43 protein-coding genes, 7 tRNA genes and 1 CRISPR repeat array are annotated in these 46,503 nt (G+C 63.0%); of the genes, 42 read left to right on the forward strand and 8 right to left on the reverse strand.

Annotation, left to right across the window (positions count from 1 at the left end; translation table 11 throughout):
* Positions 1–458: direct repeats of the CRISPR family, unit length 29 nt; unit sequence GCGTTCCCCGCAGGTGCGGGGATGAACCG.
* Between the two features lie 175 nt (positions 459–633).
* The 3 genes from ECTPHS_RS14625 (at position 634) to ECTPHS_RS10535 (ending at position 5,233) form a co-directional block, all read left to right on the forward strand.
* Complete coding sequence (locus ECTPHS_RS14625) at positions 634–1,011, forward strand: hypothetical protein (RefSeq protein ID WP_141565339.1); 378 nt, start codon at positions 634–636, stop codon at positions 1,009–1,011.
* A 265-nt stretch (positions 1,012–1,276) separates the two neighbouring features.
* Positions 1,277–1,417 (forward strand): hypothetical protein, encoded by a 141-nt coding sequence (locus ECTPHS_RS14810; protein ID WP_168044662.1) that lies wholly within the window; start codon positions 1,277–1,279, stop codon positions 1,415–1,417.
* 444 nt (positions 1,418–1,861) lie between these two features.
* Positions 1,862–5,233 (forward strand): ABC transporter substrate-binding protein, encoded by a 3,372-nt coding sequence (locus tag ECTPHS_RS10535; protein WP_083838833.1) that lies wholly within the window; start codon positions 1,862–1,864, stop codon positions 5,231–5,233.
* Between the two features lie 65 nt (positions 5,234–5,298).
* Here ECTPHS_RS10535 and soxB read toward each other — a convergent pair whose 3' ends face one another.
* From soxB to ECTPHS_RS10560, 5 genes are all read right to left on the reverse strand, one after another.
* Positions 5,299–7,092, reverse strand: a complete 1,794-nt coding sequence (soxB, locus tag ECTPHS_RS10540; RefSeq protein ID WP_008932736.1) for a thiosulfohydrolase SoxB — start codon at positions 7,090–7,092, stop codon at positions 5,299–5,301.
* Between the two features lie 241 nt (positions 7,093–7,333).
* A complete protein-coding gene (gene soxZ, locus ECTPHS_RS10545; protein ID WP_008932737.1) occupies positions 7,334–7,642 on the reverse strand; it encodes a thiosulfate oxidation carrier complex protein SoxZ in 309 nt (102 codons plus the stop codon).
* Positions 7,643–7,698: 56 nt separating this feature from the next.
* Positions 7,699–8,166, reverse strand: coding sequence for a thiosulfate oxidation carrier protein SoxY (gene soxY, locus ECTPHS_RS10550; protein WP_008932738.1), 468 nt, complete (start codon positions 8,164–8,166; stop codon positions 7,699–7,701).
* 164 nt (positions 8,167–8,330) lie between these two features.
* Positions 8,331–9,719, reverse strand: a complete 1,389-nt coding sequence (locus tag ECTPHS_RS10555) for a M48 family metalloprotease (protein WP_008932739.1) — start codon at positions 9,717–9,719, stop codon at positions 8,331–8,333.
* A 92-nt stretch (positions 9,720–9,811) separates the two neighbouring features.
* Positions 9,812–10,123, reverse strand: coding sequence for a hypothetical protein (locus tag ECTPHS_RS10560; RefSeq protein ID WP_008932740.1), 312 nt, complete (start codon positions 10,121–10,123; stop codon positions 9,812–9,814).
* A gap of 479 nt (positions 10,124–10,602) precedes the next feature.
* Here ECTPHS_RS10560 and ECTPHS_RS10565 point away from each other — a divergent pair, with 479 nt between their 5' ends.
* From ECTPHS_RS10565 to ECTPHS_RS10755, 39 genes are all read left to right on the forward strand, one after another.
* Positions 10,603–10,833: a sulfurtransferase TusA family protein gene (locus ECTPHS_RS10565; protein ID WP_008932742.1), complete on the forward strand. Its 231-nt coding sequence runs from the start codon at positions 10,603–10,605 to the stop codon at positions 10,831–10,833.
* A gap of 89 nt (positions 10,834–10,922) precedes the next feature.
* Positions 10,923–11,390 (forward strand): DsrE/DsrF/DrsH-like family protein, encoded by a 468-nt coding sequence (locus ECTPHS_RS10570; protein ID WP_008932743.1) that lies wholly within the window; start codon positions 10,923–10,925, stop codon positions 11,388–11,390.
* A 133-nt stretch (positions 11,391–11,523) separates the two neighbouring features.
* A complete protein-coding gene (locus ECTPHS_RS10575) occupies positions 11,524–12,189 on the forward strand; it encodes a 4Fe-4S dicluster domain-containing protein (RefSeq protein WP_040405805.1) in 666 nt (221 codons plus the stop codon).
* Between the two features lie 52 nt (positions 12,190–12,241).
* Positions 12,242–13,660: a heterodisulfide reductase-related iron-sulfur binding cluster gene (locus tag ECTPHS_RS10580; protein ID WP_008932745.1), complete on the forward strand. Its 1,419-nt coding sequence runs from the start codon at positions 12,242–12,244 to the stop codon at positions 13,658–13,660.
* Complete coding sequence (locus ECTPHS_RS10585) at positions 13,660–14,709, forward strand: CoB--CoM heterodisulfide reductase iron-sulfur subunit A family protein (RefSeq protein WP_008932746.1); 1,050 nt, start codon at positions 13,660–13,662, stop codon at positions 14,707–14,709. The genes ECTPHS_RS10580 and ECTPHS_RS10585 overlap by 1 nt, the downstream gene beginning before the upstream one ends.
* A gap of 7 nt (positions 14,710–14,716) precedes the next feature.
* Positions 14,717–15,532, forward strand: a complete 816-nt coding sequence (locus ECTPHS_RS10590; RefSeq protein ID WP_141565340.1) for a hypothetical protein — start codon at positions 14,717–14,719, stop codon at positions 15,530–15,532.
* A 31-nt stretch (positions 15,533–15,563) separates the two neighbouring features.
* Complete coding sequence (locus tag ECTPHS_RS10595) at positions 15,564–16,280, forward strand: 4Fe-4S dicluster domain-containing protein (protein WP_008932748.1); 717 nt, start codon at positions 15,564–15,566, stop codon at positions 16,278–16,280.
* Positions 16,273–17,184 (forward strand): CoB--CoM heterodisulfide reductase iron-sulfur subunit B family protein, encoded by a 912-nt coding sequence (locus ECTPHS_RS10600; protein WP_008932749.1) that lies wholly within the window; start codon positions 16,273–16,275, stop codon positions 17,182–17,184. The genes ECTPHS_RS10595 and ECTPHS_RS10600 overlap by 8 nt, the downstream gene beginning before the upstream one ends.
* 5 nt (positions 17,185–17,189) lie before the next feature.
* On the forward strand, positions 17,190–17,630 hold the full coding sequence (locus tag ECTPHS_RS10605; protein ID WP_008932750.1) for a glycine cleavage system protein H: 441 nt from the start codon (positions 17,190–17,192) through the stop codon (positions 17,628–17,630).
* Between the two features lie 6 nt (positions 17,631–17,636).
* Complete coding sequence (locus ECTPHS_RS10610; protein ID WP_008932751.1) at positions 17,637–18,047, forward strand: DsrE family protein; 411 nt, start codon at positions 17,637–17,639, stop codon at positions 18,045–18,047.
* Between the two features lie 103 nt (positions 18,048–18,150).
* The gene (gene gcvH / locus ECTPHS_RS10615; RefSeq protein ID WP_008932752.1) at positions 18,151–18,591 is read left to right on the forward strand and encodes a glycine cleavage system protein GcvH; all 441 of its coding nucleotides are present in this window, start codon (positions 18,151–18,153) and stop codon (positions 18,589–18,591) included.
* 78 nt (positions 18,592–18,669) lie between these two features.
* On the forward strand, positions 18,670–19,821 hold the full coding sequence (locus ECTPHS_RS10620) for a radical SAM protein (protein WP_008932753.1): 1,152 nt from the start codon (positions 18,670–18,672) through the stop codon (positions 19,819–19,821).
* Between the two features lie 89 nt (positions 19,822–19,910).
* The gene (locus ECTPHS_RS10625) at positions 19,911–21,017 is read left to right on the forward strand and encodes a lipoate--protein ligase family protein (protein WP_008932754.1); all 1,107 of its coding nucleotides are present in this window, start codon (positions 19,911–19,913) and stop codon (positions 21,015–21,017) included.
* Complete coding sequence (locus ECTPHS_RS10630; protein ID WP_008932755.1) at positions 21,004–22,116, forward strand: NAD(P)/FAD-dependent oxidoreductase; 1,113 nt, start codon at positions 21,004–21,006, stop codon at positions 22,114–22,116. The genes ECTPHS_RS10625 and ECTPHS_RS10630 overlap by 14 nt, the downstream gene beginning before the upstream one ends.
* Entirely contained in the window at positions 22,113–23,264 is a 1,152-nt protein-coding gene (locus tag ECTPHS_RS10635; protein WP_008932756.1) for a radical SAM protein, read from the forward strand. The genes ECTPHS_RS10630 and ECTPHS_RS10635 overlap by 4 nt, the downstream gene beginning before the upstream one ends.
* A 32-nt stretch (positions 23,265–23,296) precedes the next feature.
* Positions 23,297–23,665, forward strand: coding sequence for a hypothetical protein (locus ECTPHS_RS10640; RefSeq protein WP_008932757.1), 369 nt, complete (start codon positions 23,297–23,299; stop codon positions 23,663–23,665).
* 10 nt (positions 23,666–23,675) lie between these two features.
* Entirely contained in the window at positions 23,676–24,065 is a 390-nt protein-coding gene (locus ECTPHS_RS10645) for a hypothetical protein (protein WP_008932758.1), read from the forward strand.
* Between the two features lie 191 nt (positions 24,066–24,256).
* Complete coding sequence (locus ECTPHS_RS10650; RefSeq protein WP_008932759.1) at positions 24,257–25,972, forward strand: acetolactate synthase 3 large subunit; 1,716 nt, start codon at positions 24,257–24,259, stop codon at positions 25,970–25,972.
* 7 nt (positions 25,973–25,979) lie between these two features.
* Positions 25,980–26,474 (forward strand): acetolactate synthase small subunit, encoded by a 495-nt coding sequence (ilvN, locus tag ECTPHS_RS10655; RefSeq protein WP_008932760.1) that lies wholly within the window; start codon positions 25,980–25,982, stop codon positions 26,472–26,474.
* 57 nt (positions 26,475–26,531) lie between these two features.
* Positions 26,532–27,548, forward strand: coding sequence for a ketol-acid reductoisomerase (gene ilvC, locus ECTPHS_RS10660; RefSeq protein WP_008932761.1), 1,017 nt, complete (start codon positions 26,532–26,534; stop codon positions 27,546–27,548).
* A gap of 110 nt (positions 27,549–27,658) precedes the next feature.
* Positions 27,659–28,294 (forward strand): phosphatidylserine decarboxylase, encoded by a 636-nt coding sequence (locus ECTPHS_RS10665; RefSeq protein ID WP_008932762.1) that lies wholly within the window; start codon positions 27,659–27,661, stop codon positions 28,292–28,294.
* Complete coding sequence (gene pssA, locus ECTPHS_RS10670; protein ID WP_008932763.1) at positions 28,294–29,058, forward strand: CDP-diacylglycerol--serine O-phosphatidyltransferase; 765 nt, start codon at positions 28,294–28,296, stop codon at positions 29,056–29,058. The genes ECTPHS_RS10665 and pssA overlap by 1 nt, the downstream gene beginning before the upstream one ends.
* A gap of 99 nt (positions 29,059–29,157) precedes the next feature.
* Positions 29,158–29,234 (forward strand) — tRNA-Pro (locus ECTPHS_RS10675).
* 27 nt (positions 29,235–29,261) lie between these two features.
* A tRNA-Arg gene (locus ECTPHS_RS10680) sits at positions 29,262–29,338 on the forward strand.
* 34 nt (positions 29,339–29,372) lie between these two features.
* Positions 29,373–29,448: transfer RNA gene (locus tag ECTPHS_RS10685), tRNA-His, on the forward strand.
* 74 nt (positions 29,449–29,522) lie between these two features.
* Positions 29,523–29,598: transfer RNA gene (locus ECTPHS_RS10690), tRNA-Lys, on the forward strand.
* A 121-nt stretch (positions 29,599–29,719) separates the two neighbouring features.
* Positions 29,720–29,804, forward strand: a tRNA-Leu gene (locus ECTPHS_RS10695).
* Positions 29,805–29,967: 163 nt separating this feature from the next.
* Positions 29,968–31,278 (forward strand): trigger factor, encoded by a 1,311-nt coding sequence (tig, locus tag ECTPHS_RS10700; RefSeq protein WP_040405807.1) that lies wholly within the window; start codon positions 29,968–29,970, stop codon positions 31,276–31,278.
* Positions 31,279–31,929, forward strand: coding sequence for an ATP-dependent Clp endopeptidase proteolytic subunit ClpP (gene clpP, locus ECTPHS_RS10705; protein ID WP_008932765.1), 651 nt, complete (start codon positions 31,279–31,281; stop codon positions 31,927–31,929).
* A gap of 104 nt (positions 31,930–32,033) precedes the next feature.
* Positions 32,034–33,308: an ATP-dependent Clp protease ATP-binding subunit ClpX gene (gene clpX / locus ECTPHS_RS10710; RefSeq protein ID WP_008932766.1), complete on the forward strand. Its 1,275-nt coding sequence runs from the start codon at positions 32,034–32,036 to the stop codon at positions 33,306–33,308.
* A 280-nt stretch (positions 33,309–33,588) separates the two neighbouring features.
* Positions 33,589–36,030 carry an endopeptidase La gene (gene lon / locus ECTPHS_RS10715; protein ID WP_008932767.1) on the forward strand — a complete coding sequence of 814 codons (2,442 nt, stop codon included), beginning with the start codon at positions 33,589–33,591 and terminating at the stop codon, positions 36,028–36,030.
* Positions 36,031–36,367: 337 nt separating this feature from the next.
* The gene (locus ECTPHS_RS10720; protein WP_008932768.1) at positions 36,368–36,640 is read left to right on the forward strand and encodes an HU family DNA-binding protein; all 273 of its coding nucleotides are present in this window, start codon (positions 36,368–36,370) and stop codon (positions 36,638–36,640) included.
* A 12-nt stretch (positions 36,641–36,652) separates the two neighbouring features.
* Positions 36,653–36,728, forward strand: a tRNA-Val gene (locus ECTPHS_RS10725).
* A 21-nt stretch (positions 36,729–36,749) separates the two neighbouring features.
* Positions 36,750–36,826, forward strand: a tRNA-Asp gene (locus ECTPHS_RS10730).
* Between the two features lie 116 nt (positions 36,827–36,942).
* Positions 36,943–38,829, forward strand: a complete 1,887-nt coding sequence (locus ECTPHS_RS10735; protein ID WP_008932769.1) for a SurA N-terminal domain-containing protein — start codon at positions 36,943–36,945, stop codon at positions 38,827–38,829.
* 141 nt (positions 38,830–38,970) lie between these two features.
* Entirely contained in the window at positions 38,971–40,842 is a 1,872-nt protein-coding gene (locus ECTPHS_RS10740; protein ID WP_008932770.1) for a peptide-binding protein, read from the forward strand.
* A gap of 40 nt (positions 40,843–40,882) precedes the next feature.
* Positions 40,883–42,265, forward strand: a complete 1,383-nt coding sequence (locus ECTPHS_RS10745) for an ABC transporter permease (protein ID WP_008932771.1) — start codon at positions 40,883–40,885, stop codon at positions 42,263–42,265.
* Entirely contained in the window at positions 42,258–43,457 is a 1,200-nt protein-coding gene (locus ECTPHS_RS10750) for an ABC transporter permease (protein WP_008932772.1), read from the forward strand. The genes ECTPHS_RS10745 and ECTPHS_RS10750 overlap by 8 nt, the downstream gene beginning before the upstream one ends.
* A 2-nt stretch (positions 43,458–43,459) precedes the next feature.
* Positions 43,460–45,130 (forward strand): ABC transporter ATP-binding protein, encoded by a 1,671-nt coding sequence (locus ECTPHS_RS10755; RefSeq protein WP_008932773.1) that lies wholly within the window; start codon positions 43,460–43,462, stop codon positions 45,128–45,130.
* Positions 45,131–45,151: 21 nt separating this feature from the next.
* On the opposite strand, the gene ECTPHS_RS10760 is transcribed toward ECTPHS_RS10755, so the two are convergent.
* The 3 genes from ECTPHS_RS10760 to ECTPHS_RS10770 form a co-directional block, all read right to left on the reverse strand.
* The gene (locus ECTPHS_RS10760; RefSeq protein ID WP_008932774.1) at positions 45,152–45,349 is read right to left on the reverse strand and encodes a hypothetical protein; all 198 of its coding nucleotides are present in this window, start codon (positions 45,347–45,349) and stop codon (positions 45,152–45,154) included.
* Between the two features lie 12 nt (positions 45,350–45,361).
* A complete protein-coding gene (locus ECTPHS_RS10765; RefSeq protein WP_008932775.1) occupies positions 45,362–45,916 on the reverse strand; it encodes an FHA domain-containing protein in 555 nt (184 codons plus the stop codon).
* A gap of 21 nt (positions 45,917–45,937) precedes the next feature.
* On the reverse strand, positions 45,938–46,503 hold a 566-nt coding region (locus tag ECTPHS_RS10770; protein ID WP_008932776.1), incomplete at its 5' end, for an FHA domain-containing protein.

Consider the following 46,503-nt stretch of genomic DNA (forward strand, 5'->3'; position numbering starts at 1 on the left):
GCGTTCCCCCGCAGGTGCGGGGATGAACCGTGGTTCGGGCTGCACATCACCCGGGTGCCTGGTGCGTTCCCCGCAGGTGCGGGGATGAACCGAACCACACAAACGACTCATCCGTTACAAGCGTGCGTTCCCCGCAGGTGCGGGGATGAACCGCCGTCATGCCCGGCAGCGTCACCGCGCAGTGGGCGTTCCCCGCAGGTGCGGGGATGAACCGATCAGCTTAAATCTGATCTTCTTGGCGTCAATGCGTTCCCCGCAGGTGCGGGGATGAACCGTCCTCAAAGCCCCGGAAGGCGCTGACAAACAGGCGTTCCCCGCAGGTGCGGGGATGAACCGCTGGTGACGCTTCAGGGTGGTCCACTCGATCTGCGTTCCCCGCAGGTGCGGGGATGAACCGCCAGTGATGCCCGCATGGTCGCCGGTGATGTGGCGTTCCCCGCAGGTGCGGGGATGAACCGGGCCTACCCGCGGTGTTTCCAAGAAGGGTCAGGGGATGAACCGCTCGCTCTGAAGACGTTTTACTTAAACTCCGGCGACTGATGCCGATCCGTCCCCGGGCCCTACGTCCACAACGATTCGTGGTATGACCACAACGGCTCGATGTAACCGGATCGACTGCTAGGGAGTATAGCTTTGATCGAAGTGCAGATCGATGGCGCCGAACCGACCGCCGCGCTGGAGCGCCTGGCCCAGGGCACCGGTAATTCCCAGCTTGTCCTGGATGAGGCGGGCGAACTCCTGTGCACACCACTCGGCGCCACTTTATCGACAAGCAGGCGCCGGACGGCAGCCCTTGGCCCGCCGCAACTACTCACGCCCCCTGCCTATCACTGTGTTTGGCGCACGCAAGAAGCGCAGAGTACTGCTGACGTTGGAAACGATTTCTATTGGCAGGAAAAAGCAGGAGTGACTTGGCCGCCCCATGCCCGGCCAAGTCGCCACAGGCGTATAGCCGAAGGAAATGACCTGACGGCACCCCTGCCGCAACGTCCGCAACGTTTCGTGGTATGAGCACGACGGTCCGATGTGCTCGCCAAGTCCGATCAGAGTATAGCAAGTGATCGAACTGCAGATCGATGCCAGAGGTGACCGCCGCGCTGGAGTGCCTGAGTCAGGCGACCGGAGTCCTGAAAACCCATGATTATGTGTGGATAAACCGTTCGGCTGGATGAGCCGCTTCGCCGACATCATGCGTTCCCCGCAGGTGGCCTCGACAGTGTCGGTGGTTATCCTTATTCTCAATTCCCAGATTCGGGTCGGACATGCGGGGTGACTCGTGAAATTAGTGCTTCAAGGCGCTCTGCTCATGCTGGCCGCCATAGGGTTGGCTGCAGCCTCGGTGGATCTGGCGGTGATGGTTTTGTTCGCCGCCCTGGGCGTGATCGTTACGGGTTTGGTTCGGGCGTTTTTGACATAGGTGGGTGTCGGTGGTGCACGGGTTCGAACCGGACATCTCGCGCAGGGCGCTTTGCCTCCCCCAGGGAGGATCACCACCGCACCCGCTGTCGAGCATAGCTTGCGGCCATTACATGCCTCAACTTTAGTATTCCACGCCCCCGGCCATCTCACAGGCAGGCAGTCAGCGCACGGGGATCATCTGTCTACAGGATCGGCCCCGACTCCTTTCCCGGAACGACCCGCCGCGCACTTGAACTGCTGACGAACGCCCTGAAGCCCAAGTATTCCTGCTGGGCCTGCCGGAAGGATTCCGTGTAGGAGTCCAGGCGGGCACGATCGGTCCCTATCGTCTCAATGGGCTCCACCTGGCCGAGACGGTCTCCAATCTCGGTTCCCATCATGGCCTGATCGGTTATCATTACTGCGTACCTGCCGTAATGGCGCATCACGTGGTATATCCGCCATGTCTTTGCCGTTGTCTGGTCCCATCCGTCTAGGTCTGATGGCCCCTCTGACCGGGATTGCCGGTCTTTATGGCGAGGAAATCTGCCGGGCCGCCCGAATGGCCGTGGACGAGGTCAACGAAAGCGGCGGCCTTCTGGGGCGTCCCCTGGAACTGGTGATCGAGGATGACGGCAGTCAGCCCGAAACGGCGGTGCCCGCTGCCCAGCGCCTGGTGGACGAGCATGGCTGCGTGGCCATGATCGGCAACCTGCTGTCCAATTCCCGCATTGCCGTGGCCACCCGGGTGGCCACGCCCCGGCGCGTGCCCCTGCTGAATTTTTCCTTCTATGAGGGCAGCATTCACGAGCCCTTCTTCTTCAGTTTTTCCGCTCTGCCCAATCAGCAGATCGAGCCCATGATTCCATTCATGGCCCGGCGTCATGGCTTGAAGATGTTTTTTGCCGGCAATAACTACGAATGGCCCCGGGGTTCCATCGATGCCGCCAAGCGGGCCTTGCTCGCGCTGGGGGGAGACGTGGTGGGGGAGGAGTACTTGCCCTTTGACGCGAGCGAACAGGATCTGGCGATCCTGTTGGAGCAGGTCGGTCGATCCGGCGCCGATGTGTTCGTACCCTATTTTGCCGGTCAGGATCAGGTCAGATTGTTCCGCCGTTGCGCCGCCATCGGACTGAATCGGCGCATGGCCCTGGTCACCGGTCATTTCGACGAAGTCATGGCCGGTCAGCTTTCCCGGGAGGCGCGCCAGGGCGTCTATGCCGTTAACAGTTATTTCATGTCGGTGGATACCCCGGCCAACCGCGACGTTCTCCGGCGTCTGTCCGGGCTGCCGGGCATGACCGGTATCTGGCCTCGGGGTAATGGTGTCCTCACCCATTTCGGCGAAGGTACCCATGTCTGTGTGCAGGTGTTTGCCCAGGCCGTCCGGCAAGCCGGCACGTGCGCGACGGATGCATTGTGTTCAGCCCTTGCCCGTGTGCGGGTATCGGCACCTCAGGGGCAAGTGAGTACGGATCCGGTACTGCGACATGCCGAGATCAACGCCTATCTGGCACGCTGCAATGGCGACGGCGGTTTCAGCATCATTGAAAGCTTCGGTCCCATTCCCCCGGAGATTCCTGAACGCTATCGGTTCTCTTCCCCGGTACCCGGTTTGCCGCCGCGGACTCCGCTCGGCCAGCTGATGGGCACCGTGACGGCCGAGGGTGGGGAAGTGGGCGGGTTGGCCCGGCACATCCTGGCCTGGGCGGATATTGCGATCCTGACGGCGGATGCGCAGGGAATCCTGACCCAGGTCAACCGTCGGGCCTGTGAACTGTTCGGCTATGAGGACGGTGAGCTGATCGGGCAGTCCGTGCATCTGCTGGTACCGCCGCACCTGCGGGAACGTCACGCCCAGGTTTACCGGAAATTCCTCGACGGCCCCGTGGAAGAGCGGCGCATGTCGGAACGGGCGGAAATCACCGGGTATCACAAGGATGGCAGTTTCCTGTCCCTGGAGGCTTCCATTGCCAAGTTCCATGAACAGGGTGTCTGGAATCTGGTGGTGACGGTGCTGGATATCTCCGCGCGCAAGCAGGCGGAGAAAGAGCTGCTCTGGCGTGCCACCCATGACGTTCTCACCGGCTTGCCCAACCGCGCCCTGATGCATGAGCGTCTGAGTAATGCCCTGGCACGTTCTCGCCGCCATGGTCTGAACGTCGCCCTGCTGCATCTGGGGCTGGATGGGTTCAAGCTGATCAATGACAGTCATGACCGGCAGACCGGTGATGCGCTGCTGATGGCGGTGACTCGACGGTTGCTGGAACAGGTCCGTCCCGGCGATACGGTGGCCTGCCTGGCCGGAGATGAGTTTGCGATCCTGGCGGAGCAGGTGGGTCAGCCGGCGGCCATCGCCGGTCTTGCCGAGCGTCTCAACGAGGCCATGCGCCAGCCGTTCGAGGTCAACGGAGTGCCGGTGATCGTGACCGCCAGCATCGGGGTGGCGACGGGGCAGGGCAGCACTCACAGTGCCGATGATGTCATGCGCTGCGCGGAGACGGCGTTGCATGCCCTCAAGCAGAAGGGGCGCGACGGGTGGCAATTTTTCAATGACTATCAGCATCACCAGGCCTTGCAGCGGCTGAACGTGACCCTGGGGTTGCGGCGTGCCATCGAGAATCAGGAATTGCAGGCCCGTTTCCAGCCCATTCTGTCTTCGGATCGTGGACGGATTGTCGGGGCTGAACTGTTGCTGCGCTGGTTTCCTCCCCAGGGGGAGGTGTCTCCGGCGGTCTTCATTCCCATTGCCGAGATGAGCGGTGCCATTTTGCCCATCGGCCTTTGGGTGTTTCGGACCGGGTGTCTGGCCGAGGTGGAATGGCGCCGTCGCTGGGGGGCGCAGGCACCATACGTCTCCGTCAACCTTTCTGCCCGTCAGTTGAGTGATGAGGCACTGGTGGACGATATGTCTCGCGTGCTGCAGGAAACTGCGGCCGATCCATCCCGTATCGTTCTGGAGGTGACGGAGACCGCATTGATGGCGGATATTGATGCCAACCTGCGGGTGCTTCGCCGGCTGGCGGATCTGGGGCTGCGCCTGGCCGTGGATGATTTCGGCACGGGGTATTCCTCTTTGGCTCAGCTGACGCGTCTGCCGGTCAGCATTCTGAAGATCGACCGTGCCTTTGTGGATGGGATCGAGACCCGTCATGAGAGCCGTGCCGTGGTCAGGGCCGTCATCGGTCTGGGACGATCTCTGGGCTTGACCCTGGTGGCGGAAGGGGTGGAGACCCAGGGGCAGCATCTGGAGTTGCTCAACGGAGGGTGCGGGCTGTTTCAGGGATATCTGTTCCATGCCCCCATGAAGCCGGAGGATTTCGTGCGCCTGATGGATGCACAATCTGACTTTGATCATGGGGAGGGTCAGGGCGAGGAAAGTTTCGTGCTGTATGTCAGTCGTGCCGTCGAGCCGCTGGATGGCGCTTCCCTGCAGGCGATTTTGCGAACCGCGCGCACCGCCAATGCCCGCTCCGGCGTGACCGGATTTCTGATTTATCAGGATGGCCAGTTCATGCAGATGCTGGAGGGGCCCAGGGCACGGGTGGATGCGACGATGGCACGGATCCGTCTGGATCCCCGGCATGAGAATGTCCACATCGTGGCGGAGGGGGAGATACGTTCAAGGGTGTTTTCGGACTGGAGCATGGGCTTTCGGGACATGTCCCGATCAAACGGAGCACCGGATTTCAGCCAGTGGCAGCGGCGCACCATCAGCCTGCTGGAACTGGCCGAGGATGCCCATACCTGCTATGCCTATATTTCAGCATTTGCCGGCAAGGCCGATACGGGTTTGGAGATGGATATTCCGGGGGCTTGCGCCAATCAATGTTGATGGTCTGAATCTTCCGGTTTTGCCCTGGCCGGCGACGAGCCGGCCAGGCTGGCGGATGCTCCCCTTCAGTCGGCCGGAGCCCGGCCTGGATTGCCGTCCACCCCTTTGAGTACCGGTTCGTTGAGGTCGGTGATGCGCACGGTCTGGTGATCCCGCAGATAATCGGCCACCACGTCCCAGATCTTGCGGCCGGTGTCTCCCATCGGCTGTTCCTGCACGCTGGCCCAGCCCGCCACCACATAGGTGCCGTTCGGGTCGATGGGCTTGCCGTCCAGTTCCATGGCCGTGATGCGTTCGCCGATGTCCCGGGTGGGGTCGATGGCGTAGCGCAGTCCGCCCACGCGCACCATGTCGCCGCCCTGCTGATAGAACGGATCCTTGTTGAACAGGTTGTCGGCCACGTCTTCAAGGATGGTCTTGATCATCTCGCCGCGCATTTCATTGCGGGTCACCGCCGGGTAGGTGAGTCCGGTCTGGTCCATCACATGCTCGAAGGTGATGGGCATGCCCGGCAGGACGGTGGTGCCCCAGCGGAAGCCGGGAGAAAACGAGATCTGGGCATCCACCTGTTCCATCAGGGCATCGCAGATGAGTTGGTCGAAGGTGCCGTTGAAGTTGCCGCGGCGGTAGAGCAGGTCGTCGCTGACCGCCAGCGCCTCGCCCAGCTTGTCCGCCATGCGGAAGGTCTCGCCGTCGAAGGTGACGGTGCGATGGCGCAGGTCTTCGATGTATCGGCTCATCTCCGGGTCGGGGTCGATCAGGTTGGCGAACACCGGTAGCAGATGGTAACGGTATCCCTCGATCCGGCCGTTGGCGAAGTTCAGGTCCAGGACGGCGAGGAATTTGCCGTTGGAGCCGCCATTGGTGACCAGGCAGGTGCCGCCGGCGGGGGTTCTGACTTCCAGGGGGGCCGGGACCGCATCATGGGTGTGACCGCCCATGATGGCATCGATGCCGTTGACCAGTCCGGCCATCTTGATGTCCACGTCCATGCCGTTGTGGGACAGCACCACCACCACCTCGGCGCCTTCGGCACGGGCCTGATCGACACTTTCCTGCATCTCCCGATGCCGGATGCCGAAGGACCATTCCGGCATCAGGTGCCTGGGATTGGCGATGGGGGTGTAGGGGAAGGCCTGGCCGATCACCGCCACGTTGACGCCGTTGATCTCGCGGATCACATAGGGCTTGAAGACTCGCTCCTCCCAGTCCACGTCCACCACGTTCTGGGCCACGAAGTCGATGCGGCCGGCAAAGTCGTTCTGCAGGATTTCCTGTACCCGGTCGGCGCCGAAGGTGTATTCCCAGTGACCGGTCATGATGTCCACGCCCAGCAGCAGTTGGGCGTCCACCATGTCCTGGGCATGGGTCCAGACGCCGGTGCCGGAACCGCCACCCCAGGTGTCACCGCCGTCCAGCAGCAGGGCACCGGGGCGCTGGGCGCGGATGTGCTTGACCAGGGTGGCCAGGTGGGCAAATCCGCCCACGCGGCCGTACTGCTCCGCCAGGTGGACAAAATCCAGGTGAGTATAGGCATGGGACCAGAGGTTGGGGTGTTCCAGGCCGTAGTGGTTCAGCAGATGCCGGCCCACCAGATGAGGGGGACGGCCCTGCATTTCGCCGATGCCCAGGTTGACGTGGGGCTCGCGGAAATATACGGGCAGCAACTGGCCGTGGCAGTCGGTGTAGTGCAGCAGCGAGACGTTGCCGTAGGGGCGCAGCTCATAGGGACTACCGGTGGCATCCGGGCGGGTCAGGGTGCCGCCATTGCCGTTGCCGCGACCGCAGGCGGACAGGGCGAATCCGGCCATGCCGGCGGCACTCAGTACCTGGAGAAATTCTCTGCGGGTCAGGTTCATGCCTTCTCCTCACACGATGATTGAACGCGGGCCGGCGTGTCCCGGCCAAAAGAAAGCCCGGCTTAACCGGGCTTGCTGAATCTGGCAGGTGTCGTTTTATGTGTTCCTGCCTGGACCTGTACCGGTCACCCGGGTCTGGTCTCTGTGTTCCTCTTTGGTGGTGGTTCCGGTGGAACCGGAACCCTTGGCGCGACAAACCTCATGCATACTGCCGTTCTACTGGTGGCTGATCTTCTGTGTATCAGCTGATGCGGACTTCGGTGGTGTCCGAATCACCGTTGTTGTCCACCCAGGACATCTTCAGGGTATCGCCGGCGGCGGCCCCTTCAAACTGGAAGGACAGGTAAGGATTGCGGGAAATGGCCGGACCCCAGTTGGCGGTCAGTACGTGCTTGCCGTTGCACTCGGCCTTGACCTCGGTAATGAAATGGGCAGGGATCGTGTTACCCCCCTGGTCGCGGCGCTGGCCGGTTTCCATGGGGTGACTGATCAGGGCGCGCACATTGGTGACGCCGCCTTCGATCTGGGCTCGGACTCGGATGCTGGACATGGTGCTTTCTCCTGCGAATTCGCCTTGATGCCTCGGTTGCCGGGGGCTTGCCTTGCTTAGCCGCCGCAGCCGCCGATGGTGACCTTGACCTCCTTGGTGCCGCTGTAGAGCTGGCCGTTGGCCTTGAGTACCGCGACGATATCGGAGGTTTCACCCATCTTGATGCGGGTGGCGACGAAGGCCTTGGTGCCTTCACCCAGCTTGTAGCTGGAGGTCAGGGGCGAGTTGTTGGCGGTGGCAAGGATGGCGATGTCGGTGACGCCGGTCAGGCTGGACTCCACGGTGATCGGGACCACGGCGCCGTTTTCGGCGATATCCGGTGCCCGGATGGTGATGTCGCCGCTGCTGTGGCTGTCCGAACCCAGGGCGGACTTGAGCGCATCACTCAGGGAATTGGCTTGGAAAGCGGCCTTGGGCCAGTCGGCCAGAACGGTACTCGGGGTCAGCAGGCCGGCACCCACGGCGACACCCACGGTGCCTGCCGCGAGGGTGCCCTTGAGAAACACTCGACGCTTGCTGTTCATGCGGTCTCCTCCACTCTCTCACGTCTCATGGTTGGAGATGCCCGGTTTCGGCTCGGGGTATGGCCGCGGGCTCTCTGGGGTTACAGCCTACCTAACTAAATCTTTTTTACAAGTAATTTTTAGTTATATAGGCGGGTTGATGTCGGTCAATACCTGGCTCCGGCTCAGCGATCATCCAGAAACCGCAACGCGATGGCACGCTTGCTCCTGACCCGCTCCTCCACATGGGGGGTTAGATCCTGGGCGGTCAGGGCCATGTCCAGTTGCCTGACGGTCTCACGATACTGGCCGTGATGGAAATAATATTCCGCCATGCTTTCATGACTGACCGCCTGCCGGCCCAGGCGCGAGGCGGCATCGGCCTTGAGACGCAGCAACTCGGGCGCCTTGGCATCGGCCGACAGCAGGCCGTCGGCCACTTGCATGGCCCGGGCGTACTCTCCGGCGCCGATCAGGGCCTGCACATAGGTCTGGGTGACCGGAAGGTGTCTGGGGTAGATATCGTTCAGTCTTTCCAGAATCTGAAGGGCCGCCGGGTGGTTGGTGGGCCTGGCCGCCATGTGGGCCTCGGCCCGGGCCAGTTCCAGATACAGGTCCGCGCCGTCCTGTCCTGAAATACCCTGGAGCGCCTGCAGGGCCTGTTCGGTCTGGCCGCGCTGGATGAGCGCGATGGCGTAGCCGTAGCGCCTGGCGGCATCCCGCGGGTCGCCGCTCCGGTCACGGGTATGGAGATCGATGACCCGGGCCGGGTCCTGCAGGGCCTGGACCCGGGCGAGGATCATGCGAAAGGCCTGGGAGTCGGTGCGAAAGTCCCCGCTGTATTGATCGGCCCGCAGGCGGCTGTCGGTGATGCGGTTGCTGGTCACCGGGTGGGTGCGCAGGTACTCGGGCACTGCCTCGCCGGCACCGCCGCTGAGCTGGAGCATGCGTTCGAAGAAGCCGGGCATGGCCTGGGGGTCGTAGTCGGCCGCGGCCAGAATGCCGATGCCGATCCGGTCCGCCTCCTGTTCGTTGGCCCGGGTGAAGTTGATCCGGGCCTGGGCACCGCCGGCCATGCCGCCGATGATGGCCGCCTGGCCCACTTCCGGGGCGTAGGCGCTGGCGATGATGCCGGCCAGGATGGCCAGCCCCGTGGCCAGGTCGATACGGGTGCTGCCTGCATAGGCACGGGCGATGTGACGCTGGGTGACGTGGGCGATTTCGTGGGCGATGACCGCGGCCAGCTCGCCTTCATTGCGGGCGGCGTCGATCAGCCCGGTGTTGATGCCGATGATGCCCCCGGGCATGGCGAAGGCATTGATGCGGGGGTCTTCCACCACCAGGAAGGTGAAGTTGGGGTGGGCGTCCGGGGCGCTGGAGACCAGTCGCTGTCCCAGGGCTTCCACATAGCCCAGAAGGACCGGGTCCTTGCTCAGGGGCAGGGTGCGGCGCACCTCCCGCAGCAGGGTACGGCCCAGTTGCTGTTCCTGGGAGGGGGACAGCAGAGCGGAGGAGGGATCTCCGATTTCCGGCAGGTTGATGCCTGCCTGGAGCGGGCTGGCGACGGCCAGCAACAGGCAGAGCCCAAGGGTCAGGAATCCGCGCAGGACACCGGTACCCGGCTGACGGCCGGGTACCGGTCGGTTGGATGCGGGGCTTGCGCCGGCTACTTGCCCAGGCCGGGGGCCGAGGCGTAGGCATTCATGGTGGTGCGGTTTTCCCATAGTTTCGGCATAAGCATGGCCTCCGGCAGCATGAAGCGCCTGGACTGGTCCACCGGGATGGTTCGCGCAATCCGAACCACATCCTCGTAGCGGATCTTGAACAACTGCCCTGATTGGGGGCCGTCGGTCCGACGCACGATCATGCTGTCATCGAAGAGCCGATGCACGTAAAGGTTGGCGGGGCGCAAGCGCCGATGTTCGTCACGCAGCGTGACAGCATACTGGGTATCGGCGGCAAAATGCTTCTTGTCCACGATGAGGGTTCCTCCGCTTGGGACGGCCGGGCCGGTGATGGGAACAGTATCATGCGTGTCCCCGGTGAGACAGCGGCCCTGATTCTTCGTTCATTGGCTGTGGGAATCGTTCTCATATTCTTCTTTCCGCATAAGCTGGACGTACAGAAGAATATCGCTATATTGTTATTGAGAATAAGCAAATAAGGAAGCCTGGTGCCGGATGTCATGTCAAGGGACCGCCCGGGCCGGTCATTCCCGTGAAAACGGGAATCCAGTGACGGAGCATGGGTGCTGGACTCCCGCTTTCGCGGAAGTGACGAGGTTGGGTGGGAATGGCGGCTTCCCCAAGTTGTTCTGGTAGGCGGATAAAAAATACTGAAGTTTCCCCTGTCCGATGACGGGAAATTTCGTGAGATGATCGGGGTGGCGCCGGCGGGACCTTGCGGGTTGCCGACGAAGATGCCCCAGACCACTTGATAGACGAGGAGAAAATCGAGATGTCCGATTTTGACCAGGAACTGGATGCCTCCGGGCTGAACTGCCCTCTGCCCATCCTGCGTGCCAAGAAATCCCTGGCCTCCATGGACAGCGGTCAGGTGTTGCGGATCATCGCCACCGACCCGGGCTCCGTGAAGGACTTCGAGGCCTTTGCCAAACAGACCGGTAATGAACTGCTGGAACACCGGGAAGAGGGCGGCAAGTTCCTCTTCCTGATGCGCAAATCCTGATCCGGGGAGCCGTCCTGCCGCGCCATGGCCGCGGCAGGACGCACACCCCGGGCAGATCATCGTCAAAGGCATAACGGAGGGGATGCCACGTGTCCGAGAAGAAGCTGGCCATCATTGCCACCAAGGGAACCCTGGACTGGGCCTATCCGCCTTTCATCCTGGCTTCCACCGCGGCCGCCCTGGGCTACCAGGTGCAGGTGTTCTTCACCTTTTACGGCCTGCAGCTGCTCAAGAAGAAACCCGATCTGAAAGTGACCTCCCTGGGCAATCCCGGCATGCCCATGCCGATGCCCATGCCGGTCCTGCTCCAGGCCCTGCCCGGCATGCAGGGCATGATGACCCACATGATGAAGCAGAAGATGAAGTCCAAGGGTGTGGCCAGCGTGGAAGAGCTGCGCGAGATGTGCCAGGAGGCGGAGGTGAAGATGATCGCCTGTCAGATGACGGTGGATCTGTTCGACATGTCGCGGGACGACTTCATCGACGGCGTGGAATACGGTGGTGCCGCCACCTTCTTCGAGTTTGCGGGCGAGTCCGACATCTGCCTTTTCATCTAGCGGCTGCGGGCCTCTCCGTACCCGAAAAATGAACTACACTCGCTGAACGCCAATAGTTGACAAATTTGCTTGGGTGTAAGGATATCTCTCCGGGCAATGAAAGACGAGGTACGCCATGGCAACTTACGCCGAAATGCAGCAGATATTCGACGATATCCGCAGCGACTTTCGCTATGACCACGAGCTCAACGGGTGTCTGAACTGCGGGATCTGCACCGCCACCTGTCCGTCGGCCCAGTTCTACGACTACAGCCCCCGGGAAATCGTCCAGCTCCTGTGGACCGAGAACGTGGAGCAGGTGTACGACGCCATGCAGGAGAAGATCTGGGCCTGTGCCCAGTGCATGACCTGCGCCGCGCGCTGTCCCTTCAAGAACTCTCCCGGCGGCCTGGTGGCCATCATGCGGGAGGTGGCCATCAAGCATGAGATGCAGTCCGCCAAGGACGTGCTGCGGCCCTTCGGTCGGGTGATGCTCAAGCTCATCACCACCGGCAACCAGCTCTCTCCGGACATGATCCAGCCGGATCACTTCCCCGACTGGGGGCCGAACATCCAGAAGGTGGACGGTGACCTGCGCATCCTGCGCAAGGCCATCCCCATGAAGACCCTGCAAACCACCGATACCGCCTGGGAAATCTCCCTGAAGACCTCGGTGGAGATGTACACCATCTGGGAGATGACCGGGGTACTCAAATCCCTGGAACTGATGGACGAGAACCTGTTTGACGTGATCGAGGACTTCATCGACGAGAAGCGGGAGGAATACGAGGAATGGCTCGAAGAACAAGAAGAAGACTGAGCCGGATCCTTGCCTGAGCACCAAAGCCGAGCGTAGTAGAGGAGTGGCACACATGAGTTCCAAGAAGAAAGATCATACCCCCGGCGGGCACAATGCCGCCGCCGAAGGGGCCGGCCCCGGGGCCATGAAGCCCGGATTCCACAATACCGACGGCCAGGGCGTGGCCGGCCACGGCTCCTTCTTCCAGCAGACCCAGCTCTCCCGGGACGAGGCCGTCAAGGCCACCGACTGGGTGCGCAAGCATGTGGATCGTCGCACCGTCGATCTGGGCGACCGCATGGACGATGTGCGCGAACATATGTACGAGCTGGAAAAGGAAGGCCACATCATCATTCATCGGGTGGAGGACCAGCATGAACCCAAGAGGGTGAAGACCCTGTTCGGCTGGGACAAGAAGATCCCCACCCGACAGCTCTGGCATCACAAGTCCTGTGGTCAGTGCGGCAACATCCCCGGCTATCCCACCTCCCTGCTGTGGTTCATGAACGAGTTCGGCTTCGTGCCCGGCAAGGATTACCTGGACGAAACCGATCAGACCTCCTGTACCGCCTGGAACTACCACGGTTCCGGCATCGGCAACGTGGAGTCCCTGGCGGCGGTGTTCCTGAGGAATTTTCACCAGTCCTATGTCTCCGGCAAGGCGCATGGCCACGAGTTGGGCCACTTCTATCCCCTGGTTCACTGCGGTACTTCCTTCGGCAATTACAAGGAGATCCGCAAGTACCTGATCGAATCCCCCCAGCTGCGGGAGAAGGTCACGAAGATCCTGGACAAGCTGGGTCGACTGGTGGACGGCAAGCTGGTGATCCCCGAGGAGATCATCCATTACTCGGAATGGGTGCACGTGATGCGCCATCGCATCGCCTCGGAGCTGCAGAAGATCGATGTCTCCCACATCCGCACCACTGCCCACGTGGCCTGCCATTACTACAAGATGATCCACGAGGATGCCGTCTACGACGCCGATGTCCTGGGCGGCAATCGCACCGCCATCATCACTTCCATGGCCCAGGCCCTGGGCGCCCAGGTGATCGATTATTCCACTTGGTATGACTGCTGCGGCTTCGGCTTCAGGCACATCATCTCCGAGCGGGAGTTCACCCGTTCCTTCACCATGAATCGCAAGATCCGGGTGGCCCGGGAAGAGGCCAATGCCGATGTCATGCTGGCCAACGACACCGGCTGCGTCACCACCATGGACAAGAACCAGTGGATCGGCAAGGCCCATGACCAGAACTTCCAGATCCCCATCATGGCCGAGGTGCAGTTTGCCGCCCTGGCCTGCGGGGCGGACCCCCTGAAGATCGTGCAGCTCCAGTGGCATGCCTCGCCCTGCGAGGAGTTGGTGGAGAAGATGGGGATCTCCTGGTCCGAGGCCAAGAAGAACTTCCAGGCCTATCTGAAGGAAGTCGAGCAGGGCAATATCGAATATCTCTACAAACCCGAACTCGCTTATGGGGGGAATGCGTGATGCAGGATACCGTTCTGATCGTCGGTGCGGGACCCGCCGGCCTGTCGGCGGCGGCCCAGGTGGCCGGTGCCGGTTACAAGGCCGTGCTGGTGGAAAAGGAAGACGTGCTGGGCGGTGCCCCGATCATCTCCGGCTATGCCCGTCTGGTGCCCTCCGGCGAATGGGCCAAGGACGCCATCGGGCGCATGGTCAAGCGGGTGGAGGAAGACGGCAATGTCACCATCCACAAGGGTACCAAGGTGACGCAGCTCAACGGGGAGGCGGGCAAGTTCACCGCCAAGCTGAGCAACGGCAAGAGCGTCAAGGCCGGTGCCGTGGTGCTGGCCACCGGCTTCACCCACTTTGATTCCGTCAACAAGCCCGAGTGGGGGTTCGGCACCTTCCCGGACGTGGTCACCACCACCCAGGTGGAGCAGATGGTGACCGCCGGCAAGATCGCCTGTCCCTCCGACGGGCGGACACCGGAGCGGGTGGCCATCCTGCTGTGCGTGGGTTCCCGCGACCGGCAGATCGGCCGTGAGTGGTGTTCCAAGATCTGCTGCACGGTCTCGACCAATCTGGCCATGGAGATCAAGGAGCTGTCGCCCAAGACCCAGGTATTCATCTACTACATGGATATCCGCACCTTCGGTCTCTATGAGGACCGCTTCTACTGGAAGTCCCAGGAGGAATTCCGCACCAAGTTCGTCAAGGCCCGTATCGCCGAGGTCACCGCCGCGCCCGACGGCCGCCTGTTGCTCAAGGGGGAGGATACCCTGGTGAAGCGGCCCATCGTCATTCCCTTCGACATGGTGGTGCATGCGGTGGGCATGGACCCCAACATGGACAATCCGGAGATCTCGAAGGTGTTCGGCGTGGGTCTGGAGCAGCACGGCTTCATCGAACGGGGCGAGCATTACACCAATACCTGCGGCACCACCCGTCCCGGCATCTATTCCTGCGGGGCCGCCTATGGGCCGGAGACCATTGATGACTCCATCTCTCAGGGCATGGCCGCCGGCGCCCGCGCCATTGCCGACCTGCATGGCATGACACGCAAGGCAAGCTGAGATGGCCATGACCCAGCCCATCACCCCGGCGCCCCTGGCCATCCGCCTGGATGAGAAGGTGGTCGCCGGCAAGCTGGCGGCCCTGCTGGAGGACATGAGCGAGCGGGGGGGAGTGGAGAGCTATTTCACTGCCCTGGGCGGCAAGCACGCCTTGTTTGCCCATGTCCTGCCCGAGTCCCGTCCGGCATCCCTGTCCGCGGAAGCGCCCCTGTTGTTGCTGGAATGCGTGTTTCCCGCCCGGCGACGACTGGGGCCGCTGCTGCGGGAGATGCCGCCGGCGGCCCTGGCCGGGGCCGTGCTGGAACTGGTCTACGGCCCGGGCCGCCTGCTCGGGCGCATGGAGGCCTTTTGTGACCGTCTGCCGGTGCCGGAGCGCAAGTTGCGGCGGGCGGCCTGGGATCTGGCGGCGGAACTGCTGCATTTTCGGTCACCGGAGACAATCCCCCTGATGACCCGTTGGGTCTGGGATACCGGGACCATGAGCGGCGCCGTGCGGGAGTTCGTGCCGGGTAGTGACAGTCTGCAGACCCTGCCCCTGGAACTGACACCGGAGGCCCTGGAAGGGGTGCGACAGTGGTTTGCCGAACATCTGACCGCCAGCGGCTTCTACCGGGATCTGCCCTTCATCACGGATCTGATCCTGGCCCGGGCCTATGCGGACTACGTGCGTTCCGTCTCCGGGGGACTGGGCATCCTGCAGGGGGATTTCGGCGCCCGACAGGATCCGATGGAGCTGGTGGTCAAACTGCTGGGTATCGACGAGCGGCGCGGTGCAATGGCCGCCGCGGGTCAAGAGACTTGGCATCAGGCAGGCCCGGCCTGACCCTGATGCGCGACGAGTTGCGGAGAAAAGCATGGCGATACACGAAAAATCCCTGATCGAACCGGAGCGCCTGCTCCGCCACGAAACCCTGGTGGTGGACGGCGTGGATGTGTCCGGCCACTGGAACACCATGATCACGCCCCGGACCATCACCGATTACGATGATGACTTCGAGGCCGTCATCCAGCGCTATCCCGGCGCGGAGAACGTGCACCGCTGCTGGCAGTGCGGTTCCTGTACCAATTCCTGCACCATGTATGCCCAGAACGTGCAGTTCAATCCCCGTTACTGGATCTATGCGGTACGCACCGGGCTCAAGGAGGAAATCATCAAGGACAAGGACATCATCTGGCAGTGCGTCTCTTGCAACAAGTGCACCAGCATCTGCCCCAAGGACGTGCGTCCGGAAGGGGTGATGAAGGCCCTGGCCCACTGGCTGGAGGACGAGGGTCACATGCCCAAGTCGCCGTCCCGGGTCTTTGACGAGGAGTTCACCGAGCAGATCTATGCCCGTGGCCGCATCGAGGACAGCCTGGTGCTGCTCAATTTCTTCAGGAAGACCGGTCAGCCCCTGGTGCCCCAGTGGCTGCGGGTGTTCGGCGTGCGTCTGATGCAGCACCTGCCGGTAGGCCTGGGGATGCGCTTTGCGCGCAATTTCCTCATTGCCCCCAGAACCCGCTCCTGGGGACGCACCGGCGAGGTGCTCCGGCAATATGTGCGCGAACAGAAGGAGGCCACCCATGGCTAAGGTTGCATACTATCCTGGCTGTGCCCTGGAAGGTTCCGCCGGCCCCTACGACAAGTCCACCCGGGTGCTGGTGAAGGCCCTGGACATGGAGATGGTCAACCTCAAGGACTACAACTGCTGCGGCGCCATGGAAGTGAAGAACATCCATCCCATGCTGCAGACCTATCTGTCCGCCCGTAACCTGGCCATCGCTGCCGAACAGATGGGGCTGGACACGGTGATGGCCCCCTGCAATGGCTGTTACCACAATCTGAAGAAGGCCGAATACGAAACCACCACCTCCGAAAAGACCATGGAAACGGTGCAGGACCTGGCCCGCAAGGCGGGTGACCCGGTGTACAAGGGCAACGTGCGCACGGTGCATCTGCTGGAGTGGCTGATGGAGGAGAAGGGACCGGAGGGCATCAAGGCGCGGATGAAGAAGAGCCTGAACGGCATCCGCATCGCCAACTACTACGGCTGCATGTACACCCGGCCCCGGCAGATTTTTCCGGAGAAGGATCAGGGCCCCGGCTCCGAGTCCACCTACAAGCCCCACTTCATGGATGATCTGCTGGAGGCCACCGGCGCCGAGAACATGGATTTCCCGCTGAAGACGGCCTGTTGTGGCGGTGCCCATACCCTGTCGGATTCCGATACCTCCACCCAGCTGGTGCTGAACCTGTTGCAGGCGGCGGAGGATTCCGGTGCCCAGGTGATCGCCACTGAATGCCCTACCTGTCACTCGGGACTGGAGATGCATCAGGTGCGCGCGGAAACGGAGTTTGGTATCAAGACCAACGTGAAGATCGTCTACTTCACCCAGTTGCTGGGCCTGTCCCTGGGGTTGTCGCCGCGCAAGCTGGGAGTGCATGAGAATGTCAGTGATTCCATCGGTTTTCTGAAGGACAAGGGGGTCATTTAAGGTTCATGGAGTGCAACGGCTGCGAATTTCATCCGGATCTTTACTACGACGACGAGTATCAGGTGTGGCTGCGTCGGGAATCCGGAAACATCCTGACCATCGGGATGACCGACCTGTCCCAGGCCATCGCCGGCAAGATCCTGCATGTGCGGGTGCGCCGGCCGGGCAGCCGTCGCCCCGCCGGCAAGCCGGTGGCCACCATCGAGAGCGGCAAGTGGGCCGGACCCATCCCCAATTTCGTGGACTGCACCATTGTGGCGGTGAACGAAGCGGTGATGACGACCCCGGCCTTGCTGAACCAGGACCCTTTCGGTGCCTGGATCGCCAAGGTGGAGGTGCATGAGCCCCTGGACCAGGCCCTGGAGCGATTCGTGACCGGGGAGGCGGCGCGGGCAGGTTACCGTGCCCGCGCCGAGCGGGACGACATCCACTGCGGACGAGGGTGAAGGGTCATGGGGCAGGCGCCGTCGGCAACCCTGGAGGACGTGGACGCGGATCAGACCGTGGTCTTCATCATGACCAGCGGCCCGTCCACGCCCGCGCGCTGTGCCACCCCCTTCTATCTGGGGGCGGTACTGGCCTCCATGGATGCCCGGGTGCATGTCTTCTTCACCATGGAGGGGGTCAGGCTGATGCAGTCGGGGGTGGCGGAGTCACTGCGCGCCATGGAGGGCGGACGCCTCATCATCGACTTCATCCGCGACGCAAAACGGGCCGGGGTGGTGCTGCACGTCTGTGAACCGGCCATGCCCGGTTACGACATGAATCCGGATACCGACCTGATCCCCGAGGTGGACCACGTGGCCCGTGCCAGCGATCTGGCGGACCTGATCCTGGGCTGCGACAAGCTGATCACCTTCTGACCGGGGCAGGCCTTGATCTGCATCACCCAAGTCCGTCGCCAGTGCCGGAATACTCGATATACTGCAGCAGGTAATATTCAAATAATCGAAAAAGGAGACAATCATGGGTGCAGTCAAGGGCTGTGATCTGCCGGAAGAGCTTCACTACAGCATCGACAACAACGTCTGGGTACGCAGGGAGGATGACGGCAACGTGACCGTGGGCATGACCGCCTATGCCTGTTCCCTGGCGGGTCAGGTGGTGTCCTACACCCCGAAGAAGGCCGGCAAGGATGTGAAGAAGGACAAGTCCTGCGCCACCGTGGAATCCGGCAAGTGGGTGGGCCCCGCCAAGACCCCGATCAGTGGCGAGGTGGTGGCCGTCAATGACGCCGTTTCCGCCAGTCCGGGTCTGATCAACCAGGACCCCTACGGCCAGGGCTGGCTGGTGAAGATCAAGCCCGCCGACTGGGATGCCGACGCCGTCGACCTCAAGACCGGCGCCGATGCCCTGGCGGCCTTCCAGGCCAAGATGGATGCGGACGGCTTCAAGGGCTGTGCCTGATCGTCGGCGACGGCCGACCCAAGCCCCTCTCCCCTGGGGAGAGGGGTTGGACAGAACCACCGTCAAGCAAGGATTCCCATGACCGACTGGTACCCGCTGGCCGCCCGTATCGAGGCCCTGGAAGATCTGCCCCTGAATCCTGATCTGGTGCGCCGTTTCCAGGCCCGGCATCCGGCCGATGGGTTGGCCTCGGATGCCCGGATCGATTTCTACACCCCCAGCTTCAAGTCTTACCAGACCACCGAGATCAGCCGCTGCGCCGGCCATGCCTGGCCCGCGGTGTCCATCACCGGTGCCGACTGCAAGCTGCAGTGCGATCACTGCAAGGCCAAGTTGCTGGAACCCATGATCCCCGCCCGTTCTCCCGACGCCCTGTGGGCGCTGGTGAACCGGCTGGTGGAGGCGGGAGGGCAGGGCATGCTGCTGACCGGCGGCTCCAACCACCGCAACGAGGTGGAGTACGGCCCCTATTACGACACCATTCGCCGCATCAAGGATGAATTTCCCCAATTTCGCATCGCGCTGCACACGGCCCTGGTGGACGAGGATGCCGCCCGCTGCATGGCCGAGTCGGGCATTGATGCCGCCATGATGGATGTGATCGGTGCCCAGGAAACCATCACCCAGGTCTACCACCTGCGACGCAGGGTGGAGGATTTCGAGGCCACCCTGGAGCACTTGGTGAAGACCCCCATGAAGGTGGTGCCTCATATCGTCATGGGGCTGCATTACGGACGCTTTCTGGGGGAGTGGCATGCCCTGGACATGCTCCGGCGTCATACCCCCGATGCGGTGGTGTTGGTGGTGGTGATGCCTTTTCATGCCAATCCGAAACGGCCTTTCGAGACGCCGGATCCGGATGCGGTGGGTCGATTTTTCCTGGATGCCCGTCAGGCCCTGCCGGGGACACCGCTGCTGCTGGGGTGTGCCCGCCCCCCGGGCGAGGTGAAGGCCATGATCGACAGTTATGCGGTGATGGCGGGCATCAACGGGCTGGCCCATCCGGCCGAAGGCACCGTGGAACTGGCGGCCCGCCTGGGATACCGGGTCCGCGTCATCCCCTCCTGCTGTTCCATGGCCGTGGGCGAGGAGGTGCTGGGGGATGAACGGGCCGGTCTGGAACTGGATCTGGAGGCCATCCTTGAGGATGAGCGTCGGCGCCGGATGCCCCGCGGGCTGGCCGGCATCCCCGTCGTCGCCCAGGCACCGGCCGCCATGGCGCGTTCATGACCCGGCTAAGCCCCTCTCCCCTTGTGGGAGAGGGGTTGGGGTGAGGGGAGGGGGCGGGTGAATATCAAGAATGAATGGGAGTTGGAGTGATGTCGGAAAAGATCAATCTCAGAGTCCTGGACACCGGCCTGCGCCGGGCGGCCGAGAACATGGCCTTGAACCGGACCCTGCTGGAATGTCATCAGGTGGGAGACGGTCCCCATACCCTGCGCTTTCTGCGCTTTACGCCCTGCGCCCTGGTGGGGTTCCATCAGAACGTGGAGCAGGAGTTGCGGGTCGATCACTGCCGGGCCGAGGGCATCGACATCCAGCGGCGCATCACCGGCGGTGGTGCCATCTATTTCGATCCGGGTCAGATCGGCTGGGAACTGTACGTGGATCGCCGTTTTCTGGGCACCGCCGACATGGGGGAGATTGCCCGGCGCATCTGCGAGGCCGCGGCGGACGGCATCCGTCGTCTGGGCGTGGATGCCCGCTACCGTCCCCGCAACGACATCGAGGTGGACGGCCGCAAGATCTCCGGCACCGGCGGGGCCTTTGACGGCAACTCCATCATGTACCAGGGCACCCTGCTCATCGACTTCGACGTGGAACGCATGCTGAGGGTGTTGCGCATCCCGGCGGAAAAACTCTCCGACAAGGCCATTGCCTCGGCCCGGGAGCGGGTGACGAACCTGCGGGAGCTGCTGGGCGAGCCGCCGCCCCTGGCGCGGGTCCAGTCCGCCTTGGCCGAAGCCTTTGCCGAGGCCTTCCAGGTGGATCTGGTGCCGGCGGATGACCTGAACCCGCGGGAGCAGACCCATTTTGCCCAGGCCCTGGCGGAGATCGACAGCGAAGACTGGGTCTATCAGCGTCATCGCCCGGCGGGGGGCATGCCCCTACTGGAGGCGGTGCATCGCTGTCCGGGCGGCCTCATGCGGGCCGGGGTGATGCTGGACGAGGCCCGGGACATCATCCGCCAGGTCTGGATCACCGGTGACTTCTTCATGAATCCCCGCCGCATGCTGGTGGATCTGGAGGCGTCCCTCAAGGAGACGCCGGTGGCGGAGCTGGAGGCGAACATTCATCGTTTCTTCGACGCCTACCGGGTGGAGATGCTGATGCTCTCCCGGGAGGACTTCCTGCAGGTCCTGCGCAAGGCCCTGGACTCCCGTGACCCGGCATCGACAAGGGCGGAGACCCATGCCGCCGGTTGACGTGCTGGTGGTGGGGCTGGGGCCCGGTGGCGGCAGCGCCGCCCGGATCGCGGCCGAGGGCGGTGCCCGGGTACTGGCGGTGGACCGTCGGGCCGTGGTGGGGGAGCCGGTGCAGTGTGCCGAGTTCATCCCCCTGCCCATGGGGCGTCATGCCCGGGATGCGTCGGTGTACTGCCAGCCCATCACCGGCATGACCACCTATCTGCCCTCGGGCATGCGTCACGACAGTGACTTTCCCGGGATCATGATTCACCGCGCGGCCTTTGACCGGGCCATCGCCCGGCGGGCCGAACAGGCCGGCGCCGGACTCTGGACCGGCGCGACCCTGGTGGGGCTGGACCCGGCGGCGCGGGTGGCACGGATCCGGCGCGGGAAGGAAACCCATGGCGTCACTTACCGGGTGCTGGTGGCGGCGGATGGCCCCCATTCTCCGGTGGCGGCCCATCTGGGGCTGCCGGCCCTGGCCACGGTACAGACCCGGCAGTACACCGTGCCGCTGCTCAAGGCCCATCAGGAGACGGACATCTGGCTGTCCAGGGACTATCCCGGGGGGTATGCCTGGCTCTTTCCCAAGGGGACGGAAGCCAATCTGGGCCTGGGGATCGACAAGCGCCTGGCGCCGGATCTCAAGGCGCCCCTGGATGCCCTGCATCGGACGCTGGTGCGGGAAGGGCGGGTCGGGCCGGAAATACTGCGTCGTACCGGTGGGGCCATTCCCGTGGGCGGCATGCGCGAGGCCCTGGTCCATGGGGCGGTGCTGTTCGTGGGCGATGCGGCGGGCCTGACCCATCCGATCACCGGCGGCGGCATCGCCCCGGCGGTGATCTCCGGCGAGCGGGCCGGGGCGGCGGCGCTGGCCTGCCTGCGGGGCGAGGACGGGGCCCTGGCCGAGTATGACGAGGAGATCCGCGACCTCTATCAGCCCGGCCTGGACCGGGCCGTGATCCGGCGGCGGGAACTGATCGCCGCCTGGCGGGCATCGGCACTGGATCAGGACGCCCCCCACCGTCGTGGCTGGATCGCCTTTCCGGAATATTTGCAGGCCGCGAATCAGGCACACATACACGCACAGACCTCCGAGGAGCGGACACTCACATGAGCACTCTCGCCGATACCCGGGACATCCCGGTCAACTTCTATCGTCCCGATCCCTACCTCCGGACGCCCAGGATGCGTTCCCCGGAATACGTGCAGATGTCCACCGCCGCCGCCATCACCCTGGGGCTGGTCAAGGGCTGGATGCACCGTACCGGCTGTACCCATTGTCTCAATCTGCTGGTGACCTATCCGGAGGGCTGCCGGGCCAATTGCAGTTATTGCGGCCTTGCCCGGCATCGGGAGGAGTCTCGCGACTATGCCGACCGCAACTTCATCCGGGTGGACTGGCCCACGGCCCGTTACGATGACGTGATCGAGCACATCCGCAACGGAGCCGATCAGGGACGCTTCGAACGCATGTGCATTTCCATGATCACCCACCCGGATTCGGACGAGGACACCGCGATCCTGCTGGAGAAATGGGTGAAGGCGGTACCCCACATCCCGGCCTCCATCCTGTCCAATCCCACCACCATGGACCGTGCCGATCTGGTGCGGTTGCGGGACATCGGTGCCCAGATCTTCACCGTGGCCCTGGACGCCGTCACGCCCGGGGTCTTCGATCGCACCCGGGGGGCCGCGGTGGACAGCCCCCATCGCTGGGACACCTACTGGCGGGCCCTGGAGTGGGCCGCCGAGATCTACGGCCCCGAGCGTTTCGGTGCCCATCTCATCTGCGGCATGGGGGAGACGGAGCAGGAGATGCTGGCGGTCTGTCAGCGCATCCGTGACATGGGTGGGCACAATCATCTGTTTGCCTTCTTCCCGGAACAGGGTTCCCTGATGGAGGACTGGTCGCCGGTGCCCCGGGACCAGTGGCGGCGGGTGCAACTGGCCCGTTTCCTGATCGACTACCGCGGGGTGCGGGTGCAGGACATGCGCTTCAATGGGCAGGGGCAAGTGACCGATTTCGGCCTGGATCGGCAGGAACTGGAGGCCCTGATTGCTTCCGGACGCCCGTTCCAGACCTCCGGTTGCCCCGGGCATTCCGACGACGAGATCTCGGCCTGCAACCGTCCCTACGGGGATTCGAGTCCCACGGACATCATGTCCTTCCCGTTTGCCCTGTCGGATCGGGATGTGGCATTCGTGCGTCGCCAGATGGCCGGTGAGGACATTGGCACCTTTGACCACGACGGCGAGGCTTGACCTTTTCTGGAATAAGTCTAGAGTTAAAGCTTATGAAAGAAGTCAGGATTAGCCGGGTCAGTGATATCCGTAACGAGCTCAACCGTTACCGGAAGGGCAAGAAGTTCGATATCCGCCAGTTCAACCAGGTAGCACGCCTGGCCTGGTTGGGCAGGGTGGTGATGCAACCCCTGGACCCGGACGACAAGGATTGCGAATCCTTCCTGCTCTATGTGGAAGCGCCCGACCCTCTGACGGCACACTGCCTTGAGCCGGATGAGGATCTGGTGGGGCGGATGCACATCGTCGATGGTCAACAGGCCCTGGCCCTGGTCCAGATCCTCAAACTGGGGATGGAGGAACGGGTCAGGCTATACGAGGAGCTGGCGCACAGTGATTTCTACTTCAGGCACTTTTCGTGAACAGTCAGGCGTGAACCGACCCACCATTGAATCCCGTCTGGATCGCAGGTTCATCGTCATGACATCCCGGGAGTCACTGCTGTCCGACCTGGACATGGTGGCCCCCATCGGCTGGACCCGTGTGGTGGCCACGGATCTGGCGGAACTGGGCGACTGGAACGACATCCTGCTGCACCGCTTTGTGCTGCTGGACCTGGATGAGGACGGTACGTTCGATCCCCTGGACGTGATCCGGACCCTGCGGATGGCGTGTCAGATCAACATCCCGGTGTTCTGTTTCGGTGGGGACGAGGACCTGCAGGATCAGATGCGTCTGGCCCGGGCAGACCGTTTCTTTACCCGGGACGAGATGCTGGACATGCTGCCCAGGTTCTTCGAGCAGTACGGCTGGGGTGGGTAGGGGGCATCGCCCCGCCCAGGCGGTTCCCGCACATCCCGCGGATGCTGCCCCCGCGGAGCGGGTAAAATTTTTAGAATGATGAAATTCATGCCCCGACATATTATGATCGAGCCTTTTCCCCTTCGTTCCGCGGCCAGACCCCACCTTGGGGGGTTCCGGGACGGAGTCAGCCCATAGCAGGCAAGCTTCTTATGCAGCAGGAGACCAAGACCGTGGAATTGACCGGTGCCGAAATTTTCGTCCGCTGTCTGCAGGAGGAAGGTGCTGATCTGATATTCGGGTACCCCGGCGGCTCCGTACTTCACATCTACGACGCCCTGTACCGGCAGGATAAGGTCAAGCACATCCTCGTGCGACATGAACAAGGGGCGGTGCATGCCGCCGAAGGTTTCGCCAAGTCCACCGGCAAGCCCGGCGTGGTTCTGGTGACTTCCGGTCCCGGCGCCACCAATGCCGTCACCGGCATTGCCGATGCCTACATGGATTCCGTGCCCATGGTGGTCTTCACCGGCCAGGTGCCCACCAGCCTGATCGGCAACGATGCCTTCCAGGAAGTGGATACCGTGGGTATCACCCGTCCCTGCGTGAAGCACAACTTCCTGGTCAAGGATGTCAAGGATCTGGCCACCACCATCAAGAAGGCCTTTTACGTGGCCACCACCGGTCGCCCGGGTCCCGTGGTGGTGGACATCCCCAAGGACATCACCGCCGCCCGTTGCGAGTTCAGCTATCCCAAGAGCATCAAGATGCGCTCCTACAACCCCACGGTGAAGGGGCACTCCGGGCAGATCCGCAAGGCGGTGGACCTGATCCTGTCCGCAAAGCAGCCCATGCTTTATACCGGCGGCGGCGTGATCCTGGGCAATGCGGCCAAGTCTCTGACCGAACTGACCCGTCTGCTGAACTACCCCATTACCAACACGCTCATGGGTCTGGGCGGCTATCCGGCCTCCGATCGCCAGTTCCTGGGCATGCTGGGCATGCACGGCACCTACGAGGCCAACATGGCCATGCATCATGCCGACGTGCTCATTGCCATCGGCGCCCGCTTCGATGACCGGGTGACCGGCAATATCGAGAAATTCTGCCCCCATGCCCGCATCGTCCATGTGGACGTGGACCCGGCCTCCATTTCCAAGAACGTGAAGGTGGACGTGCCCATCGTGGGACAGGTGGACCCGGTACTCAAGGCCATGATCAAGGAGATCAAGGCCGGCGAAGCCCGACCCGATCAGGAGGCCCTGGCCAAGTGGTGGAAGCAGATCGACGAATGGCGGGCCATGGACTGCCTCAAGTACGACAAGACCAGCAAGCTGATCAAGCCCCAGCACGTGCTGGAGACCCTCTGGCGCCTGACCAAGGGCGATGCCTTCGTCTGTTCCGACGTGGGTCAGCACCAGATGTGGACGGCCCAGTTCTACGGCTTTGACAAGCCCAATCGCTGGATCAACTCCGGCGGCCTTGGCACCATGGGCTTCGGTCTGCCGGCAGCCATCGGCACCCAGATCGCCCATCCGGACGAGACCGTGGTCTGCGTCACCGGCGAGGCCAGCATCCAGATGTGCATCCAGGAGCTGTCCACCGCCCTGCAGTACCATCTGCCCATCAAGGTGGTGGCCCTGAACAACCGCTACATGGGCATGGTGCGCCAGTGGCAGGAATTCTTCTATCAGGGGCGCTATGCCATGTCCTACATGGATGCGCTACCCGATTTCGTGCAGCTGGCGGAGGCCTACGGCCACGTGGGCATGTGCATCGAACAGCCGGGTGACGTGGAAGGCGCCATCCAGGAGGCCCTGAAGATGAAGGATCGCCTGGTGTTCATGGACTTCGTCACCGACCAGAGCGAGAACGTCTATCCCATGGTTCCGGCCGGTGCGGGCCAGAACGAAATGATCCTCCTGTGATGCGACCATGAGACACATAATCTCAATCCTGATGGAAAACGAGTCCGGCGCCCTCTCCCGGGTGGCCGGGCTGTTCTCGGCCCGTGGCTACAATATCGAGTCCCTCACCGTGGCCCCCACCGAGGACCCGACCCTGTCCCGTCTCACCCTGGTGACCCGGGGGTCCGACGAGGTGATCGAACAGATCACCAAGCAGCTCAACAAGCTGGTGGACGTGGTCAAGCTGCTGGACCTGACCGAGCACCGTCACATCGAACGCGAGATGATGATGGTGAAGCTCAAGGTCCAGGACGGTGAGCAGCGGGCCGAGGTCGTGCGCATGACCGAGATCTTTCGCGGCCACATCATCGATGTGAGCGCCACCACCTATGTGGTGGAGCTGACCGGCGACAGCCCCAAGCTGGATGCCTTCATCGACGCGGTACGCGGTTTCGAGGTGGTTGAAGTGGTACGCTCCGGCGTCATGGGCATTGCCCGCGGCGACGTGGCCCTCAGGCTTTGATCCCATTTTTCTTTATCTGAACCTTTACTCCTTATCCGTATTTCGGGGATACCTACCATGCAGGTCTATTACGACAAAGACGCCGATCTCTCCATCATCCAGGGGATGAAGGTGGCCATCATCGGCTACGGCTCCCAGGGCCACGCCCACGCCAACAACCTCAAGGATTCCGGCGTCGACGTGACCGTGGGCTTGCGCCCCGGCTCGGCCTCCGCCAAGAAGGCCGAAGATGCCGGTCTGAACGTCAAGAACATCGAAGTGGCGGTCAAGAACGCCGACCTGGTGATGATCCTGGCCCCCGACGAGCACCAGGCCGCCCTCTACCGGGATCTGGTGGAGCCCAACCTGAAGGAAGGCGGTGCCCTGGCCTTCGCCCATGGTTTCAACGTCCATTTCGAGCAGATCCAGCCCCGTGAGGATCTGGACGTGATCATGATCGCGCCCAAGGGTCCCGGCCATCTGGTGCGCTCCACCTACAAGCAGGGCGGCGGCGTGCCCAGCCTGATCGCCGTCTATCAGGACGCCAGTGGTCGTGCCCGTGATATCGCTCTGTCCTATGCCTCCGCCAATGGCGGTGGCCGCGCCGGCGTGATCGAGACCACCTTCAAGGACGAGACCGAAACCGACCTGTTCGGTGAGCAGGCCGTGCTCTGCGGTGGCGCCTCCGCCCTGGTTCAGGCCGGTTTCGAAACCCTGGTGGAAGCCGGCTATCCGCCGGAAATGGCCTACTTCGAGTGTCTGCATGAACTCAAGCTGATCGTCGATCTGATGTACGAGGGCGGCATCGCCGACATGCGCTACTCCATCTCCAATACGGCGGAGTACGGCGACATCACCCGCGGCCCCCGCGTGGTCAACGAACAGACCAAGGAAGAGATGCGCAAGATCCTGCGCGAGATCCAGACCGGTGACTTCGCCCGCGAATTCATCCTGGAAAGTGCTTCCGGCAATGCCAAGCTCAAGGCCAGCCGTCGCATCGCCCGCGAGCACCCCATCGAGGTGGTGGGCTCCCGTTTGCGTGACATGATGCCCTGGATCAAGGCCAACAAGATCGTGGACAAGTCCAAGAACTGATCTTTGCCGGTGTTGTGATGACGGGGGCTGCGCCTGGCGCAGCCCCCGTCGTGTGTGTCATCCGGCTCGAGGCGACCATGCCCTTCGAGCCTGTCGTACGGGATACATCCATGCTTCCCATCGCTCCGGAAGGACGTCCCTATCTGGCGCAGGTCGCCGTCCTGGTGGCTCTTGCACACTTTTTTCTCGGCGTCTGGGCCTTGCCGACCTGGTTGTTGCTGATCGCCGCCCTGGTGATGTTCCGCGACATGCCGCGCAAGACCCCACCCAATCCGTTGGCGGTGGTCAGTCCCGTGGATGCGGTGGTGACCGCGGTGCGGGAATGTCATGATCCGTTCCTGGATCGCCGAACCACCTGTGTTACCCTGCAGCAGCGCCGTTTCGGCGAGTTCAATGTCCACAGTCCGATAGAGGGCAAGTTCCAGCAGTACTGGGCGGGTGGCGAGGGTCAGGAAGTGGCGGAGGCCGAGGGTCGTTTTGCCATCTGGTTGCAGACTGACGAGAAGGAGGATGTGGTCATGGCCACGGACCGTCGGCGCTGGCCCCATCGCCTGAGTATTCTGGTGCATGCCGGCGAGCGGCTGGGGCAGGGCAGACGCTGCGGTTTTCTGGGTTTCTGGCGCCCGGTGGAACTCTATCTGCCCGATAATGCCAGAGTGGACGTGAAGCCCGGTCAGACGGTTCTGGCGGGGGTCAATGTCATTGCCACCTTGCTGCACAAGAAAGAGCCGACGGGAGGCTCATGATGATGGAGTCGCAGCCCGAACATCCCAAGGGGCGCAAGGGGATCTATCTCCTGCCCAACCTGTTCACCACGGCGGCGCTGTTTGCCGGATTTTTCGCCATCATGGCAGCCATCAACGGGGACTTCATCGCGGCGGCGGTGTCGGTCTTCATCGCCATGGTGCTCGATGGCGTGGATGGAAGGGTGGCCAGGTTGACCAACACCCAGAGCGCCTTTGGGGCCGAGTATGACTCCCTGGCGGACATGGTCTCCTTCGGGGTGGCGCCAGCAGTGGTCATGTATCTGTGGGTGTTGAACGGGCTTGGCCAGCTGGGGCTGGTGGCCGCTTTCTTCTATACCGCCGCCGCGGCCCTGCGCCTGGCGCGTTTCAATACCAAACTGGGAGTGGCGGACAAGCGGTTTTTCCAGGGCTTGCCCAGTCCCGCCTCCGCCGCCGTCATGATGGGGCTGGTCTGGGTCTGGAACGATCTGGAGTTTTCCGGCGCCGGGATCATGTTGCCCGCGCTGCTGGTCACCGTCCTGTGCGGGGCGGCCATGGTGAGCAATCTCACCTATTTCAGTTTCAAGGACATGGATTTTCGCCATCGGGTCCCCTTTTTCGTGGTCATCGCGGTGGTGCTGGCGGTGATGCTCACGGCCATCGATCCGCCGAAGGTGCTGTGGGTCGGGTTTGTGGTCTACGCGCTGTCGGGGCCCGCACTGATGCTGTTCCGCTGGCGGCGCAAGCGTCTGCAGCGGACCACTTCCGGTGAAGAGGAGGGTTGAGCAGGTTCAGGTGAAATATGGGATTGACGATGGTGTTGAATATGCGTAATATGTGCGCCTTCGGCATCGTCGTCGACTGCTCGCGATGCTCGGGAAATCCGGGGTATAGCGCAGTCTGGTAGCGCGCCTGCTTTGGGAGCAGGATGTCGGGGGTTCGAATCCCTCTACCCCGACCATTTGAACCGCCGGGCGGTACGATCCAGGCGCCTGTAGCTCAACCGGATAGAGCATCGGCCTTCTAAGCCGAGGGTTGCAGGTTCGAGTCCTGCCAGGCGCGCCAAGTTGGTTTGATGTGATAGTAGTGCTGTTTTATGGTGGCCGTAGCTCAGATGGTAGAGTCCCGGATTGTGATTCCGGTTGTCGCGGGTTCGAGCCCCGTCGGCCACCCCATTTGGCAGGGATGATCGTGCAGACATTCTCGGAATGTCTTGCCAGGGAAAATTAAGGCGAAAAGTCGTGTTCCCGGGCCGTTAGCTCAATTGGTAGAGCAGTGGACTCTTAATCCATTGGTTGTAGGTTCGATTCCTACACGGCCCACCAATTTGTCCGGATATGCAGGAGGCCCGACGATTGTCGGGCCTTTTTGCATTGTGGGGCAGGGTTATGGAGCGGCGGGCGTGCCTGTATAATGCCCTGCTACGTCTGGGAATGACGGTGTTTGGCGAAAGTGGCGGAATTGGTAGACGCGCTGGATTTAGGTTCCAGTGGGGTAACCCGTGAGAGTTCGAGTCTCTCCTTTCGCACCATGTTCAAGCCATCGGCAATGTGTGTCCGGCAGACGCACCCTCAGGGATTCGGCGATTGGCCGGGTGGCATGAAGGGCACACGCGCGGTGCCCTCGGGTCCCGGCTCTTGCCAAGTCCAAGAATTCTGAAATAGACGCGAACGACGCGAAGAGGTTTTCAGTCCATGCAAGTATCAGTGGAGTCCTTGAGCAGCCTGGAACGGCGTATGACGGTTCAGGTGCCTGCCGAGCGGATTCAGGAAGAAGTGGATCGTCGTCTCAAATCCCTGGTGAAGCGGGTGAAGATTGATGGCTTCCGCCCCGGCAAGGTGCCGCTCAAGGTGGTCCAGCAGCGCTATGGCGACGGGGTTTACCAGGAAGTTCTGGGTGAACTGATGCAGTCCTCCTACCAGGATGCATTGAACCAGGAAAGCCTGATTCCCGCTGGTCCGCCGGACATCGAACCCAAGTCCGTCGAAGCCGGTCAGGCGCTCGAATACGTGGCCGTGTTCGAGGTCTTCCCCGACGTGGTGCCCGCCGACATGAGCGGTGTGGAGATCAGCCGTCCCCAGGTGGACATCACCGATGCCGATGTGGACAAGGTGATCGAGTCCCTGCGCAAGCAGCGCCGCCAGTGGTCCGACGTGGCGCGTGAGTCGGCCAAGGGCGACCGCATCGTCGTCGACTTCATCGGCACCCTGGACGGCGAGGCCTTTGAGGGCGGTAGCGCCGAGGATGCCAATCTGGAGTTGGGCGAAGGCCGCATGATTCCCGGCTTCGAAGAACAGCTGGAAGGGCTCAAGGCCGGTGATCAGAAGACCATTTCCGTGACCTTCCCGGAAGATTACCCGGCCGAGCATCTGGCCGGTCGTCCGGCTGAGTTTGCCGTCACGGTCAAGGCCGTGCAGGAATCCGTGCTGCCCGAGGTCAATGACGAATTCGCCAAGGATTTCGGCGTCGAGGATGGCGGCGTGGAAAAGCTGCGTGAAGAAGTGCGCAAGAACATGGGCCGAGAGATGGAACAGGCGGTCAAGGCCAAGGTCAAAGACCAGGTGATGCAGGCACTGTTCGATCGCAATGCGGTGGATCTGCCCAAGGCGGTGGTGAAGGACGAGATCGACCGTCTGCGGGAGCAGGCCATTTCCCGCTTCGGTCGTAGCGCCCAGGGCGTGCCGGATCTGGCGGATGAACTGTTCGAGGAAGAGGCCCGTCGCCGGGTGGCCCTGGGGCTGGTGATTCGCGAGATCATCCGTCGCGATGAAATCCGCGTGGATCAGGCCCGTGTCACGGCAGAACTGGAAGCCATGTCCGCCGGTTATGAAGACCCGGAACAGGTGATGAAGTACTATCGTAACAACAAGCAGGCCATGAGCGGCCTGGAAGCCATGGTTCTTGAGCAGCAGGTGGTGGAGCGGGTGCTGGAACAGTGCCAGGTCAAGGATGAGTCCATCAGCTTCGACCGTCTCATGAACCCGTCGCAGGAGACCGAGGCCTAAATGAGCGATCGTGGGTTTGCAGCAGCGGGCGGTGCCCTGGATACCCGGGCACTGAATCTGGTCCCCATGGTGGTCGAACAGACCGCCCGGGGGGAGCGTGCATACGACATCTATTCCCGACTCCTCAAGGAGCGGGTGATCTTCGTCGTGGGTCCGGTGGAGGACTACATGGCGAATGTGATCGTGGCGCAGCTTCTGTTCCTGGAGTCTGAAAACCCCGACAAGGACATCAGCCTCTACATCAACTCCCCCGGCGGTGTGGTCACCGCCGGGCTGGCCATCTACGACACCATGCAGTTCATCAAGCCCGATGTCAGCACCCTGTGCATCGGCCAGGCGGCCAGCATGGGTGCCGTCCTGCTGGCCGGCGGGGCCGCGGGCAAGCGCTACTGCCTGCCCCATTCCCGGGTGATGATTCATCAGCCCCTGGGTGGTTTCCAGGGTCAGGCGACGGATATCGACATCCATGCCCGTGAGATCCTCAAGGTGCGCGACCAGCTCAACGGCATCCTCTCGAAGCACACCGGCCAGCCGGTGGAGCGTATCGAGCAGGATACCGAGCGCGACCGCTTCCTGAGCGCCACCGACGCCCAGGAATACGGCATCATCGACAAGGTTCTGGAGACCCGGAGTCTGCTTCAGGGTTCCTGATCCGGAAGGTTCCGGACGACAGGAAAACCGCGTCCGGTTGCGGCTTGCATCTTGTCCCGAAAAGGGGCAAGGTGTCACCGAATGGTACTACTTGAGGTCCGCTCATGAGCGACAAGAAAGGCAAGGATTCGGACAGCGGCAAACTGCTCTACTGTTCCTTTTGCGGCAAGAGCCAGCACGAAGTGCGCAAGCTGATCGCCGGTCCCTCGGTGTTCATCTGTGACGAGTGCGTGGAGCTGTGCAACGACATCATCCGCGAGGAGATGCAGGAGCAGGGCGCGGTGGCGGGCAGCAAGTTGCCTCGTCCTCATGAAATCAAGCAGATCCTGGATGAATACGTCATCGGTCAGGAGCGGGCCAAGAAGATCCTGTCCGTGGCGGTGTACAACCATTACAAGCGCCTGGAAGCTCGCGGGGGCAAGGACGAGGTGGAACTGGCCAAGAGCAATATTCTGCTCATCGGTCCCACCGGTTCCGGCAAGACCCTGCTGGCCGAGACCTTGGCGCGCTTGCTGAACGTGCCCTTCACCATCGCCGACGCCACCACCCTCACCGAGGCGGGTTACGTGGGCGAGGATGTGGAGAACATCATCCAGAAACTGCTGCAGAAGTGTGACTATGATGTGGAAAAGGCCCAGACCGGCATCGTCTACATCGACGAGATCGACAAGATCTCCCGCAAGTCCGATAACCCCTCCATCACCCGGGATGTCTCCGGTGAGGGTGTGCAGCAGGCCCTGCTCAAGCTGATCGAGGGCACGGTTGCCTCGGTCCCGCCCCAGGGTGGTCGCAAGCATCCCCAGCAGGAATTCCTGCAGGTGGATACCCGCAACATCCTCTTCATCGTGGGGGGGGCCTTTGCCGGCCTGGAGAAGGTCATCCGGGATCGTACCGAAAAGGGCGGCATTGGTTTCTCCGCCGAGGTCAAGAGCCGGGACAGTGGCCAGTCCTCCACTCAGCTGTTGTTCGGCGTGGAGCCGGAAGACCTGATCAAGTTTGGTCTGATCCCCGAATTCGTCGGTCGTCTGCCTCTGGTGGCCACCCTGGAGGAACTGGACGAAGCGGCACTGGTGCGTATTCTCACCGAGCCCAAGAACGCCCTGACCAAGCAGTATCGCAAGCTGTTCGACATGGAAGGGGTGGAGATCGAGTTCCGGGAAGACGCCCTGCGCGCCGTGGCACGCAAGGCCATGGAACGCAAGACCGGTGCCCGTGGTCTGCGGACCATCCTGGAGCAGGTATTGCTGGACACCATGTACGAGATTCCTTCGGTGGAGGGCGTTTCCAAGGTGGTGATCGACGACGCCGTGATCATGGGTGACACCAATCCTTACCTGATTTACGAAAACTCCGATTATCAGAAGGCCGCTTCGGACTGAATGCCGGCCACTTGCCGGGATGCGTCCCCACCACGGTGTCGCGGGGCGTGTACGGATCGTGACGCAGTGCCATGTTCATTAAGGACGTGGCACTGCGTGTTTGCTCACCTGTCCTGACTGTTTATCCCTCCTTTTATCCGATTTGCAGCCTTTTTGTCTCCCGGCGCCTTGATTTCCCCGGGAACATACCCATCAAATAGGTCATGGCGGATTGCCAATCCCGGGCCGGTCCCGGTCTTGGTGGAATCTATCACCAAATCCTTATTGAGAGACGAACACCATGGATAATGATCAAAAACCCCAGGCAGCCATGGATGACCCGATCCAGACCGTCCCGGTGCTGCCCCTGCGTGATGTGGTGGTGTATCCCCACATGGTCATCCCTCTGTTCGTCGGTCGGGAGAAATCCATCCGGGCGTTGGATACGGCCATGGCCAGCAACAAGCAGATCTTGTTGGTGGCCCAGAAGAGCGCCGAGGTGGACGAGCCTTCCGCGACGGAGATCCACCGCGTCGGCACCCTGTCTTCCATCCTGCAGTTGCTCAAGCTGCCCGACGGCACTATCAAGGTGCTGGTGGAGGGCTCGGAGCGTGCCCGTGTGATCGAACTGGTGGATGCCGAGGAACACTTCACCGCCCAGATCACCCGCGTGGCACAGTTGCCGGGCGGGGATGAGCGGGAGATGGAAGTGCTGACCCGTTCGGTCCTGAACCTGTTCGATCAGTACGTGAAGCTGAACAAGAAGATCCCGCCGGAGATCCTTACCTCCCTGGCCGGCATCGATGACGCGGCCCGGCTGGCGGATACCATCGCCGCCCACATGTCCCTGAAGATCGAGGAAAAGCAGAAGATCCTCGAGATCGATGACGTGCGTGCCCGTCTGGAGCATCTCATGTCCATGATCGAGGGTGAGATCGACATCCTGCAGATCGAGAAGCGCATCCGCGGCCGCGTGAAGCAGCAGATGGAGAAGAGCCAGCGGGAGTATTACCTCAATGAGCAGATGAAGGCGATCCAGAAGGAGCTGGGCGACATGGAGGACGCACCCAACGAGCTGGAGGAGCTGCAGCGGCGCATCGACGGCGCCGGCATGCCCAAGGAGGCCAAGCAGAAGGCCCAGAACGAGCTCAACAAACTCAAGATGATGTCCCCCATGTCCGCCGAGGCCACCGTGGTGCGAAACTACGTGGAATGGCTGGCCAACATGCCCTGGAAGAAGCGCAGCAAGGTGCGCAACGACCTGGCCGAGGCCCAGCGGGTGCTGGACGAGGACCACTATGGTCTGGAAAAGGTCAAGGAACGCATCCTGGAATACCTGGCCGTGCAGCAGCGGGTGCGCAAGCTCAAGGGACCGATCCTGTGCCTGGTGGGACCGCCGGGGGTGGGTAAGACCTCCCTGGGCCGCTCTATCGCCCGGGCCACCAATCGCAAGTTCACCCGCATGTCCCTGGGCGGGGTCCGTGACGAGGCCGAGATCCGGGGCCATCGTCGGACCTATATCGGGGCGCTTCCCGGCAAGATCGTGCAGAACCTGTCCAAGGTGGGGACGCGCAATCCCCTGTTCCTGCTGGACGAGATCGACAAGATGGCCATGGATTTCCGGGGCGATCCCGCCTCGGCCCTGCTGGAGGTGCTGGATCCGGAACAGAACAGTACCTTCGCCGATCATTACCTGGAGGTGGATTTTGACCTCTCGGATACCATGTTCGTGGCCACGGCCAACAGCCTGAACATCCCCGGACCCTTGCTGGACCGCATGGAGGTCATTCGACTGCCCGGTTATACCGAGGACGAAAAGACCAGCATCGCCCAGAGCTACCTGCTGCCCAAGCAGATGAAGAACAATGGTCTCAAGGAGGGCGAGCTGGTGGTCACCGAGGCCAGCATCCGCGACATCATCCGCTTCTACACCCGGGAGGCGGGGGTGCGTAATCTGGAACGGGAGATTTCCAAGATCTGCCGCAAGGTGGTCAAGGAGCACCTGCTCAAGGGCACCGAGCGCAAGACCCAGGTCACGCCGAAGAATCTGGACAAGTACCTGGGCGTGCGTCGTTTCCGCTATGGTCTGGCGGAGGAGCACGACCAGGTGGGGCAGGTGACCGGTCTGGCCTGGACCGAGGTGGGGGGCGAACTCCTGACCATCGAGGCGGCGGTGGTGCCCGGCAAGGGCAAGTGCCTGCATACCGGCAAGCTGGGTGACGTGATGCAGGAGTCGATTCAGGCGGCCATGACCGTGGTGCGTAGCCGTTGCCGCACCCTGGGTATTGCCGAGGATTTCTACGAGAAGAAGGATATCCACATCCACGTGCCGGAAGGGGCGACACCCAAGGATGGTCCCAGCGCCGGTATCGGCATGTGCACCGCCATTGTGTCGGCTCTCTCAAGCATCCCGGTGCGATCCGATGTGGCCATGACGGGGGAAATCACTCTGCGCGGTGAAGTCCTGCCCATCGGTGGTCTCAAGGAGAAGCTACTGGCGGCTCACCGGGGAGGGATCGAGACAGTGGTCATTCCCAAGGAAAACGAGAAGGATCTGGTGGATATTCCTAAAAACATCAAGAGTAAGCTGGATATCCGCGCCGTACGCTGGATCGATGAGGTTCTGGCCATTGCTCTCAAGGAGCGCCCGGCCGCCGCTAAGGAGGGCGACAAGCCGGAAAAGCCCGAGGTGGTCTCCAAGGGGGCGGAGGAGGTCACCCAGCGAGGAGTGCCCCATCACTGATGACGCCTTCCGGATGTTGAAGGGCAGGGTAAGCACACCATGAGATGCGGCGGCCGGAAGGCGTGTTCTTCCGGCCGTCGGTTCGTGCCCGGCCTTGCCGCCAGTGCCGTCCGTCGGCGGTTTCAGCCTCCCATGAAGGCTTGTTGACAGGCCCGAAATCCACTTGGTATAAAGTCCGCGTTCTTGTCGCAGCACTCATAACTATACCTAGAACCTTTCATTGCCCGAGTCATGGCGCCGACCACGAGAGTCAGGCGTATCCGTATGTGTTTTTCTCTGGACTCGCGCGACGCTCACACCACTTCTCCACCCTCTGCCCAAGCGAAGGTAAAATTGAATGAATAAATCCGAGTTGATTGAGGCCGTAGCCAGCTCCGCCGATCTTCCCAAGGCAGCGGCTGCGCGCGCGGTGGATTCCATGATCGACGTGATTTCTGCCACCCTGCGCCAGGGTGACCAGGTGACGATCGTCGGATTCGGAACCTTCCTGGTACGCAAGCGTGAAGCCCGTAGCGGCCGCAACCCCCGCACCGGCGAGACCATCGAGATCGCTGCCTCCAATGTTCCCAGTTTCAAGGCTGGTAAAGCGCTGAAGGATGCTGTAAACTAGCGTGCTTTAGACGGGTGCTTAGCTCAGCTGGTAGAGCGTCGCCCTTACAAGGCGAATGTCGGGGGTTCGATCCCCTCAGCACCCACCAAGGTTCTTTGCAGCAATATCTGGAGCGGTAGTTCAGTTGGTTAGAATACCGGCCTGTCACGCCGGGGGTCGCGGGTTCGAGTCCCGTCCGCTCCGCCAACTATCGAAAGGGCACCTCAGGGTGCCCTTTTTTGTGTCCTGTCTTTGCCTGTCCGCCCCGCTTATCCGGTATCATGACGGTCATTTTCCCAATGGCAGATGGATAGCTTGTTCCCATGCTCCTGAAAATTCGCGATAAAGCCAGTGGCTGGCTGGCCTATGCGATCATCATCATGATCGCCATTCCCTTTGCCCTTTGGGGTGTGCATGAATACTTCGGCGGCGGCGCCCGCCTGGTGGCCGTGGAGGTGAACGGGGTGGAGATCACTACCCGGGCCTTCCAGCGGGAAGTGCAACAGCAAAGACAGCAGGTGGCCCAGTTTTTCGGCGGACGCCTGCCACCGGAACTGGTGGATGACGAGCGTCTGCGGGAAAATGCCCTGCAGACCCTGATTCGCCGCGAACTGATGCAGCAGGCGGTGGATGCCCAGGGCTTTAGGGTCAGCCAGCAGGCGGTGGCCCGTGAACTGGCCGGTTTCGAGGCATTCCAGCGGGACGGGGTTTTCGATCCGGTCCGATATACCCAACTGCTGGAAGCCCAGCGCATCAGCCGGGCTGCCTTCGAGCAGGATGTGGCCTTGGGGCTGTTGATGGAGCAATTCGAGGGCGGGGTCAGGATTTCCGCTTTCGTGACCGATGCCGAGGTGCGCGAATACCTGCGTCTGCGGGATCAGGAACGGGAACTGAGCTACTTCGTCATCCCGGCGGCGGAATATGCTGCCGGCGTGGAGATCGGCGACACGGACATTCAGGCCTACTACGCCGCCCATGGGGACCGCTTCCGGACGCCGGAACGGGTGCGACTGGAGTATCTGGTGCTGGACCTGGAACAGCTGGAGTCCCGCATCACCCCCTCTGAGTCCGAGCTGCGTCGCCATTATCAGCAGCAGATTGACCGTTTCACGACCCCCGAGGAGCGCCGTGCCGCCCATATCCTGGTCCGGGTCGGCGCCGATGCCGATGCCGATGCGGTGGCCGATGCCCGGGCCCGTGCCCAGGCCCTGCGCGCCCGGGTGACCGGTGGCGAGGACTTTGCCCAGGTGGCGGCGGAGGCCTCCGAGGACCGCATGACCGCGGAGCGGGGCGGGGATCTGGGTTATGTCCAGCGAGGTGATTTGGGGCCGGCTCTGGATGGGGTGCTGTTCACCCAGTCCGTCGGTGACCTGAGTCAGCCGGTGCGAACCAGCGAGGGCTTCCATCTGATTCTGCTGGCCGATATCAAGCGGGCCTATGCGGAACCGTTCGAGGATGTGCGTGAGCAGGTGGCGGAGGAGCTGCGCGCCCGTCAGGTGGAATCCCGTCAGATCGAGTTGATGGAACGCCTGCTCACCGAAAGCTATGAGCACCCCCGCAGCCTGGATGCCGCGGCCGATGCCACGGGCCTTGAAATCCGGCGCTCCGACTGGATCACCCGTGATCAGGGGCCGGGGCTGGGTAGCTTCCCCATGGTGCGTCGGGCCGCCTTCAGCCAGGAGGTGTTGCAGGAGGGGCGCAATAGTGACGTGATCGATCTTCCCGATGGCCGCTCCGCCGTGGTACGGGTCCTGGAGCATGAGCCGGCGGCCCCGCGCGCCCTGGCCGAGGTCGCGGATGACATCCGCGCGCTGATCCGGCGAGAGCAGTCCGGCCGTCTGGCCCGGGAGGCCGGCGAGGCGGTGCTGGAGGCCCTGCGCGGCGGCGAGGCATTGGCCGCGGCGGTGGCAGGGTTGCCGGGCACTCTGGAGCAGCAGCGGACCATTACCCGGGACAGCACCGAGGTGCCGGGCGGGGTCATCACGGCAGCCTTTGGCCTGTCGGCCTCGGGCTCGGCGGGTGTGGCGCTGGACAGTGGGGATTATGCCCTGGTGCAGCTGCACGGGGTGAGGGACGTGGAGCCGAGCCGTGTTGAGCTGGCCCGTGCCCGGAGTCATCTGGAAGGGCTCTACGGAGCGCTGGATTTCGAGGCCGTGCTCAACGCCATGGAGGCTGCGGCCAAGATCAAGATTTATCGCGACAACCTGTAATGTCTCAGTGCCGAGGTCCCTATGGAGGGGGCCTCGCGGGAGCGGACCTGCCCGCGTCGGTTCTGCTCGGGAAACTTGTGGGCCCCGGTGCAATCTCTATACTCTGGACCCGTCACGCACCCCGAGAAGAATCCGCGATCCATGGAAAAGCGCTTCACGTCCAAAGATGCCGTCCTGATGGTCTTCCTGCTGGGGATCGCCCTGCTGGTGGTACTGCTCATGTACCAGGTGGACCGGCAGTGGAACCGGCTGTCCGAGATGCAGCGGTCCATGCAGGAGCAGGCCGACGACATGCGGCGCATGCGGGCGGTGATGCAGTCCCTGGATGCACGGCTCAGGGCCGGAGCCATTGCCGCCCAGGACGGCGGTCCGGATGCCCACGTGGAAGTGCCGCCCGCCTTCGCGCGGGCCTGGGCCGCCACCCGGCAGCCGGACTATGCCCAGGGAGACTGGTTGGTCAGGGCCTTCGGTACCGGCCTGGCGACGCTGACACCGCTGGTGTCTTCCGACGCCTATTCCTCGGAGGTGCAGAGCTATGTGCTGGAGTCCCTGCTGATCCGTGACCCGGACACCCTGGAGTGGCAGGGTCTGCTGGCCCGGGACTGGTCCTTCAGCGAGGACGGCCTGACCATTACCTTCCAGCTCCGGGAAGGGATCGAGTTCTCCGATGGTGAGCCGCTGACCGCCGCGGACGTGGTGTTCACCTACGACTTCATCATGACCGACGCCATCGCCGCCCCCCGGGCGCGGGCCTTCCTGGAGAAACTGGAGAAGGTGGAAGCCCTGGGGACTCACGAGGTGGCCTTCACCTTTTCCGAGCCCTACTTCAACAGCCTCTCCCTGGCGGGCGGCATGCAGATCATGCCCCGCCATTTCTACGCGCCCTTCCTGGATAATCCCCAGCAGTTCAACCAGTCCCGTGGCCTGTTGATGGGGTCCGGTCCCTATCGCCTGGCGGACCCCAGGGGCTGGACCCCGGACCAGGGTCTGGTGGAACTGGAGCGCAATCCCCGTTACTGGGGGCCGGTGGATCCCCCCTTCAACCGCCTGCTGTGGCGGGTGATCGAGAACGACAGCGCCCGCCTGACCACCTTCCGCAACCAGGAACTGGACGTCTATGGCGCCCGGCCGCGGGAATACGGGCAGCTCCTTGATGATGCCCGCCTGCGCCAGCGTACCCATCACTTCGAGTACATGAGCCCGACCGCCGGTTATTCCTATATCGGCTGGAACCAGGAACGGGACGGCCGGCCCACCCGGTTCGCTGATCGCAGGGTGCGCCAGGCCATGAGTCATCTGACGGACATCCAGCGGGTCATCGACGAGATCATGCTGGGTTATGCCGAGCCGGCGGTGAGCCCCTTCAATCCCCGCAGTCCCCAGCATGACAGTGCGCTTGAACCCTACGCCTTCAACCTGGAACGGGCCCGCGCCCTGCTGCGGGAGGCGGGCTTCGAGGACCGCAACGGCGACGGCATCCTCCAGGATCCGGAGGGGCGCGCCTTCGAGTTCGACCTGGTGTTCTTCCAGGACAACGAGGACACCCGCCGCATGGTGCTGTTCCTGCGGGATCTCTATGCCCGTGCCGGCATCCTGATGCGGCCCCGGCCCACTGAATGGTCGGTGATGCTGGACCTGCTCAACCGCAAGGACTTCGATGCCATCACCCTGGGTTGGACCAGCGGGGTGGAAACGGACATCTATCAGATGTTCCATTCCAGCCAGACCGTGTCCGGGGGCGACAACTTCATCAACTACCGCAATCCGGAACTGGATGCGGTGATCGAGCGGGCCAGGGGTACGGTGGACGACGATGAGCGGATGGCCATCTGGCACGAGGCGGAGCGTATCCTGCACGAGGATCAGCCCTATACCTTCCTCATGCGGCGCATGACCCTGGCCTTCATCGACGAGCGCATCACCAACCTGCAGGAGACCCGGCTGGGTCTGAATCTGACCAGCATCCCGGTGGAGATCTACGTGCCGGCGATCCAGCAGAAATACGCACGCTGACCATGCCCGGCGGCATCCACGCAGACCCCGGGACCCGGCCATGCTGACCTATATCGTCCGTCGCCTGCTGCTCATGTTCCCCACCCTGATCGGGATCACCGTGGTGGTGTTCGTGGTCATGGCCGCCGCCCCCGGCGGCATCAGTGCCCAGTCCCTGGTGGACGGCATGAACCTGGAGCCCCAGGCCAAGAAGGCGCTGGAGGACTATTACAACCGCATGTATGGCCTGGATCAGCCGGCCCCGGTGCAGTATCTGCGCTGGCTCAACAATGTCTCCCCGGCGGGTTTCACCTTCGACCAGGACGGGGCGATCAGCGGCTTTTCCCTGTTCAAGGGCTCCGAACTGGGCACCAGTTTCCGCTACGGCCGGCCGGTGGGGGATCTGATCGCCGAGCGCCTGCCCATCACCCTGCTGCTCAACATCCTGTCCATTCCCATTATTTACGTCATCGCCATCGCGGTGGGGGTGCAGGCGGCTACCCGGCGCGGCAGCCGCTTCGATACCGGCTCGGGGATGGTCCTGCTGGGGTTGTGGTCCGTGCCCACCATGCTGGCCGGCGTGCTGATGATCGGATTCTTTGCCTCGGAGCAGTTCTGGCGCTGGTTCCCCACCGGCGGCATCAACCGGCGCGAGGCCCTGGACATGCCGTTCCTGCCCCACTGGACCGTGGCCACCGACCTGCTTTTGCTGTTCCTGCTGGCGGGGCTGTGTGCCGCGCTGATGATCTGGGCCGCCCTGAAACTGGCCCGTCACTGGCGCATCCTGCTCGGGGCGGTCCTCGGTGGCGGGCTAGGGGTGCTGATGGCCAACGGGGTGTCGGTGGTCTCCTTCGGTCCGCTGCATGGGGTCCTGATGCTGCTGGTGGCCGGGGTGGTGGGTCTGGTGGCGGCCTCCACGTTCACCGGCCTGCGGGTCGGCATCCTCGGGCTGCTGGGCATGGGGGTGGGCATCGCCCTGGCGGCGGGGCTGGCCCAGGGTGAATTCATTCGGGGGTTTGTGCTGGACCGGGCCTGGCACCTGATTCTGCCGGTGTTGTGTCTGTCCTACGGCGGGTTTGCCTTCCTGGCCAAGCTGACCCGTTCGGCGGTGCTGGAAAATCTGCTCTCCGACTACGCCCGCACCGCGAGGGCCAAGGGGGTAGGGGAAGGCGACGTGCTCTGGCGACACGTGTTTCGCAACTCCCTGCTGCCCCTGATCACCGTGTCCGCCACCCTGCTGCCCAGCCTGCTGGCGGGTTCGGTGATCGTCGAGACCATCTTTTCCATCGATGGCATGGGCAAGCTGGCGGTGGAGGCGGTGCAGACCCGTGACCGGGAGCTGGTGCTGTCGGTCACCCTGATCAGTGGTGTGCTGACGCTGGTGGGCTACCTGCTGGCGGACCTGTGCTATGCGATTGCGGACCCGCGGGTGAGTTATGACTGACACGGTACAGGCGCCGACACTGACCCCACCCACCCGGCGCTCCCGCGGCTATGCGGCCCAGGTTGCCCGGGAGGTACTGCTGCGCTGGGGCGCGCGGGTGGGGTTGGCCTGGATCGGCATTCTGGCGGCGGTGGCCGTGTTTGCCCCCTTCCTGGCCAGCAGCCATCCGTGGCTGATCCTGGAGGGGGGCAACTGGTCCAGTCCGGTGCTGCGTCACCTGACGCCCACCGATGTGACCCTGATGGCGGGTTTTTGTACCGGTCTGGTGTTGTTGTTCCTGCGCCTCTCCCTGCCCAGGAAACTGCTGATCCTGCTGGGGGTGCTGGTGGTGGCCGGCGGGATCAGTGCTGTCACCGTCTCTCCCCCCAAGCTGGTGATTCATGAACAGTATCGGGAGGCGGAAGCGGCCGGCCAGTACGACTGGGTGCTGCGTGCCCCGATCCCGTATTCCCCCAAGGATTACCTGCGGGACTTCGGCGACACGGGCATGGAGCCGCCCCTGGCCGATGACCTGCGCCGGCACTGGCTGGGCACGGAGGAAAACGGCGCCGACGTGTTGTCGCGGATGGTCCATGCCTCCCGCATCGCCCTGGCCATCGGCTTCATCGCCACCGGCATCGCCCTGGTGATCGGGGTCATCGTTGGCGGGCTGATGGGGTATTTCTCGGGCATCGTGGACATGATCGGCATGCGCATCGTGGAGATCTTCGAGGCCATTCCCACCCTGTTCCTGCTGCTCACCTTTGTCGCCTTCTTCGGCCGCAGTCTCTACATGATGATGATCATCATCGGCATCACCTCCTGGTCCGGTTATGCCCGCTACGTGCGCGCCGAGTTCCTCAAGCTGCGGGAGCAGGACTATGTGCAGGCGGCGGTGGCCTGCGGCTTGCCGTTGCGTTCCGTGCTGTTCCGCCACATGTTGCCCAACGGCGTGGCGCCGATCCTGGTGGCGGCCAGCTTCGGCGTGGCCTCGGCGATCCTGGCGGAGGCCACCCTGAGCTTCCTCGGACTGGGGCTGGTGGATGATCCCTCCTGGGGGCAGATGCTCAATCAGGCGGTACAGTCTTCCTCCTTCAACTGGTGGATGGCCGCCTTCCCCGGTGGCGCCATTTTCCTCACCGTGTTTGCCTACAACCTGGTGGGGGAATCCCTGCGGGATGCCCTTGACCCTTATCTGAAAAAGAAGGCCTGAACATGCTGCTGGAGGTCAGAAACCTGCAGACCCATCTCCAGGCCGGCGGCGCCACCGTGAAGGCCGTGGATGATGTCAGTTTCGGTATCGAGCGGGGGGAAACCTTCTGTCTGGTTGGGGAGTCGGGCAGCGGCAAGTCGGTCACGGCCCTGTCGGTGATCCAGTTGCTGCCCCGGGGCATCAGTGATCATCCCGGGGGACAGATCCTGTTCCAGGAACGCCTCGCCGACGGCAGTCACCGGACCGTGGACATGCTGGCTCTGCCGGAGGCGGAGCGCCGCCGCATCCGCGGCGCCCGCATGAGCATGATCTTCCAGGAACCCATGACCTCCCTCAATCCGGTGTTCACGGTGGGGGAGCAGATCGGGGAAGTGCTCAGGCTCCATCGTCCGGAATTGTCGGAGGCGGAGATCCGGGAGCGGACCATCGAGGCTCTGGCCCAGGTACAGATTCCCCATCCTGCCGAACGGGCGGATGAATTTCCCCACCGTCTCTCCGGCGGGCAACGCCAGCGGGTGATGATCGCCATGGCCATGGCCTGCGAACCGGACCTGCTGATCGCCGACGAGCCCACCACGGCCCTGGACGTGACGGTACAGGCGGAGATCCTGCGTCTGATGCGGGAACTGCAGGACCGTAACGGTATGGCCATCCTCTTCATCACCCACGATTTCGGCGTGGTGGCCCGGATGGGGCACCGCCTGGGGGTGATGCGTCTGGGGAAACTGGTGGAGGAGGGGACCGTGCGGCAGGTACTGCGGCGTCCGGAGCATCCCTATACCCGGCAGCTCATTGATGCCCTGCCGGAGAATCTCGGTCGTCGCCGGGAGGCCGCCCGGGGGGCGGACGGGGCTGCCGGACAACAGGCTCCGGAGGCGGTGCCTCTGGTCCGTCTGCGGGACCTGCAGATCCATTTTCCGGTGCGCAAGGGAGTCATGCGCCGGGTGGTGGACCATGTGCGGGCGGTGGATGGGGTGAGCCTGGATATCCCCAAGGGGCAGGTCATGGCCTTGGTGGGGGAGTCCGGTTGCGGCAAGACTACCCTGGGCCGGGCCATCATCCGGTTGCTGGAGCCCACCGGCGGACGCATCCTGTTTGCCGGTGAGGACATCACCCGCCTGCCGGCCAAGGGCATGAAGCCCTACCGTCGGCGCATGCAGATCATTTTCCAGGACCCCATGTCATCCCTGAACCCCCGCCTGACCGTGGCGGCCACCCTGACCGAGCCCATGGCCGTGCACGGGATCGGCAAGGATCGGGATGAGCGGCTGGCCCTGGCGGCCCGGGTGCTGGAGCAGGTGCAATTGCCGGCGGAAAGCCTGTGGCGTTATCCCCATGAGTTCTCCGGGGGGCAGCGCCAGCGTATCGGCATTGCCCGGGCGCTGGTGCTGGACCCGGCCTTCATCGTCTGTGACGAGGTAACCAGCGCCCTGGACGTCTCGGTGCAGGCGGAGGTGCTGCAGATCCTGAGCGCTCTGACCCGGGAGCGGGGGCTGACCCTGTTGTTCATCACCCATAACATCGGGGTGGTGGAATATCTGGCCGACACCATGGCGGTGATGTATCAGGGGCGGGTGGTTGAACAGGGGGAGGCACGCCGGATCTGTCGGGCGCCCGAGCATGAATACACCCGAAAACTGCTGTCGGCAGTGCCGCGGGTGGTGCTGGACTGACGGGTTCCGGGGCGCCCGTTCTCAGGGGGCGGGCGCTTCCCGGGTGGGTGCGTCGATGGTGACCACCATCTGTACGCCGGCCACCTCCAGCAGGTCGTCCTGTTGCAGTGGATGCCGGTCGTGGTCCTTGATCGGCCGGTGGTTGATCAGGGGTGGGCCCAGTTCGGACTGCAGGGGCTGAAGGAACAACTTGTCTTCATCCCGGATCAGGGCTACCACCTGCCGTCCCGGCTACCCCAGGGCGTTCACCGCGGACAGCAGGTCCAGGTGCCTGCCCTGGTTGCGCCCGCTGAGGATGCGCAGCGAGACGCGGTTCGCCGCCCCGATCCCATGATCGATGTCGTGTTTCCGAGCGACCTCCGCTGAGGTCCGGGTATCTCGAATCCGGCGAGTGAGCTCCGGGTTGGCCCGTATGGGGGGCATCCCGGGAGTGGCCAGGCGCAGGATGTAAGTGCCTGCATCCGGCGCTTCCGGTTCGGGATCCGGCGCTGAAACCGGTTGATCGAGCCAGAAACGGAGGCGGAATTTCCCAAGCGTGATGAAGTCTCCGTCATGGAGTGTGGCTTCCTGGACCCTTTCGCCGTTGATGAAGGTTCCGTTGGTGCTGTCGAGGTCGTGCAGGGTGGCGGTGCCCCGGTAAAAGCGCAGGCGGGCGTGGTGTCCGCTGACCGAGCGGTCGTCCAGACGGATCAGGTTGCCCTGTCGGCGGCCGAGGGTCGTGGTGCCTTCCTGCAGCAGGTATTCACCAGCGGGCTGGCGGTTGAGGTAGGCCTGTAGGTATGCCATGGAACGCTCCTCGCATATCCCCTAATGCAACATGAATTCCATGCGCACTCCCACGACATCAATGATGTCGTGGTTTCTGAGCGGACGGGCCTGGGTAGTGAGTTCTTCGCCGTTGAGTCGTGGCGGGCTGGTCCTGGAGCCGCCCTCCACATGGGTAATGTAGTAGTCCGGGCCGCGCCGCAGGATCGCTGCCACCTGCACCCCCGGATGTCCGAGTGTGGTCACGGCCTTGGTGATGGGCAGTTCACGGCCCGCGTTGGCGCCGCTGAGTATCTGCACCCTGGCCTTGCCAAGGCCGGTGGATGACCGTGATCCCGTCATCGAGTCTTCAGGCAGGGCTGCGCCCGAGGGGGGCGGGACGGGAGGGACGCCCGAGGGAAGGATTAGCGTCTCGTCCACACTCTGCCGGACTTCCTCCCCGGCGCTGGCCAGTTCGGTGAAGCGGATCTGATAGTTGCCGATGACGATGACGTCTCCCTCCCGCAGCACCCGCTTGCGAATCCGGGCACCGTTGATCACGGTGCCGTTGGTGCTGCCCAGATCCTCCACCAGAGCGGCGTTCAGCAGGCTGATCACCTGGGCATGGT

It is taken from the genome of Ectothiorhodospira sp. PHS-1, from assembly GCF_000225005.1.
Classification (GTDB): Bacteria; Pseudomonadota; Gammaproteobacteria; order Ectothiorhodospirales; family Ectothiorhodospiraceae; genus Ectothiorhodospira.

Bases quoted from the DNA above. Each gene is read 5' to 3' on its own strand.
- ECTPHS_RS10535 (WP_083838833.1), top strand. From the start codon at position 1,862: ATGTCTTTGCCGTTGTCTGGTCCCATCCGTCTAGGTCTGATGGCCCCT.
- soxB (WP_008932736.1), bottom strand. From the start codon at position 7,092: ATGAACCTGACCCGCAGAGAATTTCTCCAGGTACTGAGTGCCGCCGGC.
- soxZ (WP_008932737.1), bottom strand. From the start codon at position 7,642: ATGTCCAGCATCCGAGTCCGAGCCCAGATCGAAGGCGGCGTCACCAAT.
- soxY (WP_008932738.1), bottom strand. From the start codon at position 8,166: ATGAACAGCAAGCGTCGAGTGTTTCTCAAGGGCACCCTCGCGGCAGGC.
- ECTPHS_RS10565 (WP_008932742.1), top strand. From the start codon at position 10,603: ATGTCCGATTTTGACCAGGAACTGGATGCCTCCGGGCTGAACTGCCCT.
- ECTPHS_RS10575 (WP_040405805.1), top strand. From the start codon at position 11,524: ATGCAGCAGATATTCGACGATATCCGCAGCGACTTTCGCTATGACCAC.
- ECTPHS_RS10580 (WP_008932745.1), top strand. From the start codon at position 12,242: ATGAGTTCCAAGAAGAAAGATCATACCCCCGGCGGGCACAATGCCGCC.
- ECTPHS_RS10585 (WP_008932746.1), top strand. From the start codon at position 13,660: ATGCAGGATACCGTTCTGATCGTCGGTGCGGGACCCGCCGGCCTGTCG.
- ECTPHS_RS10590 (WP_141565340.1), top strand. From the start codon at position 14,717: ATGACCCAGCCCATCACCCCGGCGCCCCTGGCCATCCGCCTGGATGAG.
- ECTPHS_RS10595 (WP_008932748.1), top strand. From the start codon at position 15,564: ATGGCGATACACGAAAAATCCCTGATCGAACCGGAGCGCCTGCTCCGC.
- ECTPHS_RS10600 (WP_008932749.1), top strand. From the start codon at position 16,273: ATGGCTAAGGTTGCATACTATCCTGGCTGTGCCCTGGAAGGTTCCGCC.
- ECTPHS_RS10605 (WP_008932750.1), top strand. From the start codon at position 17,190: ATGGAGTGCAACGGCTGCGAATTTCATCCGGATCTTTACTACGACGAC.
- ECTPHS_RS10610 (WP_008932751.1), top strand. From the start codon at position 17,637: ATGGGGCAGGCGCCGTCGGCAACCCTGGAGGACGTGGACGCGGATCAG.
- gcvH (WP_008932752.1), top strand. From the start codon at position 18,151: ATGGGTGCAGTCAAGGGCTGTGATCTGCCGGAAGAGCTTCACTACAGC.
- ECTPHS_RS10620 (WP_008932753.1), top strand. From the start codon at position 18,670: ATGACCGACTGGTACCCGCTGGCCGCCCGTATCGAGGCCCTGGAAGAT.
- ECTPHS_RS10625 (WP_008932754.1), top strand. From the start codon at position 19,911: ATGTCGGAAAAGATCAATCTCAGAGTCCTGGACACCGGCCTGCGCCGG.
- ECTPHS_RS10630 (WP_008932755.1), top strand. From the start codon at position 21,004: ATGCCGCCGGTTGACGTGCTGGTGGTGGGGCTGGGGCCCGGTGGCGGC.
- ECTPHS_RS10635 (WP_008932756.1), top strand. From the start codon at position 22,113: ATGAGCACTCTCGCCGATACCCGGGACATCCCGGTCAACTTCTATCGT.
- ECTPHS_RS10640 (WP_008932757.1), top strand. From the start codon at position 23,297: ATGAAAGAAGTCAGGATTAGCCGGGTCAGTGATATCCGTAACGAGCTC.
- ECTPHS_RS10650 (WP_008932759.1), top strand. From the start codon at position 24,257: ATGCAGCAGGAGACCAAGACCGTGGAATTGACCGGTGCCGAAATTTTC.
- ilvN (WP_008932760.1), top strand. From the start codon at position 25,980: ATGAGACACATAATCTCAATCCTGATGGAAAACGAGTCCGGCGCCCTC.
- ilvC (WP_008932761.1), top strand. From the start codon at position 26,532: ATGCAGGTCTATTACGACAAAGACGCCGATCTCTCCATCATCCAGGGG.
- ECTPHS_RS10665 (WP_008932762.1), top strand. From the start codon at position 27,659: ATGCTTCCCATCGCTCCGGAAGGACGTCCCTATCTGGCGCAGGTCGCC.
- pssA (WP_008932763.1), top strand. From the start codon at position 28,294: ATGATGGAGTCGCAGCCCGAACATCCCAAGGGGCGCAAGGGGATCTAT.
- tig (WP_040405807.1), top strand. From the start codon at position 29,968: ATGCAAGTATCAGTGGAGTCCTTGAGCAGCCTGGAACGGCGTATGACG.
- clpP (WP_008932765.1), top strand. From the start codon at position 31,279: ATGAGCGATCGTGGGTTTGCAGCAGCGGGCGGTGCCCTGGATACCCGG.
- clpX (WP_008932766.1), top strand. From the start codon at position 32,034: ATGAGCGACAAGAAAGGCAAGGATTCGGACAGCGGCAAACTGCTCTAC.
- lon (WP_008932767.1), top strand. From the start codon at position 33,589: ATGGATAATGATCAAAAACCCCAGGCAGCCATGGATGACCCGATCCAG.
- ECTPHS_RS10720 (WP_008932768.1), top strand. From the start codon at position 36,368: ATGAATAAATCCGAGTTGATTGAGGCCGTAGCCAGCTCCGCCGATCTT.
- ECTPHS_RS10735 (WP_008932769.1), top strand. From the start codon at position 36,943: ATGCTCCTGAAAATTCGCGATAAAGCCAGTGGCTGGCTGGCCTATGCG.
- ECTPHS_RS10740 (WP_008932770.1), top strand. From the start codon at position 38,971: ATGGAAAAGCGCTTCACGTCCAAAGATGCCGTCCTGATGGTCTTCCTG.
- ECTPHS_RS10745 (WP_008932771.1), top strand. From the start codon at position 40,883: ATGCTGACCTATATCGTCCGTCGCCTGCTGCTCATGTTCCCCACCCTG.
- ECTPHS_RS10750 (WP_008932772.1), top strand. From the start codon at position 42,258: ATGACTGACACGGTACAGGCGCCGACACTGACCCCACCCACCCGGCGC.
- ECTPHS_RS10755 (WP_008932773.1), top strand. From the start codon at position 43,460: ATGCTGCTGGAGGTCAGAAACCTGCAGACCCATCTCCAGGCCGGCGGC.
- ECTPHS_RS10765 (WP_008932775.1), bottom strand. From the start codon at position 45,916: ATGGCATACCTACAGGCCTACCTCAACCGCCAGCCCGCTGGTGAATAC.